This window comes from Kocuria sp. HSID17590 (assembly GCF_003989485.1).
Classification (GTDB): domain Bacteria; phylum Actinomycetota; class Actinomycetes; order Actinomycetales; family Micrococcaceae; genus Kocuria; species Kocuria salsicia.
This window is the reverse complement of record NZ_RBMB01000021.1, coordinates 1-56,226: the sequence shown is the minus strand read 5'-3', so window position 1 is coordinate 56,226 and position 56,226 is coordinate 1. Positions and strand designations below refer to the sequence as shown.

The window sequence follows — 56,226 nt, the reverse complement described above, 5'->3', positions numbered from 1 at the left end:
CCCACCACCGGCTCCCAGCCGCGCTGGGCGCGGTCCTTGCCGAGCACCCGCCGCAGCGCGCCGTTGATCTTGCGGACGGCCGCGCGCGCCGGGGCGTGAGCACCGGCCAGCCGCTGCCAGGCCTGCTCGCCGACATCCACGTGCACCGTCTGGTGCCTCGCGTGCACCCCGGTGTCCGTGCGTCCGGCCACCACGGTGGTGCACGGGTGGCGGAGCACCAGCTCCAGGGCGTCCTCCACCGCGGCCTGCACGCTCGGAAGCCCGGGCTGGCGCGCCCACCCCCTGAACGGGGCGCCGTCGTAGGCCAGCCCCACGCGCAGCCGCACCGTGCGCTCGTCCATCACGTCCGTCCTTCCACGCCGACTGTCGGTTCCCCCGGCGGAGACCTGCGGATACGACGACGCCGCCGCAGGAACCTGCGGCGGCGTCGTGACCGGTACCGTACCGGGCGAAGAACCCGAGCTTACTCGGAGATCTTCTGGGCGGCGGCGCCGCCCGCGGGCTGGAAGCCAGCTGCCTCGGCGTTGGCCGGGGAGTCGAACCAGATCTCCGCGGTGGTCCCGGAGTACCAGCGCGAACCGGGCACGTGGTACTTCATGGAGTTGCGGTTGCCCTTGACGGCGAAGCCCTCGGGGGCCTCACCGGACTCGAGCGGAGCGTGGGAACCGGCGAACTCGGCGGCGTCCTTGTTCTCCGCGGCAACCTCGGCGGCCTCGTCGGAGCCGACGGCGGGCGCCTGCTCGTCCGCGGGGATCTCCTTGGCCTTGACGTCCTCGGCGGTGGTGTCCGCGGGGGTGTCGACCGGAGCAGCCGGGGCGGGGGCGGCCTTGGCGGTGGCGCGCTCGGCCTCCGCGACGGTCTCCTTCTTGGCCACGGGCTCCATGACCAGCTCGATGACCGCCATGGGGGCGTTGTCGCCCTTGCGGTTGCCGATCTTGGTGATGCGCGTGTAGCCGCCGTCGCGGCCTTCCATGGCCGCCGCGATGCTGGTGAACAGCTCGTGGACCACGGACTTGTCGGTCAGCTGACGCATGACGCGACGGCGCGAGGCGAGGTCACCGCGCTTGGCGAACGTGATCATGCGCTCGGCCACGGGACGCAGGCGCTTGGCCTTGGTCACGGTGGTGGTGATGCGCTTGTGCTCGAACAGCTGCTGCGAGAGGTTCGAGAGGATCATGCGCTCGTGGGTCGGCCCGGCGCCGAGACGGGGTCCCTTGGTAGGGGTAGGCATAGTAGGTCTCCTGGAGTTCGGGCCCGCGCGAGCCGCTCAGCGGCCGCGGGGCACGGGAAGTGGTGTGGGCGTCAGTCGAGGTCGACGTCGAACGGGTTGTTGTTGTCGTCCTCGTCCTCGAGGGACGCCGCGTGGGCGGCGAGGTCGTAGCCGGGAGGGGAGTCCTTCAGGGCCAGGCCGAGCTCACCGAGCTTGTCCTTGACCTCGTCGATGGACTTCGCGCCGAAGTTGCGGATGTCCATGAGATCCGCTTCCGAGCGCCCCACCAGTTCACCCACGCTGTGGATGCCCTCACGCTTGAGGCAGTTGTACGAGCGCACCGACAGCTCGAGGTCCTCGATCGGCAGCGCCATGTCCGCGGCAGCGGCGGCGTCCGTGGGCGAGGGCCCGATCTCGATCCCCTCGGCCGAGGAGTTCAGCTCGCGGGCGAGACCGAACAGCTCGACCAGGGTGGTGCCGGCAGAGGCCACCGCGTCACGCGGGGAGATGGCCTCCTTGGTCTCCACGTCCAGCACGAGCTTGTCGAAGTCCGTGCGCTGCTCGACACGGGTGGCCTCCACGCGGAAGGTCACCTTCAGGACGGGCGAGTAGATGGAGTCCACCGGGATCCGGCCGACCTCCGCGTCACCCGCCTTGTTCTGCGACGCCGACACGTAGCCGCGGCCGCGCTCGATGGTCAGCTCGATCTCGAGCTGACCCTTCGAGTTCAGCGTGGCGATGTGCAGCTCCGGGTTGTGGACCTCGACACCGGCCGGTGCGGAGATGTCAGCCGCCGTGACCTCGCCCGGACCCTGCTTGCGCAGCCACGCCGTGACGGGCTCGTCCTCCTCCGAGGACAGGGAGAGCTTCTTGATGTTGAGGATCAGCTCGGTGACGTCTTCCTTGACACCCTCCACCGTGGAGAACTCGTGCAGCACGCCGTCGATGCGGATGCTGGTCACGGAGGCGCCGGGGATGGAGGAGAGAAGCGTGCGGCGAAGTGAGTTGCCGAGGGTGTACCCGAAACCAGGCTCCAGCGGTTCGATCACGAACCGGGAACGGTTCTCGGCCACAGCCTCTTCCGTGAGGGTGGGGCGCTGTGCGATGAGCACTGATGTTTCCTTTCAGCGTGCCTCCGCCATATGACGCACGCAGGTGGTGGAAAACAAAATGGGTGAATGACGCGGTGAGCTGGCGAGTTCACCGCGTCGGTGCGCGGCCACCGCCGCCCGCGAGGGCAGTGGTGGCCGCGCAGACGTGTCAGACGCGACGGCGCTTCGGGGGACGGCAGCCGTTGTGGGCGGACGGGGTGACGTCCTGGATGGAGCCGACCTCCAGCCCGGTGGCCTGCAGGGCGCGGATCGCGGTCTCGCGACCGGACCCCGGGCCCTTCACGAACACATCCACCTTGCGCATCCCGTGCTCCTGCGCGCCCTTCGCGGCGGTCTCGGCAGCCTGCTGCGCGGCGAACGGGGTCGACTTGCGCGAGCCCTTGAAGCCCACGCCGCCGGCCGAGGCCCACGACAGGACCGCACCCGAGGGGTCGGTGATGGAAACGATGGTGTTGTTGAACGTGGACTTGATGTGAGCCTGACCTTGGGTCACATTCTTGTTCACCTTGCGACGCGGCTTGCGAGCGGCCGTCGCGCGAGTCTTCTGGGCCATGGATTCTCCTACAAAGATCTTCGACGTTGATCAGCCACCGGTTCGGTGGCGACCACGATTACTTCTTCTTACCGGCGACCGTGCGCTTGGGACCCTTGCGGGTACGGGCGTTGGTCTTGGTGCGCTGGCCGTGGACGGGCAGACCGCGGCGGTGGCGCAGGCCCTGGTAGCTGCCGATCTCGACCTTGCGGCGGATGTCGGCGGCCACTTCACGGCGGAGATCGCCTTCGACCTTGTAGTTGCCTTCGATGTAGTCACGCAGCTCGACGAGCTGCGGATCGGTGAGATCCTTGACGCGCACGTCCCCGGAGATGCCAGTGGCCTCCAGGGTTTCGAGTGCACGGGTACGACCCACGCCGTAGATGTAGGTCAGCGCAACTTCCAGCCGCTTTTCACGGGGGAGGTCGACGCCTGCGAGACGAGCCATAGTGGCGGTTCTCCTTGTGTGTCCGGAGGTCTTGAACACCGCGTCCCGATCGCGTTCCGATCGGTCTCCGGCCTCCGTGCCGGGGGTTGCCGCGCCCTGGGGCGGCGGCTGCGGTGTCCGTTCTTGTCAATCCACTTGCGTGGGCGGGAGTGTTCCCGTCAGCCCTGGCGCTGCTTGTGCCGGGGGTTCTCGCAGATCACCATGACCCGGCCGTTGCGGCGGATCACCTTGCACTTGTCGCAGATCTGCTTGACGCTCGGTTGGACCTTCATCGCATTCCTTCGCGTACTAGTAATGGCGTATGCACTCGCACCACCGTGCTCGCCCGGGTCTCCCCGACCGTCCACCGTGGGCGCGGATGCTACTTGTAGCGGTAGACGATCCGGCCTCGGGAAAGGTCATAGGGGCTGAGCTCCACCACGACGCGGTCCTCGGGGAGGATCCGGATGTAGTGCTGGCGCATCTTGCCCGAGATGTGGGCGAGCACCTTGTGACCGTTGGTCAGCTCAACACGAAACGACGCATTGGGCAGTGCCTCGACCACAGTGCCTTCGATCTCGATGACTCCGTCTTTCTTGGCCATATCCTCCGCTAACTTCTCGAGGGGTCCGGTTGTCTATCCGGACGGCGGTGCCCGTACCGGTCCCCGTCCACCAGACGAACAACCCCGCACTACGAGTGGTAGCGGGGGTCGGTGTGGGTGGGCAGGGCTCGATCAGCGAGCACAAACAACCAACGCACGACACTACGCGCTCACGCTGTTTTTCGCAACCCGGCCGGCGGGCCCGCCCGCAGACCGCGCGGGACGACGACGGCGCTCAGGCCCGAGCGCCCGGCCCCGGCGTCCAGTCCCGGGCGGACGTCTCGTCCCCGGGACTCAGACGTCCGTGGCCAGCTGGCCGCAGGCGCCGTCGATGTCCGAGCCGCGGGTGTCCCGCACGGTGGTGGGGATGCCGTGGGCACGCAGGCGCTCCACGAAGTTCTGCTCCACGCCGGGGCGCGAGGCCGTCCACTTGGAGCCGGGGGTCGGGTTGAGGGGGATCGGGTTCACGTGCACCCAGCCCGCGCCGCGCTTGTTCAGCTTCTCCCCCAGCAGGTCCGCGCGCCAGCCCTGGTCGTTCATGTCCCGGATCAGGGCGTACTCGATCGAGACCCGGCGGCCCGTGACGTCGTAGTAGTCCCGGGCGGCGTCGAGCGCCTCGTCCACCTTCCACCGGGTGTTGATGGGGATCAGCTCGTCGCGCAGCTCGTCGTCCGGCGCGTGCAGCGACAGTGCCAGCGTGATGGGCAGCTTCTCCCGCGTGAACTTCCGGATGCCGGGCACCAGCCCCACCGTGGACATGGTGAGCCCGCGCGCGGAGATCCCGAGTCCCTCCGGTGACGGGTCGATGATGCGGTGCACCGCGCCCATGGTGGCCTTGTAGTTGGCCAGGGCCTCCCCCATGCCCATGAAGACGATGTTGGACACCCGCTGCGGGGCCTCCTCCGGGTCCCCCACGGCGCCGTCGCGCAGGGCCCGCACGCCCTGGACCACCTGGTCCACGATCTCGGCAGCCGAGAGGTTGCGCGTGAGCCCGGACTGGCCGGTGGCGCAGAACGGGCAGTTCATCCCGCAGCCGGCCTGGGAGGAGATGCACATGGTCACGCGCTTGTCGTAGCGCATCAGCACGGACTCGACCATGGCGTTGTCGAACAGGCGGTGCACGGACTTCACGGTCATGCCCTGGTCCGCACGCAGCTGCTTCACGGTCCGCAGCAGCGGGGGCATGGCCTTGGCGACCATCTCCTCCCGCTGGTCCGCGGGGAGGTCCGTCATCGCGGCGGGATCCGACTCGAAGCGCTCGAAGTAGTGCTTCGACAGCTGCGAGGCCCGGAACGCCGGGTAGCCGGCCTCCTTCAGCAGCTCCTTGCGCCCGGCCATGTCCAGGTCGGCCAGGTGCACGGGCGGCTTGCCCCGCCGTACGGGCTTGAAGACGAGCTGGCCCGCCTCGGGGCGGGGCGTGATCTCTACGGGCTGTGCAGTCATGGGATTCCTCTGCCTGCTCTCAGGCTCTCGGGGGTGGCGGGGCCACGGGTTCTCTGGGTGACGGGTCGGGGCCGTGGCGGGCCGGGTGACGGACCCGCCTCAGGACGCGGGGACGGGAACGGGGTGGACGCCCAGCGGCTCGAGCTCGGAGGCCCCTCCGTCCTCGGCGGTCAGCACCCACACGCCCCGGCTGTGGCGGCACACGGTGTGCTCCCACTGGCTGGCACGGGACCCGTCCTCGGTGACGACCGTCCAGTCGTCCTCCAGCACCCGGGTCTCGATTCCGCCGCGCACCAGCATGGGCTCGATCGCCAGGGCCATGCCCGTCACGAGCTTGGGCGTGCGCTGCCCCACGGCGTAGTTGGGCACATCCGGAGCCATGTGCATCTCGGTGCCGATGCCGTGGCCCACGTAGTCCTCCAGGATGCCCAGACGGGATCCGACCGTCTCCCGGACGTAGGACTCGACCGCCAGGCCGATGTCGCCCACGTGGGTGCCCGTGGCCATTGCCGCCACGCCGCGCCACATGGCCGCACGCGTGACGTCCGAGAGCTCCTGGTCCGCGGGGTCGTGGTGCTCCCCCACGAGCACCGTGCGGGCGGAGTCGCCGTGCCAACCAGCCACGATCGCCCCGCCGTCGATGGACACGATGTCGCCGTCCGCGAGCACGCGCTCCCCCGGGATGCCGTGGACCACCTCCTCGTTGACGGACGCGCACACCGTCGCGGGGTAGCCGTAGTAGCCCAGGAAGTTCGACTCGGCCCCGCTGTCCTCGAGCACCGCACGGAAGGCGCGGTCGAGGTCCGCGGTGGTCGCACCGGGCACGGCGGCAGCCACCGCGGCGTCGAGCGCGCGGGAGGTGACAACGCCCGCCCTGGCCATGAGGGCCAGCTCGGCGTCCGACTTCACTTGGATCTTGCGGCGTCCGAACACGATGCCTGGGGTCCTTCCGTGGTGGGGTGTGTGGTGAATGCCGAGCCCCCGGGCGATGCCTCGCATCGGACCGGGGGCTCGAGGTGGTGCGTGGTGCGGTGCGTCAGCGCGGCAGCTGGCTCATGATCCGCTCGGTGACGTCGTCGATGCTGCCGAGCCCGTCCACGCGCGCGACGATGCCGCGCTGCTCGTAGACGTCGACCACGGGGGCCGTCTGCTCGTCGTAGACGTCCAGGCGGTGGCGGATGACGTCCTCGGTGTCGTCCGTACGCCCCTGGTCGCGGGCGCGGCCCAGCAGGCGGGTGACGAGCTCGTCGTTGTCCGCCGTGAGCAGCAGCACGACGTCCAGCGCCACGCCGTTGGCCTCCAGGATCCGGTCGAGCTCCTCCACCTGGGCGACGGTGCGCGGGTAGCCGTCCAGCAGGAAGCCGTCCGCGACGTCCTGCTGCGCGAGCCGGTCGCGCACCATGCTGTTGGTGACGGAGTCGGGGACCAGGTTGCCGGCGTCCGTGTAGCTCTGCGCCTCCCTGCCGAGCTCCGTCTGCTGCTTGATGTTCGCGCGGAAGATGTCCCCGGTGGAGATGGCGGGCACGCCGAGTCGGTCGCAGATGCGCTCGGCCTGCGTTCCCTTGCCTGCGCCTGGCGGTCCGATGATCAACATGCGGGTCATGATCTCTCCTTGCGTCAACGTGCACTTCCTCACCCATGCTACCGGCCCGACGGCGCGGCGCCCGGGGCGCGCCCCGGCCCACCGCCCGTGCGGAACAACCGGGGCTCAGGCGCGCAGCAGGCCCTCGTGGTGGCGCTGCTGCAGCTGGGCGTCGATCTGCTTGACGGTGTCCAGGCCCACGCCCACCATGATCAGCAGCGACGGGCCGCCGAACGGGAAGTTCTGGTTGGCGCCGAACGCCACCAGCGCGATGAGCGGGATCATCGACACGATGCCCAGGTACAGCGCACCCGGCAGCGTGATGCGGGTCAGCACGTAGCGCAGGTAGGTCTCGGTGGGACGCCCGGCGCGGATGCCCGGGATGAAGCCGCCGTAGCGCTTCATGTTGTCCGAGACCTCCTCCGGGTTGAACGTGATGGACACGTAGAAGTACGTGAAGGCCACGATCAGCAGGAAGTACACGGTCATGTACACGGGGTGGTCACCGCGTGCCAGGTACGTGTTGATCCAGGTGACCCACCCCGGCACGGCGCTGCCGTCGTCGGGCATCGCGAACTGCGCGATCATGGTGGGCAGCATCAGCATGGAGGAGGCGAAGATGATGGGGATCACGCCGGCCATGTTGACCTTCAGCGGGATGTACGTGCTCGTGCCGCCGATGGTGCGCCGCCCGACCATGCGCTTGGCGTACTGCACCGGGATGCGCCGCTGCGACTGCTCCACGAAGACCACGCAGGTGATGACCACCAGCCCGATCGCGCACACGCCCAGGAAGATGCCCCAGCCGCGGGTGCGCAGGATCTCGCCGAGCGCGGACGGGAAGGTGGCGGCGATGGACGTGAAGATCAGCAGGGACATGCCGTTGCCCACGCCGCGGTCCGTGATGCGCTCACCGAGCCACATGATCACGGTGGTGCCCGCCGTCATGGTGAGGATCATGATGACCAGCACCGGCAGCGAGTCGTCAGGGATGATCGGCAGCGAGCAGTTGCCCAGCAGGTTCCCCGAGCGGGCCAGGGAGATGACGGTGGTGGCGTTGAGAGCCGCCAGGCCGATCGTGAGGTAGCGCGTGTACTGCGTGAGCTTGGTCTGGCCCTGCGCGCCCTCCTCGTGCAGCTCCTGGAAACGGGGAATGACCACCCGCAGCAGCTGCACGATGATGCTCGCGGTGATGTACGGCATCACCCCGAGGGCGAAGATCGACAGCTGCAGGAGGGCCCCACCGCTGAAGAGGTTGACCAGGTCGTACGCGCCGCCGGTGGTGTTCCCGAGCGCCAGGCACTGCTGGACGTTGCCGTAGTCCACACCGGGTGCGGGGATGAACGTCCCCAGCCGGTAGATCACGATGATCCCGAGGGTGAACAGCAGCTTGTTGCGCAGCTCCGGCGTGGTGAACGCCCGTGCGAAAGCACTGAGCACAGGTCCTCCTTCAAAAGCGTGGTGGCCCGGTCGGTTCCGACCCCGGGCAAGTCTAGCCAAGGACGCGCACGGGGCCGCGACGGGCCCCGTGCGAACATCCTGGTAAAGCAGCGGGCCCCGCGCCGGGAATCCGGCACGGGGCCCGCCTCAGTTCAGGGATTCACCCTACAACCGAACGCTGGTCTGCGCTCACGCGTTCTGCGTGGACCCGCCAGCCGCGGCGATCTTCTCGGCCGCGGAGGCCGAGAACTTGTCCGCGGTGATGTTCAGGGCCACGGAGATCTCCCCGCTGCCCAGCACCTTGACGGGCTGGTTCTTGCGAACCGCGCCCTTGGCAACCAGGTCCGAGACGGTGACGGTGCCACCCTCGGGGAACAGCTCGCCCAGACGGTCCAGGTTGACCACCTGGTACTCCACGCGGAACGGGTTCTTGAACCCGCGCAGCTTGGGCAGCCGCATCTGCAGCGGCAGCTGGCCGCCGGCGAAGCCGGCCTTGACCTGGTAGCGCGCCTTGGTGCCCTTGGTACCGCGACCGGCGGTCTTGCCCTTGGACGCCTCACCGCGGCCAAGACGAGTCTTGGCCTGGTGCGAGCCGGGGGCCGGACGCAGGTGGTGGACCTTCAGAGCGTGGCGCTTGCTCTCGGTGTTCTCAGCCATGCTCAAGCCTCCTCAACCTCTACGAGATGCGACACCGTGTTGATCATGCCGGCGGTGGCCGCATCGGCCTTGCGCTCCACGACGTGGCCCGGACGCTTGAGACCGAGCGAGCGCAGCGTGTCGCGCATGTTCTGCTTCTGTCCGACCACGGAGCGGACCTGCTTCACGCGCAGGGTCGCGCCGGTGGCCTGGATGCGCTTTCCGTTCATCAGGCACCTGCCTTCTGGATCTCACGCAGCAGCGGCGCCGGAACGACCTCGTCCATGGGCAGCCCACGACGGGCGGCCACGGACGCGGGCTCCTCGAGCTCACGCAGCGCCTGGATGGTCGCGTGCACGATGTTGATCTGGTTGGACGAACCGAGGGACTTGGACAGCACGTCGTGGATGCCAGCGCACTCCAGCACGGCGCGCACCGGACCACCGGCGATCACACCGGTACCCGGGGTGGCGGGGCGCAGCATGACCACGCCGGCCGCCGCCTCACCCTGCACACGGTGCGGGATGGTGCGGTCCTCGACGCGGGGGACCCGGAAGAAGTTCTTCTTGGCCTCCTCGACGCCCTTGGAGATCGCCGCCGGAACTTCCTTGGCCTTGCCGTAGCCGACGCCCACCATGCCGTTGCCGTCGCCCACGACCACGAGAGCGGTGAAGCTGAAGCGACGACCGCCCTTCACGACCTTGGACACGCGGTTGATGGTCACGACGCGCTCGAGGAACTTGTCCTTGTCGTCGTCGCGGCCGCCGCGGCCACCACGGCCGCCACGGTCGTTGCCACGGCCGCCGCGGTCACTGCCGCCGCGTCCGCCGCGCTCGTTGCGACCGCCGCGTCCACCGCGGTTCTCCTCGGTCCCCTGACGGGACGAGGTGTTGGACTCGGCCGTCTCAGTGGAACCGGTGGTGGCTTCGCTCACCTGAGTTTCCTTCTCGTTCTTCTGCTCGCTCACAGCGCCAGACCTCCTTCACGGGCACCCTCGGCCACCGCGGCCACACGGCCGTGGTACTTGTTGCCGCCGCGGTCGAACACGACGGTCTCGATCCCCGCAGCCTTGGCGCGCTCGGCGATCAGCTCACCGATGCGCTTGGCCTTGGCGGTCTTGTCGTCGGACGACGCACGCAGGGCGTCTTCCATGGTGGAGGCCGAGACGAGGGTGAAGCCCTTGTCGTCGTCGATCACCTGGGCGACCATGTGGCGGGTGGAACGCGTCACCACCAGACGGGGGCGCAGCGCGGTTCCGGCGATGTGCTTGCGCACGCGGCGGTGACGCCGAGCCCGCTGAGCGGTCTTCGACTTTCCCTTGATTACGAGAGCCATGATTACTTACCAGCCTTTCCGGCCTTGCGGCGGATCTGCTCGCCGGCGTAACGAACACCCTTGCCCTTGTAGGGATCGGGTAGACGCAGGGAGCGGATCTTCGCGGCGACCTGGCCAACCTGCTGCTTGTCGATGCCGGAGACGGAGACCTTGTTGTTCCCCTCCACGGAGAGCGTGATGCCCTCCGGGGCGCTGAAGGGAACGGGGTGGCTGTAACCGAGAGCGAACTCGAGGTCCGCACCCTTGGCCTGCACGCGGTAACCCGTGCCCACGATCTCCAGCTGCTTGGTGTATCCCTCGGACACACCCTGGATCATGTTGGCGATCAGGGAACGCGTGAGACCGTGCAGCGAGCGGGACTCGCGCTCGTCGTTGGGGCGGGACACCTGAACGGTGCCGTCCTCGACGACCACCGTGATGGGTGCCGCGACGGTCTGCGTGAGGGAGCCCTTGGGACCCTTCACCGACACCACGGAACCGTCCACGGAGACCTCCACACCGGCGGGCACAGAGATCGGGAGACGTCCAATACGTGACATGTCTTCTTCCTTTCTTCTTCTGTGCTACCGGTTACCAGACGTACGCGAGGACTTCCCCGCCCACGCCCTTCTTCCCGGCCTGCTTGTCAGTCAGCAGTCCGGAGGACGTGGAGAGGATCGCGATGCCGAGGCCGCCGAACACCTTGGGGAGGTTCGTGGACTTCGCGTACACGCGCAGCCCCGGCTTGGAGATGCGGCGGACACCGGCGATCGAGCGCTCACGGTTGGAGCCGAACTTCAGCGACAGGGTCAGCGTCTTGCCGACCCGCGCGGGTTCCTCGCTCCAGTCCGCGATGTAGCCCTCGGCCTTGAGGATCTCCGCAATCCGAGCCTTCAGCTTGGAGTACGGCATGCTCACGGTGTCGTGGTAGGCGGAGTTCGCGTTGCGCAGACGCGTCAGCATGTCTGCGACGGGATCTGTCATTGTCATGTGGGCTTCAGCCCTTCCTCGCCACGGTTTCCCTGCCGGTTGCAGCCCGCAGGGACCTTCTGGCGTCGATGGAATTAGTTGGTCTTGAACGGGAAGCCGAGTGCCTTGAGCAGCGCACGGCCTTCGTCGTCGGTCTTGGCGGAGGTGACCACGGTGATGTCCATGCCGCGCACGCGGTCGATCCGGTCCTGGTCGATCTCGTGGAACATGGACTGTTCCGTCAGGCCGAAGGTGTAGTTGCCGTGGCCGTCGAAGTGACGGTCCGAGAGGCCGCGGAAGTCACGGATGCGCGGCAGCGCGAGCGTGACCAGGCGGTCCAGGAACTCCCACATGCGGTCGCCACGCATGGTGACGTGGGCGCCGATGGGCATTCCCTCGCGCAGCTTGAACTGGGCGATGGACTTCTTGGCACGGTTGACCACGGGCTTCTGGCCGGTGATGGCGGTGAGGTCCTTGATGGCGTTGTCCACCAGCTTGGAGTCCTTGGCCGCCTCGCCCAGACCCATGTTGACCACGACCTTGACCACGCGCGGCATCTCCATGACGTTCGAGTAGCCGAACTGCTCCTGAAGGGCCGGGGCCACGGTCTCCTGGTACTTGGTCTTGAACCGGGGGGTGAACTTGGTTTCGGTCGTTTCGCTCATCACAGATCCTTGCCGGTGCTCTTGGACACGCGGACGCGCACGGTCTTCTGCTTGCCGTTGCGCTCCACGGTCTCGGTGCGGTAGCCCACACGGGTCGGCTTGCCGGTCTCGGGATCCACGAGCATCACGTTGGAGATGTGGATCGGAGCCTCGACCTTGACGAGGCCGCCGGCTTCGCCCTGGGCGTTGGCGCGCTTGTGCTTGGTCACCACGTTGACACCCTCGACCACCACGCGGGAGGTCTCGGTGTTCACGCGCAGAACCTTGCCCTGCTCGCCCTTGTTCTTGCCGGTGATGACCTGCACGAGGTCGCCGGTCTTGATCTTGAACTTAGTCATGTCAGAGCACCTCCGGAGCCAGCGAGACGATCTTCATGAACTTCTTGTCGCGCAGCTCGCGGCCCACGGGGCCGAAGATGCGCGTGCCGCGGGGGTCCCCGTCGTTCTTCAAGATCACTGCGGCGTTCTCGTCGAAACGGATGTAGGAACCGTCGGGACGGCGCCTCTGCTTCTTGGTACGGACCACAACCGCCTTGACAACGTCGCCCTTCTTGACGTTGCCGCCGGGGATGGCGTCCTTGACGGTGGCGACGATGACGTCACCAATGCCTGCGTAACGGCGTCCGGATCCACCGAGCACACGGATGGTGAGAATTTCCTTCGCACCCGTGTTGTCGGCAACCCGCAGCCGCGATTCCTGCTGAATCACTGAATACTCCTGTCGTCGCGCCGGTTCTCATCCAAACCTGCTGAATGTCGAGCCTTGCGGAACGGTGGTCGTGTGAACGCTCCGCGTCACGGTGGCCCCCGTGGCCGTAGGAGGGGCCCGGGGCGTGTGCGGAGTTTGCACGCGGTCGACGATCGCACGTGTTCGGGTGGATCACTCCACCGTGCTGCTCCCCTCGGATTCGCGCCTCGCGCAGAATCAACGAGCAAGATGTGCAGCCTTCGCGACGCCGGGCGCCGCGGAGCGGGCCGCGGTGAACCGCGGCGGCTTGCTTCCGTCCCGTGCACTCAAGGTGCACGACGTGGGACGTGATTCTGACTCAGCAGGGTCGAAGTCAGAGTGAGAGCACACGTGCGTCGACACGCGTACCGGCCTACTCTACCGCGCTTCCGGGCGGATCACCAACCGGCCGGCCTCCGGGGAAGAGTTCCACGAGGGCGGGCACCAGTGCCTCCCGCCAGCAGGCGTAGTCGTGGCCCCCGTTGAAGCGCTGGTAGCGCAGCTGGGCCGGAGTGCGGGCGAGCTCCGCGGCGAACTCGTCGTGCGGACCGGTGAGCACCCACTCCTGCTCCCCCGCCTCCAGCACGATCCGTGCGCCCGCCAGTGCCCGGGCGCCGTCGGTCGCGGCCAGGGACCGCAGCACGTCCATGGGGTACGGCTGCCACAGGGACGCCGACTGGGACGCGGCGGCACCCACGGCGTCCGGGCGGCGCAGCGCGCACAGGAGCGCGGAGAGCCCGCCCAGGCTCTGGCCCGCCACGGCCACGCGCCGCGGGTCCGGTTCCCACGCCAGGCGCTGGGCGAGCCACGGCAGCAGCTCGTCCGCCACCACGTCCTCGATCCCGCCCCTGCCGTCGAGCTCCGCCCACCGCCGCTCGGTGCCCCCGGAGTCCAGCAGGACCAGGTGCACCGGCTGCAGGGCACCGTCGGCGACCGCCGCGCGGACCGCCGCCACGACACCGTGCTCCCACCAGACCTCCCCGTCGAAGAGCAGCACCACCGGTGCCGTGCGCGCCGAGTCGCCCGCCGCCACGCCGCAGGACGCGACCGTGACGCGGTGGCCTCCGGGCGCGGCGAGCCACTGCGGACCCGTCGCGGTGGGATCGGGCCGCACCGGCCACGGGGACACCGGTGCGTCCTCGAGGGCGACGACGCCGAGGCGCCGTCCCCCGCGGCCCGGGCACCACGACGGGTTGCGGGGATCCGCCTTTCCCCCGTCCAGGGCGGCGCGCAGGTCCACGTGGTCCGCGGCGTCACGCCAGGGTGCCGCTGCGCCCCGGCGGGCGGTGAGGAAGCAGTAGGACGCACGCCAGGTGGTTTCCATGAGGTAGCCGATGTGCCACACGTCCGTGCCGGGCAGCCGCCGCATGAGCGAGTTTTCCAGGTGGGACTCGTCCGTGAGCCGGTTGACGAACAGCAGCACCTCCGCGGCGTCGTCGTGGTAGAGGAACGTCACGAACTGCCGAGGGTCACCGTTCGCGGCGGGGGCGGCGGGTTCGCACAGCGGTGTCCCCTGGGCGAGGGCGGCCTCGACCTCCCGGCGCGCCGCCGCCACATCACGGAAGTCGCCCGACGTGAGGGCGGCCTCCCAGGCGAGCACGGACGGACCGTCCGCCCTGGGGACCGGACCGGGGCGCGGCACCTTGGGCGGGCGACGTCGCCCCTGCGGCTCCGGCGTGTTCTGCTGGTTCACGGGGGACTCTCCTGTCAGGCGCGGGCGTGGGCGGTGAGGGCCGGCACGCCGCCCCCGGGTACGCCGAAGGCCCCGCCCCGGCGTGAACCGGAACGGGGCCCTCGATCAAACTCGCATCGCGAAGGTCTTACTTGGCCTTCTCGATGATCTCCACGATCCGCCAGTTCTTGTTGGCGGACAGCGGACGGGTCTCGGCAATGCGCACGAGGTCGCCGACGCCGCAGGAGTTCTCCTCGTCGTGGGCCTTCACGCGCTTGGACTTGCGCAGGACCTTGCCGTAGAGCGCGTGCTTCACGCGGTCCTCGACCTGGACCACCACGGTCTTGTCCATCTTGTCGGAGACCACGTAGCCCCGGCGGGACTTGCGGTCACCGCGCTCGGCCGCAGCCGTCTCGTTGTTGACCTGCTCGCTCACTTGGCATCACCCTCGGACTTGGCAGCCTTCTTCGAGGCCTTCTTCTCGGTCTTCTCAGCAGCCGGCGCCACGTCCTCACGGATCCCGAGCTCACGCTCGCGCAGCACGGTGTAGATCCGGGCGATGTCTCGCTTGACGGACTTCAGCTTGCCGTTGCTCTCGAGCTGGCCGGTGGCCGCCTGGAAGCGCAGGTTGAACAGCTCTTCCTTGGACTTGCGCAGCTGGTCGGTGAGGGCACCGGTGTCAAGAGCCGCGAGGTTGTCCATGTTCAGATCCTTGGATCCAATAGCCATTGATCATTCACCGCCTTCGCGACGCACGATGCGTGCCTTCATCGGGAGCTTGTGGATTGCCAGGCGCAGCGCCTCACGGGCCACTTCCTCGCTCACGCCGGAGATCTCGAACATGATGCGTCCGGGCTTGACGTTGGCGATCCACCACTCGGGGGAACCCTTACCGGAACCCATGCGGGTCTCGGCGGGCTTCTTGGTCAGGGGACGGTCCGGGTAGATGTTGATCCAGACCTTGCCGCCACGCTTGATGTGGCGGGTCATGGCGATACGCGCGGCCTCGATCTGACGGTTCGTGACGTACGCCGGGCTCAGAGCCTGGATGCCCCACTCACCGAACGTGACTCGGGTTCCGCCCTTGGCCTCTCCCCGACGGCGCGGGTGGTGCTGCTTGCGGAACTTCACACGACGTGGGATGAGCATTACTTACCACCCTCTGCGTTGTTGGCCTCCGCAGCGCTGTTCTGCTGCGGGGCTGCGGCGGAGTCGCGCTCACGGCGTCCGCCACGGTCGTTACGGTCATTCGGGCGACGACGACGCTCGCCGGCACCGCCGCCACCGCGACGGTCGTTGCGTCCGCGTGAGGACGGAGCAGCGGCCTGCTGGGCAGCCAGTTCCTTGTCGGTCAGGTCGCCCTTGTAGATCCAGACCTTCACGCCGATGCGGCCGAAGGTGGTCTTGGCCTCGAAGAACCCGTAGTCGATGTTCGCGCGCAGGGTGTGCAGGGGCACACGGCCTTCGCGGTAGAACTCCGAGCGGGACATCTCCGCGCCGCCGAGACGGCCGGCGCACTGGATGCGGATGCCCTTGGCGCCCGCACGCTGCGCGGACTGGATGGCCTTCTTCATGGCGCGACGGAACGCGACACGCGAGGCCAGCTGCTCGGCGACACCCTGGGCCACGAGCTGCGCATCGATCTCGGGGTTCTTGACCTCGAGGATGTTCAGCTGGATCTGCTTGCCCGTGAGCTTCTCGAGCTCACCGCGGATGCGGTCCGCCTCGGCGCCGCGGCGGCCGATGACGATGCCCGGGCGTGCCGTGTGGATGTCCACGCGGACACGGTCACGGGTGCGCTCGATCTCGACCTTGGAGATGCCGGCGCGGTCCATGCCCTTCGACATGAGCTCGCGGATCTTCACGTCCTCGCGGATGTAGTCCTTGTAGCGCTGACCCGGCTGGTTGGAGTCCGCGTACCAGTGCGAGACGTGGTCGGTGGTGATGCCCAGACGGAATCCGTTGGGGTTGATTTTCTGTCCCACTTAGCGGACCTCCTCCTTCTCCGGGGTCGCCACGACCACGGTCACGTGGCTCGTGCGCTTGTTGATGCGGTACGCACGGCCCTGGGCACGCGGCTGGAACCGCTTCATGGTCGGACCCTCGTCCACGAAGGCCGCGGAGACCACGAGGTCTTCCGGCTTGAACGCGAGACCCTCGCGGTCGGCCTTCTGCCGGGCGTTCGCCACGGCGGATTCGAGCACCTTGAACACCGGCTCGGAAGCTGCCTGGGGGGCAAACTTCAGAATCGCCAATGCCTCATTCGCCTGCTGGCCACGAATCAGGTTGACGACGCGCCGGGCCTTCATAGGCGTCACGCGGATGTAGCGCGCAGATGCCTTGGCTTCCATTGCTTTCCTTCTCTCGTCTTGTCGAAGAAGTGCAGCGTTCTCACCCCGAGGGGTCAGCGACGCTTGCCCTTCTTGTCGTCCTTCACATGGCCGCGGAACGTGCGGGTGGGGGCGAATTCGCCGAGCTTGTGCCCGACCATCGACTCAGTGATGAACACCGGGACATGCTTGCGTCCGTCGTGCACGGCGATCGTGTGGCCGAGCATGTCGGGCACGATCATCGAGCGGCGGGACCACGTCTTGATGACGTTCTTGGTGCCCTTCTCGTTCTCCTTGGCGACCTTCACGAAGAGGTGCTGATCGACGAAAGGGCCCTTCTTGAGGCTGCGTGGCATTAGTCAGGCTCCTTAGCGCTTGTTCTTGCCGGTACGACGACGACGCACGATGAGCTTGTCGCTTTCCTTGTTGGGGCGACGCGTGCGTCCCTCGGGCTTGCCGTTGGGGTTGACCGGGTGACGACCACCGGAGGTCTTGCCCTCGCCACCACCGTGCGGGTGGTCCACGGGGTTCATGACCACACCGCGGACGGTCGGGCGGACGCCCTTCCAGCGGTTGCGGCCGGCCTTGCCCCAGTTGATGTTCGACTGCTCGGCGTTGCCGACCTCGCCGATCGTTGCGCGGCAGCGCACGTCCACGTTGCGGATCTCGCCGGAGGGCAGGCGCAGCTGGCCGTACTTGCCCTCACGGGCGACGAGCTGGACGGAGGCACCGGCGGAACGAGCCAGCTTGGCTCCCCCGCCCGGGCGCAGTTCCACGGCGTGCAGCACGGTGCCCACCGGGATGTTGCGCAGCGGCAGGTTGTTGCCGGGCTTGATGTCCGCGTTGGGGCCGGACTCCACGACGTCGCCCTGCTTCATGCGGTTCGGCGCGATGATGTAGCGCTTCGTGCCGTCCACGTAGTGCAGCAGCGCGATGCGAGCCGTGCGGTTCGGGTCGTACTCGATGTGCGCGACCTTGGCGTCCACGCCGTCCTTGTCGTGACGACGGAAGTCGATCACGCGGTACTGGCGCTTGTGCCCACCGCCCTTGTGACGGGTGGTGATGCGACCCGTGTTGTTGCGGCCGCCCTTCTTGGGCAGGGGACGCACCAGGGACTTCTCGGGCGTGGTGCGCGTGATTTCTACGAAGTCCGACACCGACGAGCCGCGACGGCCCGGGGTTGTCGGCTTGTGCTTACGGATAGCCATGTTTTGAGTTCCTCGTTAAAGTGGTCTCCGCTCAGGAGAGCGGACCGCCGAAGATGTCGATGGAGCCTTCCCGGAGGGACACGACGGCACGCTTGGTGGCCTTGCGCGTTCCCCAGCCGAAGCGCGTGCGCTTGCGCTTGCCGGGACGGTTGAGAGTGTTCACGGACGCGACCTTGACACCGAAGATGTGCTCGATCGCGAACTTGATCTCGGTCTTGTTGGCCGAGGGGTCCACCTGGAAGGTGTACTTGCCCTCGTCGATCAGACCGTAGGACTTCTCGGAGACCACGGGACGGATGATGACGTCACGCGGGTCCTTGTTGTAGATGGCGCTCACTTCGCGTCCTCCTGCTTGCTACCGGACGCAGCTGCGACGAACGAGTCGTATGCGGCCTTGGTGAAGACCACGTCGTCCGAGACGAGCACGTCGTACGTGTTGAGCTGGTCGGCGTACACGGCGTGCACCTCGACCAGGTTGCGCACGGACAGCGCGGCGGTGTCCTCGCCGCGGCCCAGCACCACCAGCAGGTTCTTGCGCTCGGAGATCAAACGCAGCGCCTCCTTGGCGGCCTTCGTGGACGGCTGCTCGCCGCTCACGAGATCGGCCACCACGTGGATGCGGCCGTTGCGAGCCCGGTCCGAGAGGGCACCGCGCAGGGCGGCGGCCTTCATCTTCTTGGGCGTGCGCTGGGAGTAGTCACGCGGCGTGGGGCCGTGCACCACGCCACCGCCGGTCATGTGAGGGGCGCGGATGGAGCCCTGACGAGCCCGGCCGGTGCCCTTCTGCTTGAACGGCTTGCGACCTGCGCCCGAGACCTCGGCGCGGGTTTTGGTCTTGTGCGTGCCCTGGCGGGCGGCGGCCAGCTGGGCGACGACGACCTGGTGCAGCAGAGCCACATTGGTCTGGGCGTCGAAGATCTCAGCGGGCAGCTCGACGTTGACGGTTTCAGTTGCCATGAGTATCAAGCTCCCTTCACGGAGGAACGGACGAGGACGACCGATCCCTTGGGGCCCGGCAGGGCGCCCTTGATGAGCAGCAGGGAGTTCTCGGCGTCGACCGCGTGCACGGTCAGGTTCATGGTCGTGTGACGGGCGTTGCCCATCCGGCCAGCCATGCGCATGCCCTTGAACACGCGTGCGGGGTACGACGCGCCGCCGATGGAACCCGGCTTGCGGTGGTTCTTGTGTGCACCGTGGGAGGCGCCCACGCCGGAGAAGCCGTGACGCTTCATGACGCCGGCGGTGCCCTTGCCCTTGGTGGTGCCGACGACGTCGACCTTGGCGCCGGACTCGAAGAGCTCCACGGACAGTTCCTGCCCGAGCTCGTAGTCGGCGGCGTCGGAAGTACGAAGCTCGACGACGTGGCGGCGGGGCGTCACGCCTGCGGCGGCGAAGTGACCGGCCAGGGGCTTGGTCACCTTGCGGGGATCGATCGCACCGAAGCCGATCTGAACGGCGTTGTAGCCGTCCTTGTCCTCGTTGCGCAGCTGCGTCACGACGTTGGAGTCGGCCTTGACCACGGTCACCGGCACGAACTTCCCGTTCTCGTCCCAGACCTGGGTCATGCCGAGCTTGATGCCCAGCAGGCCCTTCATCTGGCGTTCGAAAGTGGTAGTCATTGGGGTGCGATCCTTTTTACAGCTTGATTTCGATGTTCACGTCAGCCGGCAGGTCGAGACGCATGAGCGAGTCGACGGCCTTGGGAGTGGGGTCGATGATGTCGATCAGCCGCTTGTGGGTGCGCATCTCGAAATGCTCACGGCTGTCCTTGTACTTGTGCGGCGAGCGGATGACGCAGTACACGTTCTTCTCGGTCGGCAGCGGGACGGGTCCCACCACCGTTGCACCTGCGCGCGTCACCGTCTCAACGATCTTCCGGGCCGAGACGTCGATGACCTCGTGGTCATAGGACTTCAGCCGGATGCGGATTTTTTGTCCCGCCATGGCGTCGTGACTCTCTTTCTTCAAGTACTTCCCTGTATGGAGTCCAGGACTCCTTGTGCTCGGCGGTCTCTGCCGCCGCCCCGCACAGACTGAATCCGGACCGTGTCCGGGTTCCTCACCCTGTCGGAGCTCCGGCACCCGAACTCGGGCGTGTCGCGCTGGGCGACGCGGCCGAGTCCACACACATTGACGCGGTGCCGGTGAATACTGATTGTTCGCGGCGCGGTCGCGCGGACGTCGGTGCAGTGCGTTTGCTTCGGCTGCACACCTGCTCCGCACCCGGTTCTCGCGTTGGACCTCTGTTCGTGCTGAGCGCGCGATTTCTCGCGCCGCTGAGCGAACAACAGCGACCATTCTGCCAGAGAACGCGGTGCCGGCGCAAACGCGGGCGCGACGGCCGGACACGACAGTGCCCCGCCCTCCCGAAGGAGTGCGGGGCACTGGAGGGTTCGGCTCAGCGCCTCACCCGGTGATCATCGGGAAATTACTTGATGATCTTGGTGACGCGGCCCGAGCCCACGGTGCGGCCACCCTCACGGATGGCGAAGCCGAGGCCCTCCTCCATGGCGATCGGCTGGATGAGCTCGACCGTCATCTCGGTGTTGTCGCCGGGCATGACCATCTCGGTGCCCTCGGGCAGCGTGATGACGCCGGTGACGTCCGTGGTGCGGAAGTAGAACTGCGGGCGGTAGTTCGAGTAGAACGGGTTGTGACGCCCGCCCTCTTCCTTGGACAGGATGTAGACGTTGGCCTCGAAGTCGGTGTGCGGGGTGATGGAACCCGGCTTGCACACGACCTGGCCGCGCTCGACGTCGTCACGCTTGAGACCGCGCAGCAGCAGGCCGCAGTTCTCGCCCGCCATGGCCTCGTCCATCTGCTTGTGGAACATCTCGATGCCGGTGACCGTGGTCTTCTGCACGGGGCGGATGCCCACGATCTCGACCTCGGAGTTGATCGGCAGCGTGCCGCGCTCGGCGCGACCCGTCACGACGGTGCCACGACCGGTGATCGTGAAGACGTCCTCGATGGGCATGAGGAAGGGCTTGTCGGTGTCGCGGACGGGGTCCGGCACGTTCTCGTCCACGGCCTCCATGAGGTCCTCGACGGACTTGACCCACTGGGGGTCGCCCTCGAGCGCCTTCAGAGCGGAGACGCGCACCACGGGGGCGTTGTCACCGTCGAAGCCCTGGTCCGACAGCAGCTCGCGGACCTCCATCTCGACGAGGTCGAGCAGCTCTTCGTCGTCGACCATGTCGGACTTGTTCAGCGCGACCAGCAGGTAGGGAACGCCCACCTGGCGGGCGAGCAGGACGTGCTCGCGGGTCTGGGCCATGGGGCCGTCGGTGGCGGCGACCACGAGGATCGCGCCGTCCATCTGAGCGGCACCGGTGATCATGTTCTTCACGTAGTCCGCGTGACCGGGGGCGTCCACGTGGGCGTAGTGGCGCTTGTCGGTCTGGTACTCGATGTGCGCGATGTTGATCGTGATGCCGCGCTGCTTCTCCTCCGGGGCGGAGTCGATGGCACCGAAGTCGCGCAGCTCGTTGACGTCCGGGTACTTGTCGGCCAGGACCTTGGAGATCGCAGCGGTGAGCGTGGTCTTGCCGTGGTCAACGTGGCCGATGGTGCCAATGTTGAGGTGCGGCTTGTTGCGCTCGAACTTGGCCTTCGCCATGGTGTGTTCCTCCTAGAACATTGAGGTGAGACTTGCTCGACTGCTCCGGACCACGGAGCGTAAGACCACAGCGCGGCAAGCGCTGCGCATGTCGAAACCTGTGCAAGTCTACTTCTGGATTACGAATTTACTGAAATTGCAGGGGCGAACCCCGGTGGATCACTCGCCGCGGTTCTTCTGGATGATCTCCTCGGCCACGGCCTTGGGAACCTCCGAGTAGCTGTCGAACTGCATCGAGTACACGGCGCGGCCCTGGGTCTTGGACCGCAGGTCGCCGATGTAGCCGAACATCTCGGACAGCGGCACGAGCGCCGAGACGAGCTTGACGCCCGTGACGTCCTCCATGGACTGGATCTGGCCACGGCGGGAGTTGAGGTCGCCGATGACGTCGCCCATGTACTCCTCGGGCGTGCGCACCTCGACGGCCATCAGCGGCTCGAGCAGGACCGGGTTGGCGCGGCGGGCGCCTTCCTTGAAGACCATGGAGCCGGCGATCTTGAACGCCATCTCCGAGGAGTCGACGTCGTGGTAGGCGCCGTCCACCAGCGTGGCCTTGACGCCCACGACCGGGTAGCCGGCCAGGATGCCGAGCTGCATGGCGTCCTGGATGCCGTGGTCCACGGAGGGGATGTACTCGCGCGGCACGCGACCACCGGTCACGGCGTTGTCGAACTCGTACAGCTCCTCGGCGTCCAGCGGAAGCGGCTCGAAGGAGACCTGCACCTTGGCGAACTGGCCGGAACCACCGGTCTGCTTCTTGTGGGTGTAGTCGACCTTCTCGACGGCCTTCTTGATCGTCTCGCGGTAGGCCACCTGGGGCTTGCCCACGTTGGCCTCGACCTTGAACTCGCGCTTCATGCGGTCCACCAGGATGTCCAGGTGCAGCTCGCCCATGCCGCCGATCTCGGTCTGGCCGGTCTCGTCGTTGAGGGACACCGTGAAGGTGGGATCCTCTGCGGAGAGCTTCTGGATGGCGGTGGACAGCTTCTCCTGGTCGCCCTTGGTCTTCGGCTCGATGGCCACGAAGATCACGGGAGCGGGGAAGCTCATGGACTCCAGCACGATCTGGTTGTTCGGGTCCGAGAGGGTGTCACCGGTGGTGGTGTCCTTCAGGCCGATCGCGGCGTAGATGTGACCGGCGGAGATCTCGTCCACCGGGTTCTCCTTGTTGGAGTGCATCTGGAAGAGCTTGCCGATGCGCTCGCGCTTGCCCTTGGTGGAGTTCATGACCTGCTCGCCGGCCTTGGCCTTGCCGGAGTACACGCGGATGTACGTGAGCTGGCCGTAGAACGGGTGCGAGGCGACCTTGAACGCCAGCGCCGCGAAGGGGCCGTTGGCGTCCGCGGTGCGGGTCATGACCTCTTCCTCGTCGTTGACGGCGTGACCCTGCACGTCCTCCACGTCGAGCGGGGAGGGCAGGTAGTCCACCACGGCGTCGAGCATGGGCTGCACGCCGCGGTTCTTGAACGCCGAGCCGCACAGCACGGGGTAGGCCTGGGAGTTGATCGTCAGCTTGCGGATGCCGGTCTTGATCTCGTCCTCGGTGAGCTCCTCGCCGCCGAGGTACTTCTCCATGAGGACGTCGTCCGCCTCCGCGACGGCCTCGACGAGCTGGTTGCGGTAGTCGTCCGCGCGGTCCTTGAGGTCCTCGGGGATCTCGCGCGTCTCGTACTTGGCGCCCAGGGAGACGTCACCCTTGGAGTCGCCCTCCCACACGAGAGCCTTCATGGTCACCAGGTCGATGACGCCCACGAAGTCGTTCTCGGCACCGATCGGCAGCTGCAGCACGAGCGGGGTCGCGCCCAGGCGGGACTTGATGGTGTCCACGGTGAAGTAGAAGTCCGCGCCCAGCTTGTCCATCTTGTTGACGAAGCAGATGCGGGGCACTTCGTACTTGTCGGCCTGGCGCCACACGGTCTCGGACTGGGGCTCCACGCCCTCCTTGCCGTCGAAGACCGCCACGGCGCCGTCGAGCACGCGCAGGGAGCGCTCGACCTCGACCGTGAAGTCCACGTGGCCCGGGGTGTCGATGATGTTGATCTGGTAGTCGTGCCAGTAGCACGAGGTCGCGGCGGACGTGATGGTGATGCCGCGTTCCTGCTCCTGAGCCATCCAGTCCATCGTGGATGCACCGTCGTGCGTTTCGCCGAGCTTGTGGTTGATGCCCGTGTAGAACAGGATTCGTTCGGTGGTCGTGGTCTTACCGGCATCGATGTGAGCCATGATGCCGATATTGCGGACCTTCTTGAGGTCGGTAAGCACGTCGAGTGCCACGATGGTTCCCTTCGTAAAAGGTGGTGCCGGGCCCTGGTGTCGGCCCCGCCCTGGGCGGGGCCGACAGGACTACCGAATTTTACCAGCGGTAGTGGGCGAAGGCCTTGTTGGATTCGGCCATCTTGTGGGTGTCCTCGCGGCGCTTCACAGCGGCACCGAGGCCGTTGGAGGCGTCGAGGATCTCGTTCTGCAGACGCTCGGTCATGGTGTTCTCACGACGCGCCTTGGAGTAGCCCACGAGCCAGCGCAGGGACAGCGCCTGGGCGCGGCCCGCCTTGACCTCGACCGGCACCTGGTAGGTGGCGCCGCCGACACGACGGGAGCGGACCTCGAGGGCCGGCTTCACGTTCTCCAGCGCCTTCTTCAGGGTGGCCACGGGATCGGAGTTGGTCTTGTTGCGCACACCCTCGAGGGCACCGTAGACGATGCGCTCGGCGGTGGACTTCTTGCCGTCCTGCAGGACCTTGTTGATCAGCTGCGTGACCACGGGCGAGCCGTAGACGGGATCGACGACGAGGGGGCGCTTGGGAGCGGGACCTTTACGAGGCATTACTTCTTCTCCTTCTTGGCGCCGTAGCGGGAGCGGGCCTGCTGGCGGCCCTTGACACCCTGGGTGTCGAGCGCGCCGCGCACGATCTTGTAGCGAACACCGGGCAGGTCCTTCACACGACCGCCGCGCACGAGCACGATGGAGTGCTCCTGCAGGTTGTGGCCCTCGCCGGGGATGTAGGCGGTGACTTCGACGCCGCCGTTGAGCTTCACACGGGCGACCTTGCGCAGCGCCGAGTTCGGCTTCTTGGGGGTCGTGGTGAAGACGCGGGTGCAGACGCCGCGCTTCATGGGGTTGCCCTTGAGCGCGGGAGCCTTGGTCTTCACGACCTTGGAGTGCCGGCCCTTGCGGACCAGTTGCTGGATAGTTGGCACAGTGCCTCCTGGTGGAGCGGGACCCGGTGTGTGCCGGACCCGCAGGTGACGGGACGGTGATTCCGGGCGCCATGCCCGTGCCGCGCGGACCCTTGAGGCCGGAAACGGTGCGTGAGCATGACTAAAGATGGCATCTAGGTACAAGGTGCGTACCAGTGGACAGGGTCCAAAGTGCCATCTCATTGCAGATCGCCCGGAATCGAGCAATTCTGGCCTAGCGTATCAGCTTCCCCCACCGGAGGGGAAACCGGTGTGTCCCGACGCCGCGACGTCCGCGGACAGTGCCCGTGCGCAGCGCTGCAGTGCCGGGACCACGCGCTCGTCGGGCTTCTCGACGGCGCCGGTGCCGAGTCCCACGCGCATGGAGGCGTTGACCGCGGCGACCACCGTGCCCCGCGCATCCGTGACCGGCACCGCCACGGAGCGCAGCCCCATCTCGAGCTCCTGGTCCACGACCGCCCAGCCGGCGCGCCGCACTGCGGCGATCTGCGCCCCCAGCTGCTCCCGGTCCGTGAGGGTGCGAGGGGTGAGGTGCTGCGGCTCGACCGCCTCGAGGTGTGCCATCAGCTCCCGCGGCGGCAGTCCGGCGAGCAGCACGCGGCCCATGGAGGTGGCGTAGGCGGGCAGCCGTGTGCCCACGGCGATGCTCACGCTCATGATGCTCTGCGTGGCAACCCGCGCCACGTAGACGATCTCCGCGCCGTCGAGCACGGACAGGGACGTGGACTCCCCCAGCTCCGCCGATAGGGCCCGCAGGTGGGGCTGCGCGAGCTGGGGCAGCGACAGGGCGCTGAGGTAGGCGTAGCCGAGGCCGAGCACCTTGGGGGTCAGCTCGAAGCCGCGGCCGTCGCTGCGCACGTAGCCGAGCGTCTCCAGCGTCAGCAGGAACCGGCGGGCCGTGGCGCGGGTCAGCTCCGTGCGGCGCGCGACCTCGGACAGGCTCATGACCGGGTGCTCGGCGTCGAAGGCCGCGATCACCGTGAGCCCCCGCGCGAGGGACTGCACGAAGCCGTCCCCGGGAACGGCCCGGGCGCCGTCGTCCGCGGTCACGTCCGTCCTCCTCGGCTCCTCGGTGGAACGGTCGCTGGGCGGGACGGTCACTGCGCGGGGGTGAGTTCGACGTCCAGCTGCTCGACCAGCTCGTCGTAGCCCACGCCGAACGTCTCGCGCACCACGATCCGGCCGTCCTCGACCACGAAGACCCCGAGGTCGGTGTAGACGCGGGACACGCACCCCACCCCCGTGAGCGGCATGGTGCACTGCTCCACGAGCTTGGACTGCCCGTTCTTGGACTTCAGGGTCATCATCACGAACGTCTGCTTGGCGCCGGTGGCGAGGTCCATGGCACCACCCACGGCGGGGATCGCATCCGGCTTGCCCGTGTGCCAGTTGGCCAGGTTGCCGTGGCGGTCCACCTGGAACGCGCCCAGGACGCAGCAGTCCAGGTGCCCGCCGCGCATCATGGCGAAGGAGTCCGCGTGGTGGAAGTACGAGCACCCCGCGGTCTCCACCACCGGAATCTTGCCGGCGTTGATGAGGTCCGGGTCCACCTCGTCCCCGTGGGCCTCACCGCCCATGCCGAGCATGCCGTTCTCGGTGTGCAGGGTGACGTCGTCCTCCGGGCCCAGGTAGTTGGACACCAGCGTGGGCTGGCCGATCCCCAGGTTCACGTAGGCGCCGGCGGGGATGTCCCGCGCGACGACCTCCGCGAGCTCCTCGGGGGACAACGGGTGGTCGCTGGTCTGCGGGACGCTCATGCCGCACCTTCCTCTCGGGGGTCCTGCTGGCGGGGGTGGTCAACGCGGACCACCGTGTCCACGTAGATCCCGGGGGTCACGACGACCTCCGGGTCGATCGCACCGCGCTCCACGACCCCGTCCACCTGCACGATCGAGTGCGTGGCGGCCGCCGCCATGACCGGGCCGAAGTTTCGCGCGGTCTTGCGGTAGACCAGGTTGCCGGCCCGGTCTGCCCGCAGCGCCTTGGTCAGGGAGAATTCCGCGTGGATCGGGTACTCGAGCACCTGGCGCCGCCCGTCCAGCTCCCGCACCTCCTTGCCCTCCGCCAGCGGCGTGCCGTAGCCGGTGGGCGTGAAGAACGCCCCGATCCCGGCCCCGGCCGCGCGGATGCGCTCGGCGAGGTTTCCCTGTGGGACGACCTCCAGCTCGATCTGCCCGGCCCGGTACTTCTCGTCGAAGTGCCACGAGTCGGACTGTCGGGGGAAGGAGCAGATGATCTTGCGCACCCGCCCGAGCTGGATCAGGGTCGCGAGCCCCACGTCCCCGTTGCCGGCGTTGTTGCTGACCACGGTCAGGTCCGTGGCCCCGTTGTCGATCAGGGCGTCGATGAGCTCCACGGGCTGTCCCGCGACCCCGAAGCCGCCGATCATCACGCACGCGCCGTCGTGGACGGGCGCCACGGCCTCCGCGGCCGTCTCTGCAATGGTGAGCACGTTCTCTTGTCCCTCCGTCTGTCGAACCGGGGCCTCAGCCCCGGGCGTCCTGGTTCTCGAGCACCACCGCGAGGCCCTGCCCCACGCCGATGCACAGGCTCGCAACGCCCCAGCGCTGCCCGGACTCCTGCAGCCGCCGCGCGAGGGTGCCGAGCGCGCGGGTGCCCGAGGCTCCCAGCGGGTGGCCGAGGGCGATCGCACCGCCCCACGCGTTGACGATCTCCTGGTCCACGCCCCACTGCCGCAGGCAGGCGAGGGACTGCGCGGCGAACGCCTCGTTGAGCTCGACCGCCGCGACGTCGTCCCACGTGATCCCGGCCCGTCGCAGCGCGGTCTCCGCGGCGCGCACCGGCGCCTCCCCGAAGAACTGGGGCTCGTTGGCCGCGGCGCCGCGCCCCGCGATCCGGGCGATGGGCTGCCTGCCCAGCAGCTCGGCACCGCGTTCGCTGCCGAGCCACACCGCGGACGCGCCGTCGTTCATGGGCGAGGAGTTGCCCGCCGTGACCGTGGCGTTCTCGCCGGTGCGGAAGACCGTGCGCAGCCCCGCCAGGGACTCCGGCGTGGAGTCCGGGCGGATGGTCTCGTCCCGGGTGAGCTCCACGCCCTTCCTGCTGACGGGTGGCACATGGACGGTGAGGTCGTCGTAGCGCCCTTCGTCCCAGGCCTTCGCGGCCAGCCGGTGGGAGCGCGCGGCGAACTCGTCCTGCTCCTCGCGGGTGATGCCGTGCTTCTCGCGCAGCTGCTCGGTGGCCTCACCGAGCGAGACGGTCCACTCGTCCGGCATCTCGGGATTCACCAGGCGCCAGCCCAGCGTGGTGTTGGCCAGCTCGAGGTTCTGCATGGGGAACGGGCGTTCCGTCTTGGGCAGCACCCACGGGGCGCGGGACATGGACTCGACGCCGCCCACGAGCAGCACGTCCCCCTCCCCCACCTCGATCTGGCGGGAGGCGATCATCGCGGCGTCCAGGGACGAGCCGCACAGCCTGTTGACGGTGGCGCCGGGGACGCTCACGGGCAGGCCCGCGAGCAGGGTGGCCATGCGGGCCACGTTGCGGTTCTCCTCCCCCGCCCCGTTCGCGTTGCCGAGGTACACCTCGTCGATGGCCGCCGGGTCCAGGGCGGGCGCGCGCTCCACGAGGGTGCGCACCACGAGCGCCGCGAGGTCGTCCGGGCGGTGGCCCGACAGCGCGCCGCCGAGTTTGCCGAACGGGGTCCGCACTGCGTCGTACACGTAGGCCTGGTTCATGGGGATCCTCACCGTGGGAGTTCGACCGGCCGGGACCGGCGGGTGCGGGGGCGCGGTACCGCGCCCCCGGATGCTGGTCACCAGCCTAGGGGGAGGTGATCGCCATGTGAACACTTGTTCGCGTGGCGAACAGGGCTCAGTCCTGCACCTCGGACAGCGCCTTCTGCGCGTGCTTGAAAGCGTTGTTGGCCGAGGGCACGGACAGGTAGATCGCGGACTGCATGACAACCTCCTTGATCTCCTCCGTGCTCAGGCCGTTGCGCAGCGCCGCCTTGACGTGCATCTCGAACTCCTCCCAGTGCGCCCCGGCGATCAGCGCCGTGAGCACGCACGCGCTGCGCATCCGCCGGTCCAGCCCTGGACGGGTCCAGATCTCGCCCCACGCGTAGCGCGAGATGAAGTCCTGGAAGTCCTCGGTGAACTCCGTCTTGCCGGCCTCGGCGCGGTCCACGTGGGCGTCCGTGAGGACCTCGCGGCGCACGGTCATGCCGTCCGCGTGGGCCTGCGCCTCGGTGCGTTCGGGGTGTCGGTTCATGCTGTCCTCTGCTCTGCTGTCGGTGGGCGGGCGGCGGGCCGGTTCGTGGGGGTTGGTGCGCGAGGGTCGCTGCGCGGCGCGTCGGCGTGTGCTGGGTCGGCGCGCGGGTTCACAGTGCCGCGGGGTCGCAGTGCCGCGGGTCGCTGCGCGGGCGGGGGTGCGGCGCGTCAGCGCATGGCGGCGACCAGGTCCGTGAGGACCCGCTCGAGCAGCTCCGGTGCCGCGAGGGGGACCAGGTGGGCGGCGCCGTCGACGATCTCGCAGCGCGCCCGCAGCGCCTGCGCGAGCGGCCGGGCGACGTCGGGCCCCACCATGGCGTCCTCGGTGCCGGTGACGACGGCGCTCGGCACGGCAGCGGGGCCGGTCTCCTCTCGCAGGTCGTAGTCCGCGAGCGCCCGGCACGCCGCCGCGTAGCTGAAGCGGTCGGTGCCCTGGAGGTCGTGCAGCAGGGGCGTGCAGAGCTCGGAGTGCTGCGCCAGGAAGTCGGCCGCGAACCAGGCCTTCGCGCACGTGACCACCTGGGTGGGGGTGCCCGCGCTCGCCACGAGCTCGGCGCGCTCGCGCCAGGAGGCCGGGTCCGGGAAGTAGTCGGCCGTGGCGACGAGCGTCGCGGACTCCAGGTGCGATGAGCCTGATGCGAGCTGCTGCTGCACCACGGCCCCGCCGATCGAGGTCCCCATCGCGTGCCACGGCCCCGGCCCCACGCGCTGCGTGACCGCGCGCTCCACGCCCTCGGCGAGCTCGGCCACCGTGAACTCCTGCGTCGGGGCGCTCACGCCGTGGCCGGGGAGATCCCAGCCGACCACGTGGAAGCGGCCCGAGAGCAGGGGGACGAGCGGCGCGTACAGGTGCGTCACGGAGGTGCCCAGCGCGGGGCCCAGCACCACGAGGGGTGCGTCCGCGGGGAGGTCCTGCGGGCGCGTGAACTCCACGAGTCCGAGTTCGGGAACGGTCATCGTCTCTTCCTCTCGTCGTGTCGGGCGGCGGCGCGCTCGCACAGCTGCGGGGCCGCACCCAGGTATCCTCGCGGGTCCAGCAGGCCGCGGATCCAGCCGGTGAGCTCGGAGGCGGCCACCCCCTCGGGCAGCTCCACGTCCTCACCCGTCCGCACCTCAGCCGCGAGCGCGGCGGCGAGCGCGTCCGGATCCTGCGGCTCGGCGCGCACGGCAGCCTGGATGCGCTGCTTCGCACTGCGCCCGTCCCGCTCCCCCAGCACGGGGGCCAGCGCGGTGTTCAGCCGTTCGGCCATCACGCCCGTCCCGGCGTCCGCCAGGTTGCGGGTCATGCGCTCCTCGCCGACGGTGAGCCCCTCGGCCAGTTCGGCCGCGTGCGACGACGCCGCGGCCGTCAGCACCGCGAGCTCGCGCAGCGCTGGCCACTCGGCGTGCCAGCCGCCGTCCGGCCGCTCGTCGTCCGCGGCACTCGCGCCTGCCACCACCTGGGCCAGCAGGGCCGGCGCCGCGATGCCCGTGCGCTTGAGGAGCACGCTCAGCACGGGGTTCTGCTTCTGCGGCATGGCCGAGGACACGCCTCGGCCCTCGGCGGCCGGTTCCCGGAGCTCGCCGACCTCGGGCCGCGACATCGTCAGGACGTCGTTCGCCATCCGGGACAGCGCCGCCGTGGTCTCCGCGAGGCTCCCCGCGGCCCGCAGCACCGGCACCCGGTTGGTGTGCCACACGCCGTCGGGCAGCTCGAGTCCAAGCTCCTCCGCCCAGTGCCCGAGCAGCTCCCGGACCCGCTGCCACGCCCGTTGCCCGGAGTCCCCGGGGTGGGTGCAGCGTGCCACGGTGGCCGCGAGCGTCCCGGCCGCCCCGCCGAAGGAGACGGGCAGGTGGGCGCGCGCGGCGACGTCGTCCGCGGCGTCGTCCACGCCCGCGAGCCAGGACGCCGCCTTGAGACCGAAGGAGACCGGCAGGGCGTGCTGGGTCAGGGTGCGCCCGACCATGACCGTGTCCCGGTGACGCACCGCGAGGCCCGCGAGCGCGTCCCCGGTGCGGTCAAGCCCGTCCAACACGGTGCCGCGCACGTCCTCGACCACGAGGGCCAGGGTCGTGTCCATCACGTCCTGGCTCGTCAGACCGGCGTGCACTGCGCCCAGGGGACGGCCGTGCTCCTCCTCGACCACCCGGCGGTAGGCCGCCAGCAGCGGGATCACGGGGTTGCCCCCTCCCTCGGAGGCGACCGCCAGCTCGGTGAGTGACGCCTCGTCGAGCGGCACCCGGTCCACCGCGGCGTGCGCGGCCTCGGCGGCAGCGGCGGGCACGAGCCCCGTCCGGGACTGGGCGGTGACCCACGCGTCCTCCACCCGGAGGATCGCGCGGGCCACGGCACGGTCGTCGGCCAGGGCCGCGGCCCGGTGCGCTCCGGGCAGCAGCAGACCCGCCTCGATCACTCGTCGCCCGGGTAGGAGAGGAACACGGTCTCGTGCTCACCCTGCAGGTGCACGTCGAAGTGCAGCGAGCCGTCCTCGAGCCGTTCCGCGATCAGCGTGGAGCGCTCCTCCTCGGACAGTGAGCTCAGCAGGGGGTCGCTCGCGAGCGCCTCGGTGTCCTCGGGGAGGTAGATCCGCGTGAACAGCCGGTTGAGCAGACCGCGCCCGAAGACCGTCATGAGGATGAACGGCGCCTTGCCGGCCTCGGTGGGTCCGGGGTTCACCGTGGTGAAGTCGTAGTGGCCCGCGTTGTCCACGGCCACCCGGCCGAAACCGGTGAACGTGTAGCCGTCGCGCTTGAGGGACCCGGGCTCCTGCGAGACCCTGCCGTTCTCGTCCGCCTGCCAGATCTCGAGCATCGCGTCCGGGATCGTGGCCCCGTGGCCGTCGTACACGGTCCCGTGCAGGCGCACGGCGTCCGGGTGCGACAGCGGCACCAGGAACTCCCCGCCCTCGTAGGGCAGCGCGTAGCCGTAGAAGGGTCCGATGGTCTGGCCGGGTGTGGGCACCAGGCGCTCGGTGTTCTCAGTCATTGCTGTCGTCCTCCGTCCAGGTCCGGTTCGAGCCGCTCAGGACGATGTCCCAGCGGTAGCCGAGCAGCCACTCGTGCTCGGAGACGTCGTGGTCGTAGGTGGCCACGAGCCGGTCGCGGGCCTTCGGGTCCACGATGGACTGGTAGATCGGGTCCAGCGCGAACAGCGGATCCCCGGGGAAGTACATCTGGGTGATCATCCGCTGCGTGAAGTCCGTTCCGAACAGCGAGAAGTGCACGTGCGCCGGACGCCACGCGTTGAGGTGGTTCTTCCACGGGTAGGGCCCCGGCTTGATCGTCACGAACGAGTACGAGCCGTCGTCCCCCGTGAGGCAGCGGCCCACGCCCGTGAAGTTCGGGTCGATGGGTGCCGGGTGCTGGTCCCGCTTGTGGATGTATCGCCCCGCCGCGTTGGCCTGCCAGATCTCCACGAGCTGGTTGCGCACCGGACGGCCGCTGCCGTCCACGATGCGCCCCGAGATCCGGATCCGCTCGCCGATGGGCTCCCCGCCGTCCTGGATGGTCAGGTCCGACTCCAAGGGGTGGACGTCCCGCTGGCCGAAGGCCGGGGCGTAGAGCTCGATGGTCTCCGGGTCCGTGTGGCGCGGGTCCTTGGTGGGGTGGCGCAGGATCGAGCTGCGGTACGGGGCGTAGTCCAGGCGGGGCTGGTTCTCGACCGTCCCGGAGGCCTCGTACTGCGCGCTGATCTGCGCCATCTCGTCGTCGAGCTGCGTCTGCGTGTCTGCGGCGTCGTCCGCGCCCTTGACGTACGGCGGGTCGAAGGTGTCGTCGTTCTCGGCGGTCATGGTCATCTCCTCGGGTGGGTGGTGGGGTGGGCAGCGTGTCTCGTCAGGTCCGGTCCCGCCAGCCCGTGTAGGACTCGGCGAAGTACGCCGAGCCGTGGCGTGAGCCGGTGAGCGCCTCGAACTCGCCGCGACGGCGCTTCGCGGCGAAGGGGGTCTCATCCGGGGCGGTGCGCATCAGGCTGGTGACCCAGTACGAGAAGTTCTGGGCCTTCCAGATCCGCTCCAGCGCCACGGCCGAGTAGGCGGCCAGTCCGGCGTCGTCGCCGGTCTCGAAGAAGTCCACGACGGCCGGGGCCAGCACGCGCACGTCGGAGAACGCGAGGTTCAGGCCCTTGGCACCCGTGGGCGGCACGGTGTGCCCGGCGTCCCCCACGAGGAACATGCTTCCGTGGCGCAGGGGTTCGCACACGTAGGAGCGGAACGGCAGGACCGTCTTGTCGAAGATCTGCCCGCGGTTCAGGGTGAGCCCGTCCGGGCCGTCCACCCGCGCCTGCAGCTCGTCCCAGATCCGCTCGTCGTCCCACTGCGCCACGTCCGTGTCCGGGTCGCACTGGAAGTACATGCGCTGAACGGTGTCGCTGCGCTGGGAGATCAGGGCGAAGCCGCGGGGCGAGGTCGCGTAGATCAGCTCGGGGGCCGACGGCGGTGCTTCGCACAGGATCCCGAACCACGCGAACGGGTACTCGGTGAAGTTGTCCGTGCGGACCTCCGCGGGGATCTGCTTGCGGCAGACGCCCCGGGAGCCGTCCGCGCCCACGAGCAGCCGGGCGCGGATCTCCAGCGACTCGCCGTCCGCGGTGGTGCAGTGCACCGTGGGGTGCTCCGTGGTCAGCTCGCTCACGCGGGTGTCCGAGACCTCCCAGTGGACGACGCCGCCGTCCCGCTCGCGCGCGGCGGCGAGGTCTGTGAACACCTCGTTCTGCGGGTACAGCCACACGGACTCCCCCACCAGCTCCTGGAAGTCGATGCGCCGGCTCTCGCCGTCGAAGCGCAGCACCGTGCCCTCGTGCTCGTGGCCGTGGCTGAGCACCCGCCCGTCCACACCGGAGTCCGTGAGCATCGCGACCGTGCCCGCCTCCAGGATGCCCGCCCGGTGGGTTCGGGCGATCTCCTCGCGGGAACGTGTCTCGACCACCACGGTGTCGATGCCCGCACGCGACAGCAAGTGGGAGAGCATCAGGCCGGCAGGGCCCGCCCCCACCACCGCCACGTCGGTCTCGACGACCGTTCGCTCCTCGAGCATGTGTCCTCCTAGCGCACGTCCGGCTCCCATTATGGTGGCGGCCATGGCGCGCATCACATCTGTTCCGTTGAACGGGATGGTGGGCGCGGGGCCGCCCGGGCGCCCGGTCTGGTGCGCCGTCCCCGGCCCGTCCGGGATGGGTGCCCGGCGTCCGTGTCCGCCCGGAGCACTGCTGCGGCGGTGACGACGGCGCCGCCCGCCCCGGGCCACGACCGCCGCTGGCACGCATGCGACCCCGGGAACAACCGGATGTCGTTGTCAGAGGGCTCCGAGCGCGCGGGAGATGCCGTGCCCCGCAACCCGAAGTGTTTGCACGATGGCGGGGAGGTCCGCGTCCCGCATCTCGGTCAGCGGGAGCACTGTGCCCAGTGCCGCCGCGCGGTGACCCGCGGGGACCTTCAAGGGCACCGCCACTCCCCCGGTCCCCTGGTCGATGCGCTCGCGCTGGACCGCGTACCCGCGCCGCGCGAAGACGGCCAGGTCCGCGGCGAAACGCTCGGCAGTGGCCGTGAGCGCGGCAGGGTCCGCGGCGGCGTCGGGCACCCAGGCCGCGCGGTGGTACTGCGCGACGACCTCGGCGGAGCACTGGCTCAGCAGCGCCAGGCCGGTGGCCGAGCGGTGCAGCGGCAGCCGCCCCGCCACGATCGAGCGCAGCGGAACCGTGGACTCGCTCGCCGCGATCCGCTCCGCGAACAGCACGTCCAGCCCCTCCACCACGCCCACGTGCACGTGCTGGCGCAGCACGGCGTGGACGTCCGACATGAACGGGATGGCCGCCGCGGCAAGACTCTCCGCCGACGCGGAACGGGAGGCCAGCTCCCACAGGCGCGTGCCCACCCGGTAGGTCTGCGCGGACCCGGCCGCCAGCCACCCCGCACGCTTCATGTCCCCCAGGATGCGGTGGACGGTGGACGGCGGCAGCCCGGTGGCGCGGCAGATCTCTCGGAAGCTCAGCTCGGGCCGCGCGGGGCCGAACGCGCTGAGGACACGGTCGAAGCGCTCGATGAGCGACTCCCCGGACGCCGAGTTCGCCACGGCCACCCTCCCCTTCCCCGCGGTGCGCGTCCCGCGGGCCGCGATGCGCCCAGTCTAGGTGCGCGGCCCGCAGTCCCGTGCCCGCGGTCCCGTACCCGCGGTCCGGCGCCCGGGCACGACGAAGCCCGGGCGGTCCCCCTCTCGGGGGCCCACCCGGGCTCTGTCGATCACGTCACCGGTGGGCGACGTCGCGCCGCCGCCCCGCGGGGCGGCTTACGCGGGTGACCCGGCTCAGTTGCCGCCGAAGTCGTAGTCGTCCAGCGGGATCGCCTGGAACTCGGAACCCAGCCCGCCGGAGTTCTCCTCCGCGTAGCTGAAGTCGGAGAACGCGGACGGATCCGTGAACATCGAGGCCTTGGCCTCCTCCGTGGGCTCCACGTCCACGCTGTTGTACCGCTCGAGACCGGTACCGGCGGGGATCAGCTTGCCGATGATCACGTTCTCCTTCAGGCCCAGCAGCGGGTCCGACTTGCCCTCCATGGCGGCCTGCGTGAGCACACGCGTGGTCTCCTGGAAGGACGCGGCGGACAGCCACGAGTCCGTGGCGAGCGAGGCCTTGGTGATGCCCATGAGCTCCGGACGCCCGGCGGCGGGACGCTTGCTCTCGGCCACCGCACCGCGGTTGGCCTCGAGGAAGCGCACGTTGTCCACCAGCTCACCCGGCAGCAGCGCAGTGTCGCCGGACTCGATGATGGTCACGCGACGCAGCATCTGCCGCACGATGACCTCCACGTGCTTGTCGTGGATGCCCACGCCCTGCGAGCGGTATACGCCCTGGACCTCGTCCACCAGGTGCTTCTGCGCCTCGCGGGGACCGCGGATGCGCAGCACCTCCTTCGGATCCACCGCGCCGGTCACGAGCTGCTGGCCGACGTCGACGTGGTCGCCGTCCGCCACGAGCAGCTTGGCACGACGCAGCACCGGGTAGGCGAACTCCTCGTCACCGTTGTCCGGGACCACGACGATCTTCAGGGACTTGTCCGTGTCCTCGATGCGGATCCGGCCGGCCACCTCGGAGATCGGGGCCACACCCTTCGGGGTGCGGGCCTCGAAGAGCTCCTGGATACGGGGCAGACCCTGCGTGATGTCACCGTCCGAGGACGCCACACCACCGGTGTGGAAGGTGCGCATCGTCAGCTGGGTGCCGGGCTCGCCAATGGACTGCGCGGCAACGATGCCCACGGCCTCGCCGATGTCCACCAGCTGGTTGGTGGCCAGCGAGCGGCCGTAGCACGCGGCGCACACACCCACCGCGGACTCGCACGTGAGCACGGAGCGCACGCGCACCTCGTCCACACCCGCGTTGTACAGGGTGCTGATCATGGCGTCCGACATGTCGGCACCAGCCTCGGCCAGCACCTCGCCGTTCTCGTCCGCCACAGCCGAGGCGAGCACGCGGCCGTGCACCGTGTTCTCGATGTCCTCGTGCAGGGTGCGCACACCGGTGTCCGTCACGTCCGCGAGCGGCAGGACCAGGCCTCGAACGGTCTGGCAGTCCGACTCGCGCACGATCACGTCCTGCGACACGTCCACCAGACGCCGGGTCAGGTAGCCCGAGTTGGCGGTACGCAGCGCCGTGTCCGCGAGACCCTTGCGGGCACCGTGGGTGGCGATGAAGTACTCCAGCACCGACAGACCCTCCCGGTAGGAGGACTTGATCGGGCGGGGCATGATCTCACCCTTCGGGTTCGCCACGAGACCGCGGATGCCGGCAATCTGACGGACCTGCATCCAGTTGCCTCGCGCACCGGAGGACACCATGCGGTTGATGGTGTTGGTGGGCGTGAGGTTGTCCCGCATGGCCTGCGCGACCTCGTCCGTGGCCTTGGACCAGATGTCGATGAGCTCCGATCGGCGCTCGTCGTCGTCGATCAGGCCCTTGTCGTACTGGCCCTGGATGCGCGCAGCCTGTGCCTCGTAGCCCTCCATGATGGCGGGCTTCTCCGGCGGCGTCGCGATGTCCGAGATCGCCACGGTGACCCCGGAGCGCGAGGCCCAGTGGAAGCCGGCGTCCTTGAGGTTGTCCAGCGTCTTGGCCACGCGTGTCATCGGGTAGCGCTCCGCGAGGTCGTTCACGAGAGCGGAAAGGTGCTTCTTGTCCGCGACGTTCTCGTCCCACGGGTAGTCCTCGGGCAGCGTCTCGTTGAAGAGCACACGCCCGAGCGTGGTCTCCACGACGGCGGGCTGACCCGGCTCCCAGCCCTCGGGAGCCTCCCAGCCGGCGTACGGCACGAAGTCCTCGAGCTCGATCTTGCACTTGGCGTTCAGGTGCAGCTCGCCGGAGTCGTTGGCCATGATCGCCTCGGCCACCGAGGAGTAGCTGTTGCCCTCCCCGGCCCAGCCCTCACGCACGGTGGTGAGGTGGTACAGACCGATGATCATGTCCTGCGACGGCAGGGCGATCGGCTTGCCGTCCGACGGCTTGAGGATGTTGTTCGAGGACAGCATCAGCACGCGGGCCTCCGCCTGCGCCTCCGGGGAGAGCGGCAGGTGGACGGCCATCTGGTCGCCGTCGAAGTCAGCGTTGAACGCGCCGCACACGAGCGGGTGCAGCTGGATGGCCTTGCCCTCCACGAGCTGCGGCTCGAACGCCTGGATGCCCAGACGGTGCAGGGTGGGGGCGCGGTTGAGCAGCACCGGGTGCTCGGTGATGACCTCTTCCAGCACGTCCCACACCTGGGGACGGTAGCGCTCGACCATGCGCTTGGCAGACTTGATGTTCTGCGCGTGGTTCAGGTCCACCAGGCGCTTCATCACGAACGGCTTGAACAGCTCCAGGGCCATCTGCTTGGGCAGACCGCACTGGTGCAGCTTCAGCTGCGGGCCCACCACGATCACGGAACGACCGGAGTAGTCCACGCGCTTGCCGAGCAGGTTCTGACGGAAGCGGCCCTGCTTGCCCTTGAGCATGTCGGACAACGACTTCAGCGCACGGTTGCCGGGACCCGTGACAGGGCGGCCGCGGCGGCCGTTGTCGAACAGGGAGTCCACGGCCTCCTGCAGCATGCGCTTCTCGTTGTTCACGATGATCTCGGGGGCACCGAGGTCCAGCAGCCGCTTGAGGCGGTTGTTGCGGTTGATCACACGACGGTAGAGGTCGTTGAGGTCGGAGGTCGCGAAGCGGCCACCGTCCAGCTGCACCATGGGACGCAGCTCCGGCGGGATCACCGGCACGGCGTCCAGGACCATGCCCAGCGGCGAGTTGTCCGTGGTCAGGAAAGCGTTGACCACCTTCAGGCGCTTCAGGGCGCGGGTCTTGCGCTGGCCCTTGCCCGTGGCGATGGTCTCGCGCAGCGACTCGGCCTCGGCCTCGAGGTCGAAGCTCTCGAGGCGCTTCTTGATGGACTCGGCGCCCATGGAGCCCTCGAAGTACATGCCGTAGCGGTCCACCATCTGGCGGTACAGGGCCTCGTCACCCTCGAGGTCGTTGACCTTGAGGTTCTTGAAGCGGTCCCAGACCTTCTCCAGGTAGTCGATCTCGCGGTCCGCGCGCTTGCGCACGTTGGCCATCTGGCGGTCCGCCGAGTCGCGCAGCTTGCGCTTCTCGGCAGCCTTGCCGCCCTCCTCCTCGACGCGCGCGAGATCGTTCTCGAGGTCGCGGGCGATCGCGTTGATGTCCGCGTCCCGGGTGTCCTCCAGCTGCTTCTTCTCACGGTCGATCGCGGCCTGCAGGTTGGGCAGGTCGTCGTGGCGGGCCTGCTCGTCCACGGAGGTGATCATGTACGCGGCGAAGTAGATGACCTTCTCGAGGTCCTTCGGCGCGAGGTCCAGCAGGTAGCCCAAACGCGAGGGGACGCCCTTGAAGTACCAGATGTGGGTCACGGGAGCGGCGAGCTCGATGTGGCCCATGCGCTCACGGCGCACCTTGGCGCGAGTGACCTCCACGCCGCAGCGTTCACAGATGATGCCCTTGTAGCGCACGCGCTTGTACTTGCCGCAGTAGCACTCCCAGTCCCGGGTGGGACCGAAGATCTTCTCGCAGAACAAGCCGTCCTTCTCGGGCTTGAGCGTGCGGTAGTTGATGGTTTCCGGCTTCTTGACCTCGCCATAGGACCAGCCGCGGATCTGATCCGCGGTGGCCAGGCCGATCTGCATGAGACCCAGTGAAGAATCGTTGGACATAAGGTCCTGTCCCTCTTTCTAAAAATCCTGAAGTGTGACGAGCTGTGCTATGGACGAGCGGGTTCTCAGACCTCTTCGACCGAGCTGGGCTCGGAGTGGGAGAGGTCGATGCCGAGCTCGTCGGCAGCCCGGAAGCTGTCGTCCTCGGAATCACGCATTTCCACGGTGTTGCCGTCCGCGGAGAGGACCTCCACGTTCAGGCACAGCGACTGCATCTCCTTGATGAGCACCTTGAAGGACTCGGGCACACCCGGTTCGGGGATGTTCTCGCCCTTGACGATGGCCTCGTACACCTTCACGCGGCCGTGGACGTCGTCGGACTTGACGGTGAGCAGCTCCTGCAGGGTGTAGGCGGCGCCGTACGCCTCGAGCGCCCACACCTCCATCTCACCGAAGCGCTGACCACCGAACTGCGCCTTACCGCCCAGCGGCTGCTGGGTGATCATGGAGTACGGACCGGTGGAGCGGGCGTGGATCTTGTCGTCCACGAGGTGGTGGAGCTTCAAGATGTACTGGTAGCCCACGGACACCGGGTCCGGGAACGGCTGGCCGGAGCGGCCGTCGTACAGCTTCGCCTTGCCGGAGCGCCCGATCAGGCGCTGACCGTCACGCGTGGGGTTGGTGTGGTCCAGCAGGTCGAAGATCTCGTCCTCGCGGGCGCCGTCGAACACCGGGGTGGCCACGTTGGTGGGGCCGGTGCTCTTCGGGAAGTTGCTCAGACCCTTCAGCCACTCGGGGTCGGCCTCGATGTTCCAGCCCTGCTTGGCGAGCCAGCCGGTGTGGACCTCGAGCACCTGGCCGAGGTTCATGCGGCCGGGGACACCCAGCGGGTTGAGGATGACGTCCACCGGGGTGCCGTCCTCCATGAACGGCATGTCCTCGATGGGCAGAATCTTGGAGATGACGCCCTTGTTGCCGTGGCGTCCGGCGAGCTTGTCGCCGTCCGTGATCTTGCGCTTCTGCGCCACGTAGACGCGGACCACCTGGTTGACGCCGGCCGGGAGGTCGTCGTCCTCGTCCTCGCGGTCGAAGACGCGCACGCCGATGACCGTGCCGGACTCGCCGTGGGGCACCTTCAGGGAGGTGTCGCGGACCTCGCGGGACTTCTCGCCGAAGATCGCGCGCAGCAGCCGCTCCTCCGGGGTCAGCTCCGTCTCGCCCTTTGGGGTCACCTTGCCCACGAGGATGTCGCCGGCCTGGACCTCGGCACCGATGTGGATGATGCCGCGCTCGTCCAGTGCGGAGAGCACCTCCTCCGACACGTTCGGGATGTCACGCGTGATCTCCTCGGCACCGAGCTTGGTGTCGCGGGCGTCGATCTCGTGCTCCTCGATGTGGATGGACGTCAGGACGTCCTCGGAGACCATGCGCTGGGAGAGGATGATGGCGTCCTCGTAGTTGAGGCCCTCCCAGGACATGTACGCGATCAGCAGGTTCTTGCCCAGTGCCAGCTCGCCGTGGTCGGTCGAGGGACCGTCCGCGATGACCGTGCGGGGCTCCACGCGCTGGCCCTCGGAGACGATCACGCGCTGGTTGTACGTGTTGCCCGGGTTCGAGCGCACGAACTTGTTAATCGGGTAGAGCTTGGTGGTGCCGTCGTCGTTGAGCACGGTCACGAGGTCAGCGGAGACCTCCTCGACCACGCCCGGCTTGGTGGCGAGCACCGAGTCCCCGGCGTCCAGCGCCGAGTAGCGCTCCATGCCGGTGCCCACGAGCGGGGCCTCGGACGTGAGCAACGGCACGGCCTGGCGCTGCATGTTAGCGCCCATGAGGGCACGGTTGGCGTCGTCGTGCTCGAGGTACGGGATCAGGGCCGTGGCCACCGACACCATCTGGCGCGGGGAGACGTCCATGAACTCGATGTCCTCGGGGGCCACCAGCACGGCCTCACCGGAGCCGTCGGAGGCGCGCGAGAGCACGGCGTCCTCAGCGAAGTGACCGTCCTCGGTCAGCGGCGCGTTGGCCTGCGCGATCGTGAGCCCGCGCTCGTCGTCCGCAGTGAGGTAGACGACGTCGTCAGTGACGGTGCCGTCCACGACCTTGCGGTACGGGGTCTCGATGAACCCGAACGGGTTGATCCGCGCGTACGTGGCGAGCGAGCCGATCAGACCGATGTTCGAGCCCTCAGGGGTCTCGATCGGGCACATGCGGCCGTAGTGCGACGGGTGGACGTCACGGACCTCCATGCCCGCGCGGTCGCGCGAGAGCCCGCCGGGGCCCAGCGCGGACAGGCGGCGCTTGTGGGTCAGACCCGCGAGCGGGTTGTTCTGGTCCATGAACTGCGAGAGCTGGGAGGTCCCGAAGAACTCCTTGATCGCGGCCACCACGGGGCGGATGTTGATCAGGGTCTGCGGGGTGATCGCCTCGACGTCCTGCGTGGTCATGCGCTCGCGCACCACTCGCTCCATGCGGGAGAGCCCGGTGCGGATCTGGTTCTCGATCAGCTCGCCCACGGCGCGGATACGGCGGTTGCCGAAGTGGTCGATGTCGTCGACGTCCACATGGATCTCGCGGGCCTCGCCGTCGCGCGTTCCGGGCATGGTGGAGCGGCCGTCGTGCAGGGTCACGAGGTAGCGGATCATGGCGACGATGTCGTCGAGGGACAGCACGGAGGCGTCCGCGTCCGTGAAGGGCTTGTCGAGACCGAGCTTGCGGTTGAGCTTGTAGCGGCCCACCTTGGCGAGGTCGTAGCGCTTCGGGTTGAAGTACATGTTGTCCAGCAGGGACTGGGCGGCGTCAACCGTGGGCGGCTCCCCCGGACGCAGCTTGCGGTAGATGTCGAGCAGCGCCTCCTCGCGGGTCTCGGTGGCGTCCTTCTCGAGGGTCGCGCGGATCGAGTCGAACTCGCCGAACTCCTCGAGGATCTTGGCCTCGGTCCAGCCCAGCGCCTTGAGCAGCACGGTCACGGACTGCTTGCGCTTGCGGTCCAGACGCACGCCCACCTGGTCGCGCTTGTCGATCTCGAGCTCGAACCACGCCCCGCGGGAGGGGATGATCTTGGCGGAGTAGATGTCCTTGTCGGACGTGCGGTCCTGGCCCTTCTCGAAGTAGGCACCGGGGGAACGGACCAGCTGGGAGACGACGACGCGTTCGGACCCGTTGATCACGAACGTGCCCTTGTCGGTCATGAGCGGGAAGTCCCCCATGAACACGGTCTGCTGCTTGATCTCGCCCGTGTTGTTGTTCATGAACTCGGCCTTGACGTACAGCGGCGCCGAGTAGGTGGCGTCACGGTCCTTGCACTCGTCCGTGGTGTACTTCGGGTCGTAGAACTCCGGCTCCGAGAACGAGAGGGACATGGTGCCCTGGAAGTCCTCGATCGGGGAGATCTCCTCGAAGATGTCCGAGAGCCCGGACGTGGTGGACACGCTGGTGTCACCGGTTTCCTGGGCCTCGACCACGCGGGCCTGCCAGCGCTCGTTGCCCACCAGGCGGTCGAAGCTGTCGGTCTGCAGCGCGAGCAGGTTGGGGACGTCCAGTGGCTCGTGGATCTTCGCGAAGGAGACCCGGCGAGGAATGTTGTCGCTCGTGGGGTGGTTGGCGGAGACGTTCGTATCGGTGCTCGAGGCGACCAAGATGTGATCCTTCCACAGACATGCAGTGAATACGCGAGGTTCCCGGGGAGAGAAAAAGGGGCCGGTGACGAGGACTGTCGACAACCGCCCCTGCGGCGCCCACCGCTATATGAAGGCACGCATGCATAAGGGACAACGCAAAGTACTAGCCTAGGGCACTCCCGGCGTGTTGTCCACACCCGTGCTGGACGAATGCCCGCCCGGGCCGTAAGATGCCCGGCCGCCGCTCAGGCGACGCCGTTGGCGCGGGCCTGGTACGCCGCGCGCTGCGCCCCGAGGCGCCAGGGGTCGCCGTGTCCGGGCAGCACGACCGTGGCCCGGGTGGCCGCGATCGCGTCCAGGGACGTGAGAGCCATCTGCGCATCTGCGGTGGCCGCGCCAGCCACGACCCGGGGCCCGGTGAGCCCGGTGTAGGGGTCGAGGGTCACCAGCGCGTCCCCGGAGAGCACGGCGTCCGCATCGGGGACGTGCAGGGCGCAGTGCCCGTAGGTGTGGCCCGCGGTGAGGACGACCCGTGGACTGCCTGGAACGGGAACCGTCTGGCCCACGGCGAGGGACCGGGTGACGGTCACTCCCTTCACACCCGCTGCTCCCCCGGCGAGCATCGACACCAGCACCGGAATGGCCCGGGGGTGCCTCAGTGGGTACAGAGCCGTGGGGCTCTCGTGCGCGTAGCTGTAGGGGTGCGCCGCGAGGTGGCGCTCCCTCTGGTGGGCGAACACGGGGACGCCGAGCCGCTCCACGAGTCTGGCGGCGACACCCACGTGGTCGAAGTGCGCATGGGTGAGGACGAGGGCCCTGATCTGCTGCGGTGAGCGCCCGAGCTCGCGCACCGCGTGGCCGAGCTCGTTCCAGACGCGCGGCAGCCCCGCGTCCACGAGTGTCAGACCGCTGGAGTCCTCCAGCAGGTAGCAGTTGACGTGGTGGTTCTGGATCATGTGGATCCCTGGGGCGACGTCTCGTACGAACACGGCGTTCTCCTTCTCCCTGCGTCCGCGACGACGCACGGATGTTCTCCGCGGCCCGCAGGCCAGCCCCGGACGGGCCGGCACGTGACAGCGGGTCTACAGGAAGGCTACTCCCGGCAGACCCGCTCCTGGCACACCCCTGGGGGTCCGTTCCCTGCGCTCAGCCCCGCTTGTAGAACGGCAGCGGGGTCTGCTGCACGTCCACCGCCCGGCCGCGGACGTCCACGACGCCCACTGTTCCGGCCGCAATCTCCTCGAGCGCGTCGGTGGCAACCAGCGCCATGGCCACCGGCCTGCCGAGGGTAGGCGAAGGCAGTCCGCTGGTGACCTCGCCCACGGTGCGCTCCCCCACCACCACGGTGTAGCCGGCGCGCACGGGCTTGCGTCCTAGGCCCTGCAGCCCAATCAGGGTGCGCTGAGGTGTGGTCTCGAGCATGGCGGTGAGCGCGTCCCCGCCCACCGTGACGGTGCCCGCCTCGCCCTTCTTCCGCAGAGCAACCTCCACGAGCTTGCCGAGCCCGGCCTCCACCGGGGAGATCTCCGTGGAGAGCTCGTGGCCGTAGAGGGGCATCCCCGCCTCGAGCCGCAGGGAGTCCCGCGCGGCGAGACCCGCGGGACCGATGGGGGCGTCCTCGGTGCCCAGCCGCTCCGCGGTGGCCAGCAGCGCGCTCCACAGCTGCGGGGCGTGCTCGTTGTCGCAGTAGAGCTCGAAGCCGTCCTCACCGGTGTACCCGGTACGGGCGGCGAGCGCAGGAACCCCCGCGCACTCGGCCGGGACGCACGCGTAGTACTTCAGCGCAGCGACGTCCTGTGCGGGGGTCAGCTCGGTGGCCTCGAGCACCTCCAGGGCGCGCGGGCCCTGGACCGCGATCAGCGAGGTCCCTGGACCGCGGTCAGTGACGACGACGTCGAATCCCTCGGCGCGCTCCTGCAGAGCCCGCACCACGGCCTCCTGGTTCCCGGCGTTCGGCACCACGAGGTACCGCTCCTCCCCCAGCCGGTAGGTGATCAGGTCGTCCAGGATCCTGCCCTGCTCGTCCACGATCAGGGAGTACTTGGCCCGGCCGGTCCCGATGCCCGAGAGCACCCCCACGAGCGCGTGGTCCAGGAACTCCCCCGTCTGGGGACCGGTGACCTCCACCTCCCCCATGTGGGAGAGGTCGAAGATCCCGGCCCCGCGGCGCACGGCGTGGTGCTCGGCGGTGTCGCTCGCGTAGCGCACGGGCATCGACCAGCCGCCGAAGTCGGTGAACCTGGCCCCCAGCTCCTCGTGGGCCTCATGCAGTGCGGTGTGCCGCTCGCTCATCACTTCTCCTGTTCCGCTGCCGCGCTGTAGGCGGCGTCGAAGGCCTCGATGGGCGGGCACTCGCACACGAGGTTGCGGTCACCGGCGGCGTTGTCCACGCGGCCCACCGGAGGCCAGTACTTGACCCGGCGCAGGGACGGGACCGGGTAGGCGGCCTGCGAGCGCGGGTAGGCGCGCTCCCACTCGTCCGCCGTGAGCACCTGAGCGGTGTGCGGGGCGTGGCGGACTGCGGAGTCCTCGAGGGCGATCTCCCCGTCCGCGATCTGCTGCATCTCCGCGTGGATGGTGCGCATGGCCGTGATGAAACGGTCCAGCTCCGCGAGGCCCTCCGACTCGGTGGGCTCCACCATGAGCGTGCCCGCCACCGGGAACGCCAGGGTGGGGGCGTGGAAGCCGAAGTCGACGAGCCGCTTGCAGACGTCCTCGGCGGTGACGCCCGAGGCCTTGGTCATGGGACGCAGGTCCAGGATGCACTCGTGGGCCACGAACCCGCCGTCCCCGGTGTAGAGGGTGGGGAAGACGTCCGAGAGCTGCCGTGAGATGTAGTTGGCGCCCAGCACGGCGGTGCGCGAGGACTCGGTGAGCCCCTGCGCCCCGGTCATGGCGATGTACATCCAGGTGATGGGCAGCACGCCCGCCGAACCGTGGGGTGCCTCGGCCACGGGGAAGCCGGCACCGCGCTCGTCCAGGTCCGCGTCCGCCGGGTTGCCGGGGAGATAGGGCACCAGGTGCTCGGCCACGGCCACGGGGCCCACTCCGGGTCCGCCGCCGCCGTGGGGGATGCAGAACGTCTTGTGCAGGTTCAGATGGGAGACGTCCCCGCCGAAGCGCCCGGGGCGCGCGAGGCCCATCAGCGCGTTCAGGTTGGCGCCGTCCACGTAGACCTGACCGCCGGCGTCGTGCACCGCCGCGCACACCTGCGTGATGTCCGTGTCGTACACGCCGTGGGTGGAGGGGTAGGTGACCATGATGCCCGCGAGCTCGTCCCCCACGGACTCGATCTTGGCCGCGAGGTCCCCCTGGTCGATCGTGCCGTCCGCCGCCGTGGCCACCACCACGACCTTCAGGTCTGCGAGCACCGCAGAGGCCGCGTTCGTGCCGTGCGCGGAGGACGGGATCAGGATGGTCTTGCGCTGGTGCTCGCCGCGGTCCACCTGGTAGCGGCGGATGGCGAGCAGCCCCGCAAGCTCGCCCTGGGAGCCGGCGTTCGGCTGCACGGAGACCGCCGCGTAGCCGGTGATCTCCGCGAGCCAGGACTGCAGCTGGTCGATCAGCTCGCTCCAGCCCCTGGTCTGGTCCTCGGGGGCGAGCGGGTGGATGCTCGCGAACTCGGGCCACGAGATGGGCTCCATCTCCGCGGCGGCATTGAGCTTCATGGTGCACGAGCCCAGCGGGATCATGGTGCGGTCCAGGGCCAGGTCCTTGTCCGAGAGCTCGCGCAGCCAGCGCATCAGTGAGGTCTCGGAGCGGTGCGTGTGGAACACCGGGTGGGTCATGTACTCGTCCGTGCGCAGCCACTTGGCCGGAAGGTCGTAGGTCGAGACGTCCTCGGTCGCGGCGGCGTCGGCCGCGCCGCAGGCCTCGGAGACCGCGGTCAGGACGTCCTCGACGTCGCGCTCGGTGTGGGGCTCGCCGAAGCTCGCACCCACGGTGTCCTGGTCCACGCGGCGCAGGTTGATCCCGCGGTCCGCGGCGGCGGCGACCACGCCGTCCGCGCGCCCGGGTACCGAGAAGGTGACGGTGTCGAAGAAGCGGTCGTGGACGACGTCGATCCCCCGCGCCCGCAGCCCGGCAGCCAGGCTCGCGGCGAGGCCGTGCAGCCGCAGCGCGAGGGCGCGCAGGGCGTCCGGGCCGTGGTGCACTGCGTACGCGGCGGCCACGATGGCCAGCAGCGCCTGGGCGGTGCAGATGTTGGAGGTGGCCTTCTCGCGTCGGATGTGCTGCTCGCGGGTCTGCAGAGCGAGGCGGTAAGCCGGGGCGCCCGAGGAGTCAGTCGACACGCCCACGATGCGACCGGGCAGCGACCGCTCGGTGCCCTTGCGGGACGCCATGAACGCCGCGTGGGGACCGCCGAAGAACAGTGGCACGCCGAAGCGCTGGGCGGAGCCGACGGCGATGTCCGCTCCGGTCTCCCCCGGGCTGCGCAGCATGGTCAGGGCCAGCAGGTCTGTGCTCACGGTGACGAGGGCGCCGGCCTCGTGGGCAGCGTCGACGACCGCGGTGGGATCCAGGACGGCCCCGTCCGCGCCGATCTGCGCGACGACCACACCGAAGTACTCGCCGTCCGCCAGCGCACGGGCGATCTCCTGGGGATCACCCAGGTCCGCCGTGACCAGCTCGATCCCCGCGGCCCGGGTGCGGCCCGTGAGGACGGCCAGGGTCTGCGGCAGGGAACGGGAGTCCACGAGCACTCGTGTGCTCCTGGAGCGGCGGTTGGCGCGGCGCATCATGAGCACCGCCTCGGCCACGGCCGAGGACTCGTCCAGCAGGGAGGCGTTGGCCACGTCCATGCCGGTGAGGTCGATCACCGCGTTCTGGAACGTGAGCAGCAGCTCCAGGCGGCCCTGGGAGATCTCCGGCTGGTACGGGGTGTAGGAGGTGTAGAAGCCCGGGTTCTCCAGGATGTTGCGGCGGATCGCGGCGGGCGTGACCGTCTCGTGGTAGCCCTGTCCGATCAGCTGGCGCATCACGGTGTTGCGCGCGGCGACCCGGCGCAGGGCGGCCAGGGCCTCCGGCTCGTCGAGGGGCTCCGGAAGGTCCAGCGTGTCCCGGAAGCGGATGCTCTCCGGCACCGCGCGGTCGATCAGCTGGTCGAGGTCGTCCGCGCCCACGGTGCGGAGCATGGTGGCGAGGTCATCGGCGTCCGGACCGATGTGGCGTGACAGGAAGGACATGCGAGGTCTCCTGGGCTTCTCGTGGGCACGGTGGCCCTGCGTGTCCTCCCCGCTCTGTTCCACAACCTGAGAGTTTTCGCCGACGCGCGGTGCTGCACGCGCGCCGACCTGCCCCGACGGCGTCCGAGACCACGCGGGTCATGGACTCTCCAGAGTGGCCTGGGGCGGCGGTACGGGTGCCTGAGAGGTTCCCGGGGAGGGTTTGCTCCTTCGGCGATGGCGCCGCCGCGGACCTCCCAGCCCCCGACCCGCCATGCTCTCCCGCCGCACCGTGGCGGCCAGATGGTCAGGGCCAGTTTCGCACATCGCACCGAGGACGGGCGCCACCGCGACGGGCGCCCCCGGGCACGACAGAACCCCGCACCGTGCGGTGCGGGGTTCTGGAGTGGTGCGAGGTGGCGTCCGAGGACGCTCACGCTGCGCGGGTGGCGCCTGGGGCGCCGGGAATCACTTGACGGTGACGGTGGCGCCGGCGCCCTCGAGGGACTCCTTGGCCTTGTCAGCGGCTTCCTTGGTGGCGCCTTCCAGCACGGCCTTGGGAGCGGAGTCCACGAGGTCCTTGGCTTCCTTCAGGCCCAGCGAGGTCAGCCCGCGGACCTCCTTGATGACCTGGATCTTCTTGTCACCGGCGGACTCGAGGATGACGTCGAACTCGGTCTTCTCCTCCTCGGCGGCACCGGCGTCACCGGCGGCGGGAGCGGCACCGGCCACGGCCACGGGGGCGGCAGCGGTGACGTCGAAGGTCTCCTCGAACGCCTTCACGAACTCGGAGAGCTCGATGAGGGACAGTTCCTTGAAGGCCTCGATGAGTTCTTCGGTGGTCAGCTTAGCCATGGTATTGGCTCCTTACTTGTACGTGGTGCCGGCGCTGGTGGCCCCGGCGAGGTGTGCGTGGTGAGAAGAACACGGGCGCTTTCCCGGGGGTGAACCCGGGGCCCGGTGGATCCCCGAGGGAATCAGGCGGCGTTCGCGCCCTGTTCGTCCAGCTTGGCCCGCAGCGCGTCCGCGGTGCGGACGGTCTTGGACAGCGGGGCCTGGAACAGCGCGGCAGCCTTGGACAGTGATGCCTTGGCGGCACCGGCGACCTTGGCGAGCAGGACCTCGCGGGACTCGAGGTCCGCGAGCTTCTCGATCTCGGTCTCGTCCATCGCGACGCCGTCCAGGTAACCGCCCTTGACGACCAGCTGGGGGTTGTCCTTGGCGAAGTCACGCAGGCTCTTGGCTGCCTCGACGGCGTCACCGGAGACGAACGCGATGGCCGAGGGGCCGATGAGCTGGCCCTCGAACGCGTCGATCCCGGATTCGCGCGCCGCGATGGCGGTGAGCGTGTTCTTCACCACGGCGTATTCGGCGTTCTCACCGAGAGAGCGACGCAGCGTCTTCAGCTGAGCCACGGTGAGCCCGCGGTACTCCGTCAGGACAGCAGCGTGCGAGTTGGAGAACAGCGTCTTCAACTCTGCAACCGCGGCAGCCTTTTCAGGATTCGCCATGGTGCTCCTTCCTTACATGTGGATGCCGGCTCCGCGCGCCCCGAGGGGTGGCACGACAAAAGCCCCGCGCAGATGCCCGGGGCTCGACCACGTCCGACCGTCCACGCGTGAGCATGGTGGGTCCGGATGAAGGATTCGTGCTGGTTCACCTGCGCTGGACGGATCCCGTCTCCGGGAACCTCTTCGACCACGCGCACCGAGGCGCGCATGGTGACCGGCGGTCTTTGGTGGTTTCACAGTACCCCAGGCACGCGGAGCGGACCAAATGCCCGGCGGACGGGAGCGACGACGCGGCGGGGTCAGTCCCCGGTGATCCGCTCCGGGTGGGTGTAGACGTTGCACGTGCCGCGGCGGTTGAACCCCACGACCGTCACCCCCCGCTGCCGGCCGTGCTCCACCGCGAGCGCCGAGGGCGCGCTGACGGCCGAGAGCACGGGGATCCCGGCCATGGCCGCCTTGCTCACGAGCTCGAAGGAGCCCCGCGCGGAAACCTGCAGCACCGTGTCCCCCAGCGGCAGCAGCTCGCGCTGCACCGCCCAGCCGATCACCTTGTCCACCGCGTTGTGCCGCCCCACGTCCTCGCGCACCACGAGCGGTTCGCCCCCGGCCGCGGGGAAGAGAGCCGCGGCGTGCACCCCGCCGGTTGCGTCGAAGACCCGCTGGTGCTCCCGCAGCTCGTCCGGCAGCGCCACGATCCGCGCGGCCGCCACGAGAGGGAGCGACGGGGCCACGGGGTGCGCGGAGGGTTTGAGCACGCTGTCCAGCGAGGGCGTCCCGCAGACTCCGCACGAGGAGGATGTGAAGACCTGCCGCTGCTCCCCCCGCTGCGTGCCGGGGGCATCCGGGGCGAGGCGGACGTCCACCACGTTGTAGGTGCGGTGCCCGTCCTGGTCCACGCCTGAGCGGTAGTCCATCTTCACCACGTGGGAGATCCGCGTGATGACGGCCTCGCTCAGCAGCAGCCCGGTGACGAGCTCGAAGTCGTCCCCGGGGGTGCGCATGGTCACGGTGAACTGTTTACCGTTCAGCCGGACCTCCAGGGGCTCCTCCCCCGCGAGCCGGTCCGGTCCGGCGGCGACCTCGCCGTGGGCGTCGAACGTGCGGACCCGGGCGGGCACGATGGTCCGGGCAGCCATCAGTCGTCCAGACCCACCCATGCGTGGGCGCCGTCTTGGAATCTCTCGCGCTTCCAGATGGGAACCGACTCCTTGATCCGGTCCACCACGTCCGCGCATGCCTCGAAGGCCTCCCGACGGTGCGCGGCGGCCACGGCCACCTCCAGGGCGCTGTCCCCTACGGCGAGCGCGCCGATCCTGTGGGCGGCCCACACGCGCGTGCCGGGGTGCGCCGCGGCGGCCAGGGCGACGACGTCGCGCAGCACCTCCTGCGCCGTGGGGTGCGCCGTGTACTCCAGGCCCGTGACGCCCGTGCGCCCGCCGTCGTGGTCCCTGATCACGCCGCTGAAGCCGACCACGGCGCCGCAGGCCGGATCGGCGACGGCGCGCTGGGCCTCCTCCGCGTCGAGCGGGTCCGCCGTCAATGCCGAGAGCACGACGACGCCCGCCGTCGTTGCCCGTCCGGCTGCCGGGGTGCCGGTTGCGGCTGCGCTGGTGACGCCCGTGCTCAGTGCAGCGGGCCCGGGGGACGCCGTACGGGGGGAGGGGGCGCGGTCGCTGGCCGCTCCATCACCCGCCGCTTCCGAGGCCTGCCCGGCGGGGACGATCTCGTCCGCGGACTGCGCCACGCGGCGGTCCTCTCCGTGACCGTGGACGTCCTCGAGCTGGGCGCTGATGTGGTCCAGCAGCGGGTCCAGCACGGCCATGCCGTCCTTGACGCCGCCGCGCGAGCCCGGGAGGTTGACCACGAACGTCTGGCCCACCGTGCCGGCCACGCCGCGGCTCATCACGGCGGTGGGGGTCTTCTCGAGCCCCTTGCTCCACAGCGCGTGCATGATCCCCGGGGTCTCCCGCTCCACCACCCGGGCGGTCGCCTCCGGGGTGACGTCGTCCAGGTTCAAGCCCGTGCCGCCGGAGGTGATGACGAAGCGCGACGCGTCCGCGCTGGCCGAGTCCGCGGTGAGCTCGCGCAGGGTCGCGAGGACGTCGGGACCGTCCGGGAGCACCCGCACCGCGACGTCGACGCCGCGGCGTTCGAGCCACGCGGCCAGCAGCGGCCCGCAGCGGTCCTGCGCGGTCCCCGCCGCGGCGGACGTGGAGACGATGAGCACCACGGCCCGCCGCCCCTGGAGGTGGAAGTCGCCGTCCTCGTGCCGGTGGGGAGGGCGCTCGCTGCCCACGTGTGCTCGTGCCTGCTCGCTCACTGCCTGCTCCAGTCGCCGCTCTTGCCGCCGGACTTGGCGAGCACCCGGGTGTCGGTGATCGTGGCCGCCTTGTCCACCGCCTTGATCATGTCGTACAGCGTCAGCGCCGCAACGCTCGCGGCGGTCAGCGCCTCCATCTCCACACCGGTCACCCCGCGGGTCCGCACGGTCGCCTCGATGATCACGCGGTCCCCGCCCGGCGTGAGGTCCACGCTCACCCTGCTCAGCGGCAGGGGGTGGCACAGGGGCACGAGGTCCGGGGTGCGCTTCGCGGCCATGATTCCCGCGACGCGCGCCACCGCGAGGGCGTCCCCCTTGGGCAGCTCCCCGGTGCTCAGCAGGTCGACGACGTCCGGGCGGGTCACCAACACGGCCTGCGCCGTGGCCTCCCGGGACGTCACCCCCTTGTCCGTGACGTCCACCATGTGGGCCGTGCCGTCCTCGCGGACGTGGGTCAGCCGCTGCTGCCCGCCACTCTCCTGCTCTGCCTCCGTGGGAGCCTGGTCAGTGCCGTGCTGAGGGTCGTGTCGGGGGTCGTGCTGGGGGTCGTTCTCGCTCACTCGTCGTCTCCTTCGTCCTTCTCGTCTGCTCGTCGCGTGGTGTCGTGGTCCAGCCCGGGGCTCGCGCACCGGGCGCGTGGTCTCGTCGTGTCCCCGCCAGGCTCGCACGGCTCGCCCGCACCGCCCAGCGCGAGGACGCCTCCCGCCACGGGCAGCACGGCCACCGCGGCTCCGGCGGGCAGGGGCGCTTCCCCGTGCGGGATGCGCACCAGGACGTCCGCGCGCGCGGCGGCCGTGAGCAGGTGCGAGGACGCCCCGCCCACGAGGGCGACGCGAGCCGACCCGGCGTCGTCGTGACCCGTCACGCGGCCCCGCCGCAGCTGGGTGCGCGCCGGGAGGGGCTGGACTTCCTCGGTGAGCACCGCCGTGCCCCAGCGCGGTGCCTCGCAGCTGCCCCAGACCGCCGCGAGCGCGTCACGCAGCAGGACCTCGCACGAGACCCACGTGCTCACGGGATTGCCCGGCACGCACACCACGGGAGTCCCGCGGAAGACGGCGTGGCCCTGGGGACCGCCCGGCTGCACGGCCACGTGGCCGAACCACGCGTCCTCGCCGTGTGCTTCGAGCCCCTGGCGCACCACCTCGAAGGCCCCGGCGCTGATGCCGCCGCTCGTGACCACGAGGTCCGGGCGCAACGAGCGGACGGCCTCCTCCAAGCGCTCCACGAACAGCGCGGGGTCGTCGCTGACCCGCAGGCACGCGACGTCCTCCGCGCCCGCCTCGCGCAGCCACGCGTCCAGCAGCGGACCGTTCGCGTCGTAGAGGGTCCCCGGTTTCAGCTCGGCGCCGGCGGGGACCACCTCGTCCCCGCCGCTGAGCGCGAGCACGCGCGGACCGCGGCGCACGAGCACCGTGGCGTCCGCGACGAGCCCCAGGGCGGCGCACGCTCCGATCGCGGCCACGCCGAGCCGGGTGCCCGCGGGCAGCGCCACGGCTCCCCGGGCGACGTCGCTGCCCACCGGGCGCACGAAGGTCCCCTCGGCCGTGGTGTCCGCCAGCCCGGCCGGAACCGTGATGGTGGGGGTGTCGAACCGCGGCGGGTCCACCCTCTCCACGGGGAGCACCGCGTCCGCGCCCTCGGGAATCACGGCACCCGTCATCACCGCGGTCGCCGTGCCCGGTTCGTGGTGCACGGGCCCCGCGCCGGCGGCCCGCGTGCCGTGGACGGGCAGGGTCACGGAGCCGCCGCCCTCGATCCCAGACCCGGCCGCGGTGCCGTTCCCGCGCGCGGTCCCAGCACCGGGCTCGGTCCCGTCCCCAGGTGCCGTCCCGCTCTCAGGCGTGGCGGCGAGGTCCGCGACCCGCACGGCGAAGCCGTCCATCTGGGAGTTCGTGTGCGGGGGCAGGTCCAGGGGCGCCAGGAGGTCCTCGGCGAGCACCCGGCCGGCCGCCTGCGCGAGCGGCAGCGCCACGGCGTCGTCGCCCGGGCCGTGCGTCCGGGCGAGCAGAGCGCGCAGGGCGCGCTGGTGGGATTCGATGCTGCGGGCCATGCCTCCAGGGTAGCCACCCACCGCACGGCCGCCTCCGCCCACACCGCCCGGGCCCGGCCGACCCGTTGGACAGCCCTCCTACACTGGGAGCATGTCCGTCTTCCTCGGCAGTCCCCAGGTCCTTCCCACGCGCGGGGTGCCCACGCAGGGTCCGCTGACGGACCGCTTCGGGCGCACCGCCACGGACCTGCGGATCTCCCTCACCGACAAGTGCAACCTGCGCTGCACGTACTGCATGCCCGCCGAGGGGATGCAGTGGCTGCCGCGGGAGTCGTTGCTCAGCGCCTCGGAGGTGGTGCGTCTCGCGGCCATCGCCGTGCGCGAGTTCGGGGTCCGCGAGATCCGCCTCACCGGTGGTGAGCCCCTCATCCGCCCGGACCTCGAGGAGCTCGTGGGCGCGCTGCACGAACGCCTGCCGGGACTGCCCATCTCCATGACCAGCAACGGCATCGGGCTGGCCGCTCGCGCGCAGGGCCTCGTGGACGCCGGGATGACCCGCGTGAACGTCTCCCTCGACACCCTGTGCGCGGAGACCTACCGGACTCTGGCGCGCCGGGGAAAGCTCACCGAGGCCCTGGCCGGTGTGGCCGGGGCGCAGCAGGCGGGGATGAGCCCCGTGAAGCTCAACGCCGTGCTGATGCGCGGCATCAACGACCACGAGGCACCCGAGCTGCTGCGCTGGGCGCTCGAGAACTCGTGCGACCTGCGGTTCATCGAGCAGATGCCCCTGGACGCGGACCACGGGTGGACGCGCACGGACATGGTGACCGCCGCCGAGATCCGGGAGCGTCTCGCCACGCAGTTCGACCTCTCCGAGGACACCGCGCCCCGCGCCGGCGCCCCGGCGGAGAAGTACCTCGTGCGGGCGCTCGGGGGCGGGCCCGTGCTGGGGACGGTGGGGATCATCGCCTCGGTCACCGAGCCGTTCTGCGAGGACTGCACCCGCACGCGCATCACCGCCGAGGGCCACGTGCGCTCGTGCCTGTTCTCCCACCACGAGACCGACCTCATGCACCTGCTGCGCGAGGGCGCGTCCGACGACGCCGTGGCCCAGCGCTGGCGCGAGGCCATGTGGGTCAAGCCGCGCGCCCACGGCATGGACCACACCGGTCTGGACTCCGGGGACTACGTGCAGCCGGACCGCAGCATGAGCGCGATCGGGGGCTGAGCCGTGCTGGTCCGCTACTTCGCCGCCGCCGCAGCCGCCGCCGGGGTTCCCGAGGAGCACGTGGCCTCGCACACCGCCGTCACCCGGGACGAGCTGCAGCAGCTGCTCGTGTCCCTGCACCCCGTCCCGCCCGCCGGGGAGCCCGCGCTCGCGCAGGTGCTGCCGCGCTGCTCGTGGCTCGTGGACTCGGTGGCCGCCCGCGATCCCCAGGCCCCGGTCTCCCCCGGTGCCACCGTGGACGTGCTGCCACCCTTCGCGGGGGGATGAGAACGGGCCCGCCGACAGTCCCCCGAGAAGAGAGCCCCCGATGACACCTCCGCCGAATCCCCCGTGGGCGCAGGAGCTCCACACCCTGCACCACGCCTCCCGGGAGGCCGCCACGGCCCACGCGCACCGCACGGGGGCGGCCCTTGCCACGTCCCGTGGTGAGGCGGTCTGCCGGGACCTTCCGCTCGACCAGGCCCCGGGGCGGGTCCTCGCCCGCGACGTCCAGGCCGTGTGCGCCGTGCCGCACTACGCCTCCAGCGCGATGGACGGCTACGCCGTGAACGGCGAGGGCCCCTGGCGCCTGGTCGGGGACCGCGCCGCCCATGAGACGGAGGGGTCCGCACCCCTGCCGAGCGCCGCGTCCGCCGGGGCGCTGGAGCCGGGGACCGCCGTCGTCGTCGTCACCGGGGGCGTGATCCCCGAGGGCGCCACCACCGTGGTGCGCGAGGAGTACGCGCGGAGTGACGGGGAGCTCGTGGCGCTCGCCGACGACGCCCCGCGCTCCGAGCTCGCGGGCCGTCACGTGCGCCCGGCCGGAACGGAGTGCGCGGAGGGCGAGACGATCCTCACCGCGGGCACCGTGCTCTCCCCCGCGCACGCCGCCTTCGCCGCGGTGGCCGGGCTGGACGCTCTGCCCCTGCGCGGCGCTCCGCGCGTGGCCCTGCTGCTCACCGGCTCCGAGGTCCTGAGTCACGGCGTTCCCGGCCCGGGCCGCGTGCGGGACGCCTTCAGCATGTCCCTGCCGCACGTGGTGCGCGGCCTGGGCGGGGAGGTGGGGGAGATCCGTCGCGCGCCCGACGACGCCGCGGCCCTCGAGACGGCCCTGCGGGAGCTGGGTGCCGAGCACGACCTCGTGGTCACCACGGGCGGCACCTCGCGATCGCGGGCCGATCTGGTCCGGCCGCTCCTCGAACGGCGCACGCGGCTGCTCGTGGACCAGCTCGACATGCAGCCCGGTCACCCGACCCTGCTCGCGGCCGCGGAGCGCGCGGCGGTGCTCGCGCTGCCCGGCAATCCCCTGGGGGCGGTCGTAGCGATGACGGCGCTCGGCGGCGCGTTCACGGCCGGTTTCCTCGGCCGCGCACCCGCGGCGGGCGTG

61 protein-coding genes and 1 riboswitch (1 of these 62 only partly in view) are annotated in these 56,226 nt (G+C 69.6%); of the genes, 3 read left to right on the top strand and 58 right to left on the bottom strand.

Going from position 1 to position 56,226, the window contains the following annotated elements:
* The 58 genes from D8M39_RS08885 to glp all read right to left on the bottom strand — a co-directional run.
* Positions 1-341 carry the beginning of a tRNA pseudouridine(38-40) synthase TruA gene (locus tag D8M39_RS08885; protein ID WP_126874847.1) on the bottom strand. 544 nt of this gene lie to the left of the window's left edge, so the window shows 341 of its 885 coding nt (coding positions 1-341); the start codon lies at positions 339-341; the stop codon falls past the left edge of the window.
* A gap of 122 nt (positions 342-463) precedes the next feature.
* The gene (gene rplQ / locus D8M39_RS08880; protein ID WP_094394921.1) at positions 464-1,231 is read right to left on the bottom strand and encodes a 50S ribosomal protein L17; all 768 of its coding nucleotides are present in this window, start codon (positions 1,229-1,231) and stop codon (positions 464-466) included.
* A 71-nt stretch (positions 1,232-1,302) separates the two neighbouring features.
* Positions 1,303-2,322 carry a DNA-directed RNA polymerase subunit alpha gene (locus tag D8M39_RS08875; protein WP_126874846.1) on the bottom strand — a complete coding sequence of 340 codons (1,020 nt, stop codon included), beginning with the start codon at positions 2,320-2,322 and terminating at the stop codon, positions 1,303-1,305.
* Between the two features lie 148 nt (positions 2,323-2,470).
* Positions 2,471-2,875 (bottom strand): 30S ribosomal protein S11, encoded by a 405-nt coding sequence (gene rpsK / locus D8M39_RS08870; RefSeq protein ID WP_094394925.1) that lies wholly within the window; start codon positions 2,873-2,875, stop codon positions 2,471-2,473.
* A 58-nt stretch (positions 2,876-2,933) separates the two neighbouring features.
* Positions 2,934-3,302, bottom strand: a complete 369-nt coding sequence (gene rpsM / locus D8M39_RS08865; protein WP_012397713.1) for a 30S ribosomal protein S13 — start codon at positions 3,300-3,302, stop codon at positions 2,934-2,936.
* 158 nt (positions 3,303-3,460) lie between these two features.
* On the bottom strand, positions 3,461-3,574 hold the full coding sequence (gene rpmJ / locus D8M39_RS08860) for a 50S ribosomal protein L36 (RefSeq protein ID WP_012397712.1): 114 nt from the start codon (positions 3,572-3,574) through the stop codon (positions 3,461-3,463).
* An 89-nt stretch (positions 3,575-3,663) separates the two neighbouring features.
* The gene (gene infA / locus D8M39_RS08855) at positions 3,664-3,885 is read right to left on the bottom strand and encodes a translation initiation factor IF-1 (RefSeq protein WP_012397711.1); all 222 of its coding nucleotides are present in this window, start codon (positions 3,883-3,885) and stop codon (positions 3,664-3,666) included.
* Between the two features lie 294 nt (positions 3,886-4,179).
* Entirely contained in the window at positions 4,180-5,328 is a 1,149-nt protein-coding gene (rlmN, locus tag D8M39_RS08850) for a 23S rRNA (adenine(2503)-C(2))-methyltransferase RlmN (protein WP_126874845.1), read from the bottom strand.
* A gap of 99 nt (positions 5,329-5,427) precedes the next feature.
* A complete protein-coding gene (gene map, locus D8M39_RS08845; protein ID WP_094395221.1) occupies positions 5,428-6,264 on the bottom strand; it encodes a type I methionyl aminopeptidase in 837 nt (278 codons plus the stop codon).
* A gap of 100 nt (positions 6,265-6,364) precedes the next feature.
* Positions 6,365-6,931, bottom strand: coding sequence for an adenylate kinase (locus D8M39_RS08840; RefSeq protein ID WP_055085381.1), 567 nt, complete (start codon positions 6,929-6,931; stop codon positions 6,365-6,367).
* Positions 6,932-7,036: 105 nt separating this feature from the next.
* Positions 7,037-8,350, bottom strand: coding sequence for a preprotein translocase subunit SecY (secY, locus tag D8M39_RS08835; protein WP_126874844.1), 1,314 nt, complete (start codon positions 8,348-8,350; stop codon positions 7,037-7,039).
* A gap of 189 nt (positions 8,351-8,539) precedes the next feature.
* A complete protein-coding gene (gene rplO / locus D8M39_RS08830; protein ID WP_055085377.1) occupies positions 8,540-9,007 on the bottom strand; it encodes a 50S ribosomal protein L15 in 468 nt (155 codons plus the stop codon).
* A gap of 2 nt (positions 9,008-9,009) precedes the next feature.
* The gene (gene rpmD / locus D8M39_RS08825; protein ID WP_055085375.1) at positions 9,010-9,216 is read right to left on the bottom strand and encodes a 50S ribosomal protein L30; all 207 of its coding nucleotides are present in this window, start codon (positions 9,214-9,216) and stop codon (positions 9,010-9,012) included.
* Complete coding sequence (gene rpsE, locus D8M39_RS08820; protein ID WP_055085373.1) at positions 9,216-9,953, bottom strand: 30S ribosomal protein S5; 738 nt, start codon at positions 9,951-9,953, stop codon at positions 9,216-9,218. The genes rpmD and rpsE overlap by 1 nt, the downstream gene beginning before the upstream one ends.
* The gene (gene rplR, locus D8M39_RS08815; RefSeq protein WP_055085371.1) at positions 9,950-10,321 is read right to left on the bottom strand and encodes a 50S ribosomal protein L18; all 372 of its coding nucleotides are present in this window, start codon (positions 10,319-10,321) and stop codon (positions 9,950-9,952) included. The genes rpsE and rplR overlap by 4 nt, the downstream gene beginning before the upstream one ends.
* Before the next feature lie 2 nt (positions 10,322-10,323).
* Positions 10,324-10,860 carry a 50S ribosomal protein L6 gene (gene rplF, locus D8M39_RS08810; protein WP_055085369.1) on the bottom strand — a complete coding sequence of 179 codons (537 nt, stop codon included), beginning with the start codon at positions 10,858-10,860 and terminating at the stop codon, positions 10,324-10,326.
* Between the two features lie 31 nt (positions 10,861-10,891).
* Complete coding sequence (gene rpsH, locus D8M39_RS08805) at positions 10,892-11,290, bottom strand: 30S ribosomal protein S8 (RefSeq protein WP_055085367.1); 399 nt, start codon at positions 11,288-11,290, stop codon at positions 10,892-10,894.
* Positions 11,291-11,364: 74 nt separating this feature from the next.
* Positions 11,365-11,934, bottom strand: a complete 570-nt coding sequence (gene rplE / locus D8M39_RS08800; RefSeq protein ID WP_055085366.1) for a 50S ribosomal protein L5 — start codon at positions 11,932-11,934, stop codon at positions 11,365-11,367.
* Positions 11,934-12,272: a 50S ribosomal protein L24 gene (gene rplX / locus D8M39_RS08795; RefSeq protein ID WP_055085364.1), complete on the bottom strand. Its 339-nt coding sequence runs from the start codon at positions 12,270-12,272 to the stop codon at positions 11,934-11,936. The genes rplE and rplX overlap by 1 nt, the downstream gene beginning before the upstream one ends.
* Position 12,273: 1 nt before the next feature.
* On the bottom strand, positions 12,274-12,642 hold the full coding sequence (rplN, locus tag D8M39_RS08790; RefSeq protein WP_012397698.1) for a 50S ribosomal protein L14: 369 nt from the start codon (positions 12,640-12,642) through the stop codon (positions 12,274-12,276).
* A 391-nt stretch (positions 12,643-13,033) separates the two neighbouring features.
* Positions 13,034-14,353: an alpha/beta hydrolase-fold protein gene (locus tag D8M39_RS08785; RefSeq protein WP_055085362.1), complete on the bottom strand. Its 1,320-nt coding sequence runs from the start codon at positions 14,351-14,353 to the stop codon at positions 13,034-13,036.
* A 127-nt stretch (positions 14,354-14,480) separates the two neighbouring features.
* Positions 14,481-14,768 carry a 30S ribosomal protein S17 gene (gene rpsQ / locus D8M39_RS08780; RefSeq protein WP_055085361.1) on the bottom strand — a complete coding sequence of 96 codons (288 nt, stop codon included), beginning with the start codon at positions 14,766-14,768 and terminating at the stop codon, positions 14,481-14,483.
* The gene (gene rpmC / locus D8M39_RS08775; RefSeq protein WP_055085359.1) at positions 14,765-15,061 is read right to left on the bottom strand and encodes a 50S ribosomal protein L29; all 297 of its coding nucleotides are present in this window, start codon (positions 15,059-15,061) and stop codon (positions 14,765-14,767) included. Before rpmC ends, rpsQ begins: the two co-directional genes overlap by 4 nt.
* 3 nt (positions 15,062-15,064) lie before the next feature.
* Entirely contained in the window at positions 15,065-15,481 is a 417-nt protein-coding gene (gene rplP, locus D8M39_RS08770) for a 50S ribosomal protein L16 (protein WP_055085357.1), read from the bottom strand.
* Positions 15,481-16,317 (bottom strand): 30S ribosomal protein S3, encoded by an 837-nt coding sequence (gene rpsC / locus D8M39_RS08765; RefSeq protein ID WP_055085355.1) that lies wholly within the window; start codon positions 16,315-16,317, stop codon positions 15,481-15,483. Before rpsC ends, rplP begins: the two co-directional genes overlap by 1 nt.
* The gene (rplV, locus tag D8M39_RS08760; RefSeq protein ID WP_055085353.1) at positions 16,318-16,683 is read right to left on the bottom strand and encodes a 50S ribosomal protein L22; all 366 of its coding nucleotides are present in this window, start codon (positions 16,681-16,683) and stop codon (positions 16,318-16,320) included. It lies immediately after the preceding gene.
* A gap of 53 nt (positions 16,684-16,736) precedes the next feature.
* Positions 16,737-17,018, bottom strand: a complete 282-nt coding sequence (rpsS, locus tag D8M39_RS08755; RefSeq protein WP_035959716.1) for a 30S ribosomal protein S19 — start codon at positions 17,016-17,018, stop codon at positions 16,737-16,739.
* 12 nt (positions 17,019-17,030) lie between these two features.
* Entirely contained in the window at positions 17,031-17,870 is an 840-nt protein-coding gene (rplB, locus tag D8M39_RS08750) for a 50S ribosomal protein L2 (protein WP_126874843.1), read from the bottom strand.
* A 31-nt stretch (positions 17,871-17,901) separates the two neighbouring features.
* Positions 17,902-18,207, bottom strand: a complete 306-nt coding sequence (gene rplW / locus D8M39_RS08745) for a 50S ribosomal protein L23 (RefSeq protein ID WP_055085350.1) — start codon at positions 18,205-18,207, stop codon at positions 17,902-17,904.
* Complete coding sequence (gene rplD / locus D8M39_RS08740) at positions 18,204-18,827, bottom strand: 50S ribosomal protein L4 (RefSeq protein WP_126874842.1); 624 nt, start codon at positions 18,825-18,827, stop codon at positions 18,204-18,206. The genes rplW and rplD overlap by 4 nt, the downstream gene beginning before the upstream one ends.
* A 5-nt stretch (positions 18,828-18,832) precedes the next feature.
* Complete coding sequence (gene rplC, locus D8M39_RS08735; RefSeq protein ID WP_055085346.1) at positions 18,833-19,489, bottom strand: 50S ribosomal protein L3; 657 nt, start codon at positions 19,487-19,489, stop codon at positions 18,833-18,835.
* A gap of 16 nt (positions 19,490-19,505) precedes the next feature.
* Complete coding sequence (gene rpsJ / locus D8M39_RS08730; protein WP_003803825.1) at positions 19,506-19,814, bottom strand: 30S ribosomal protein S10; 309 nt, start codon at positions 19,812-19,814, stop codon at positions 19,506-19,508.
* Between the two features lie 484 nt (positions 19,815-20,298).
* Entirely contained in the window at positions 20,299-21,489 is a 1,191-nt protein-coding gene (tuf, locus tag D8M39_RS08725) for an elongation factor Tu (protein WP_055085344.1), read from the bottom strand.
* Between the two features lie 159 nt (positions 21,490-21,648).
* Positions 21,649-23,763, bottom strand: coding sequence for an elongation factor G (gene fusA / locus D8M39_RS08720; protein WP_055085342.1), 2,115 nt, complete (start codon positions 23,761-23,763; stop codon positions 21,649-21,651).
* Positions 23,764-23,842: 79 nt separating this feature from the next.
* Entirely contained in the window at positions 23,843-24,313 is a 471-nt protein-coding gene (gene rpsG, locus D8M39_RS08715; RefSeq protein ID WP_012397685.1) for a 30S ribosomal protein S7, read from the bottom strand.
* Positions 24,313-24,687: a 30S ribosomal protein S12 gene (gene rpsL, locus D8M39_RS08710; protein WP_012397684.1), complete on the bottom strand. Its 375-nt coding sequence runs from the start codon at positions 24,685-24,687 to the stop codon at positions 24,313-24,315. The genes rpsG and rpsL overlap by 1 nt, the downstream gene beginning before the upstream one ends.
* A gap of 222 nt (positions 24,688-24,909) precedes the next feature.
* Entirely contained in the window at positions 24,910-25,737 is an 828-nt protein-coding gene (locus tag D8M39_RS08705) for an IclR family transcriptional regulator C-terminal domain-containing protein (RefSeq protein ID WP_055085338.1), read from the bottom strand.
* Positions 25,738-25,784: 47 nt separating this feature from the next.
* Entirely contained in the window at positions 25,785-26,444 is a 660-nt protein-coding gene (locus tag D8M39_RS08700; RefSeq protein WP_094394933.1) for a 3-oxoacid CoA-transferase subunit B, read from the bottom strand.
* Entirely contained in the window at positions 26,441-27,139 is a 699-nt protein-coding gene (locus D8M39_RS08695) for a 3-oxoacid CoA-transferase subunit A (RefSeq protein ID WP_055085334.1), read from the bottom strand. Before D8M39_RS08695 ends, D8M39_RS08700 begins: the two co-directional genes overlap by 4 nt.
* Positions 27,140-27,173: 34 nt before the next feature.
* Complete coding sequence (locus D8M39_RS08690) at positions 27,174-28,385, bottom strand: thiolase family protein (protein ID WP_055085332.1); 1,212 nt, start codon at positions 28,383-28,385, stop codon at positions 27,174-27,176.
* Positions 28,386-28,521: 136 nt separating this feature from the next.
* The gene (locus tag D8M39_RS08685) at positions 28,522-28,920 is read right to left on the bottom strand and encodes a carboxymuconolactone decarboxylase family protein (protein WP_055085330.1); all 399 of its coding nucleotides are present in this window, start codon (positions 28,918-28,920) and stop codon (positions 28,522-28,524) included.
* Positions 28,921-29,087: 167 nt separating this feature from the next.
* Complete coding sequence (locus D8M39_RS08680) at positions 29,088-29,876, bottom strand: alpha/beta fold hydrolase (RefSeq protein WP_055085328.1); 789 nt, start codon at positions 29,874-29,876, stop codon at positions 29,088-29,090.
* Positions 29,873-31,312, bottom strand: a complete 1,440-nt coding sequence (locus D8M39_RS08675; protein WP_055085326.1) for a lyase family protein — start codon at positions 31,310-31,312, stop codon at positions 29,873-29,875. Before D8M39_RS08675 ends, D8M39_RS08680 begins: the two co-directional genes overlap by 4 nt.
* Positions 31,309-31,884: a protocatechuate 3,4-dioxygenase subunit alpha gene (gene pcaG, locus D8M39_RS08670; protein ID WP_126874841.1), complete on the bottom strand. Its 576-nt coding sequence runs from the start codon at positions 31,882-31,884 to the stop codon at positions 31,309-31,311. Before pcaG ends, D8M39_RS08675 begins: the two co-directional genes overlap by 4 nt.
* On the bottom strand, positions 31,877-32,689 hold the full coding sequence (gene pcaH, locus D8M39_RS08665) for a protocatechuate 3,4-dioxygenase subunit beta (RefSeq protein WP_126874840.1): 813 nt from the start codon (positions 32,687-32,689) through the stop codon (positions 31,877-31,879). The genes pcaG and pcaH overlap by 8 nt, the downstream gene beginning before the upstream one ends.
* Before the next feature lie 43 nt (positions 32,690-32,732).
* On the bottom strand, positions 32,733-33,932 hold the full coding sequence (locus tag D8M39_RS08660) for a 4-hydroxybenzoate 3-monooxygenase (protein WP_126874839.1): 1,200 nt from the start codon (positions 33,930-33,932) through the stop codon (positions 32,733-32,735).
* A 258-nt stretch (positions 33,933-34,190) separates the two neighbouring features.
* Positions 34,191-34,967 (bottom strand): IclR family transcriptional regulator, encoded by a 777-nt coding sequence (locus D8M39_RS08655; RefSeq protein ID WP_126874838.1) that lies wholly within the window; start codon positions 34,965-34,967, stop codon positions 34,191-34,193.
* 231 nt (positions 34,968-35,198) lie between these two features.
* Positions 35,199-39,089 carry a DNA-directed RNA polymerase subunit beta' gene (locus tag D8M39_RS08650; protein WP_055085318.1) on the bottom strand — a complete coding sequence of 1,297 codons (3,891 nt, stop codon included), beginning with the start codon at positions 39,087-39,089 and terminating at the stop codon, positions 35,199-35,201.
* Between the two features lie 65 nt (positions 39,090-39,154).
* Positions 39,155-42,664, bottom strand: a complete 3,510-nt coding sequence (rpoB, locus tag D8M39_RS08645) for a DNA-directed RNA polymerase subunit beta (RefSeq protein ID WP_126874837.1) — start codon at positions 42,662-42,664, stop codon at positions 39,155-39,157.
* Between the two features lie 227 nt (positions 42,665-42,891).
* Positions 42,892-43,635 (bottom strand): MBL fold metallo-hydrolase, encoded by a 744-nt coding sequence (locus tag D8M39_RS08640; protein ID WP_094394944.1) that lies wholly within the window; start codon positions 43,633-43,635, stop codon positions 42,892-42,894.
* Between the two features lie 157 nt (positions 43,636-43,792).
* Entirely contained in the window at positions 43,793-44,938 is a 1,146-nt protein-coding gene (gcvT, locus tag D8M39_RS08635) for a glycine cleavage system aminomethyltransferase GcvT (protein ID WP_126874836.1), read from the bottom strand.
* Complete coding sequence (gene gcvP, locus D8M39_RS08630; protein WP_094394948.1) at positions 44,938-47,832, bottom strand: aminomethyl-transferring glycine dehydrogenase; 2,895 nt, start codon at positions 47,830-47,832, stop codon at positions 44,938-44,940. Before gcvP ends, gcvT begins: the two co-directional genes overlap by 1 nt.
* A gap of 158 nt (positions 47,833-47,990) precedes the next feature.
* Positions 47,991-48,106, bottom strand: a riboswitch (glycine riboswitch).
* Positions 48,107-48,279: 173 nt separating this feature from the next.
* On the bottom strand, positions 48,280-48,666 hold the full coding sequence (rplL, locus tag D8M39_RS08625; RefSeq protein ID WP_068468040.1) for a 50S ribosomal protein L7/L12: 387 nt from the start codon (positions 48,664-48,666) through the stop codon (positions 48,280-48,282).
* A gap of 122 nt (positions 48,667-48,788) precedes the next feature.
* On the bottom strand, positions 48,789-49,322 hold the full coding sequence (gene rplJ / locus D8M39_RS08620; RefSeq protein ID WP_094394950.1) for a 50S ribosomal protein L10: 534 nt from the start codon (positions 49,320-49,322) through the stop codon (positions 48,789-48,791).
* A gap of 299 nt (positions 49,323-49,621) precedes the next feature.
* A complete protein-coding gene (fdhD, locus tag D8M39_RS08615; protein WP_126874835.1) occupies positions 49,622-50,458 on the bottom strand; it encodes a formate dehydrogenase accessory sulfurtransferase FdhD in 837 nt (278 codons plus the stop codon).
* Positions 50,458-51,642: a molybdenum cofactor biosynthesis protein MoaE gene (locus D8M39_RS08610; RefSeq protein ID WP_094394954.1), complete on the bottom strand. Its 1,185-nt coding sequence runs from the start codon at positions 51,640-51,642 to the stop codon at positions 50,458-50,460. Before D8M39_RS08610 ends, fdhD begins: the two co-directional genes overlap by 1 nt.
* Positions 51,639-52,100 carry a cyclic pyranopterin monophosphate synthase MoaC gene (moaC, locus tag D8M39_RS08605; RefSeq protein ID WP_256385985.1) on the bottom strand — a complete coding sequence of 154 codons (462 nt, stop codon included), beginning with the start codon at positions 52,098-52,100 and terminating at the stop codon, positions 51,639-51,641. The genes D8M39_RS08610 and moaC overlap by 4 nt, the downstream gene beginning before the upstream one ends.
* A gap of 98 nt (positions 52,101-52,198) precedes the next feature.
* Positions 52,199-53,692, bottom strand: a complete 1,494-nt coding sequence (gene glp, locus D8M39_RS08600) for a gephyrin-like molybdotransferase Glp (RefSeq protein ID WP_126874834.1) — start codon at positions 53,690-53,692, stop codon at positions 52,199-52,201.
* Positions 53,693-53,783: 91 nt separating this feature from the next.
* Between glp and moaA the strand changes: the two genes are divergently transcribed.
* The 3 genes from moaA to D8M39_RS08585 form a co-directional block, all read left to right on the top strand.
* The gene (gene moaA / locus D8M39_RS08595; RefSeq protein WP_055085299.1) at positions 53,784-54,860 is read left to right on the top strand and encodes a GTP 3',8-cyclase MoaA; all 1,077 of its coding nucleotides are present in this window, start codon (positions 53,784-53,786) and stop codon (positions 54,858-54,860) included.
* 3 nt (positions 54,861-54,863) lie between these two features.
* Positions 54,864-55,127: a MoaD/ThiS family protein gene (locus tag D8M39_RS08590; RefSeq protein ID WP_094394960.1), complete on the top strand. Its 264-nt coding sequence runs from the start codon at positions 54,864-54,866 to the stop codon at positions 55,125-55,127.
* Between the two features lie 40 nt (positions 55,128-55,167).
* Positions 55,168-56,226 (top strand): molybdopterin-binding protein (locus D8M39_RS08585; protein WP_126874833.1); only part of this gene is annotated, 1,059 nt, incomplete at its 3' end.

Coding starts and splice junctions, on each gene's coding strand:
- rplR (WP_055085371.1), bottom strand. CDS start 10,321: ATGGCTCTCGTAATCAAGGGAAAGTCGAAGACCGCTCAGCGGGCTCGG.
- fdhD (WP_126874835.1), bottom strand. CDS start 50,458: ATGGCTGCCCGGACCATCGTGCCCGCCCGGGTCCGCACGTTCGACGCC.
- D8M39_RS08685 (WP_055085330.1), bottom strand. CDS start 28,920: ATGAACCGACACCCCGAACGCACCGAGGCGCAGGCCCACGCGGACGGC.
- rlmN (WP_126874845.1), bottom strand. CDS start 5,328: ATGACTGCACAGCCCGTAGAGATCACGCCCCGCCCCGAGGCGGGCCAG.
- D8M39_RS08700 (WP_094394933.1), bottom strand. CDS start 26,444: ATGAGCGTCCCGCAGACCAGCGACCACCCGTTGTCCCCCGAGGAGCTC.
- rplO (WP_055085377.1), bottom strand. CDS start 9,007: ATGGCTGAGAACACCGAGAGCAAGCGCCACGCTCTGAAGGTCCACCAC.
- rplX (WP_055085364.1), bottom strand. CDS start 12,272: ATGACTAAGTTCAAGATCAAGACCGGCGACCTCGTGCAGGTCATCACC.
- rpsS (WP_035959716.1), bottom strand. CDS start 17,018: ATGCCACGCAGCCTCAAGAAGGGCCCTTTCGTCGATCAGCACCTCTTC.
- rplC (WP_055085346.1), bottom strand. CDS start 19,489: ATGACTACCACTTTCGAACGCCAGATGAAGGGCCTGCTGGGCATCAAG.
- rpmD (WP_055085375.1), bottom strand. CDS start 9,216: ATGAACGGAAAGCGCATCCAGGCCACCGGCGCGACCCTGCGCGTGAAG.
- rpsH (WP_055085367.1), bottom strand. CDS start 11,290: ATGACAATGACAGATCCCGTCGCAGACATGCTGACGCGTCTGCGCAAC.
- glp (WP_126874834.1), bottom strand. CDS start 53,692: ATGGCCCGCAGCATCGAATCCCACCAGCGCGCCCTGCGCGCTCTGCTC.
- rplD (WP_126874842.1), bottom strand. CDS start 18,827: ATGGCAACTGAAACCGTCAACGTCGAGCTGCCCGCTGAGATCTTCGAC.
- rplP (WP_055085357.1), bottom strand. CDS start 15,481: ATGCTCATCCCACGTCGTGTGAAGTTCCGCAAGCAGCACCACCCGCGC.
- D8M39_RS08690 (WP_055085332.1), bottom strand. CDS start 28,385: ATGAACCAGGCCTACGTGTACGACGCAGTGCGGACCCCGTTCGGCAAA.
- pcaH (WP_126874840.1), bottom strand. CDS start 32,689: ATGACCGCCGAGAACGACGACACCTTCGACCCGCCGTACGTCAAGGGC.
- D8M39_RS08650 (WP_055085318.1), bottom strand. CDS start 39,089: ATGTCCAACGATTCTTCACTGGGTCTCATGCAGATCGGCCTGGCCACC.
- infA (WP_012397711.1), bottom strand. CDS start 3,885: ATGGCCAAGAAAGACGGAGTCATCGAGATCGAAGGCACTGTGGTCGAG.
- rpsJ (WP_003803825.1), bottom strand. CDS start 19,814: ATGGCGGGACAAAAAATCCGCATCCGGCTGAAGTCCTATGACCACGAG.
- D8M39_RS08680 (WP_055085328.1), bottom strand. CDS start 29,876: ATGACCGTTCCCGAACTCGGACTCGTGGAGTTCACGCGCCCGCAGGAC.
- rpsG (WP_012397685.1), bottom strand. CDS start 24,313: ATGCCTCGTAAAGGTCCCGCTCCCAAGCGCCCCCTCGTCGTCGATCCC.
- rplL (WP_068468040.1), bottom strand. CDS start 48,666: ATGGCTAAGCTGACCACCGAAGAACTCATCGAGGCCTTCAAGGAACTG.
- rplJ (WP_094394950.1), bottom strand. CDS start 49,322: ATGGCGAATCCTGAAAAGGCTGCCGCGGTTGCAGAGTTGAAGACGCTG.
- D8M39_RS08840 (WP_055085381.1), bottom strand. CDS start 6,931: ATGACCCGCATGTTGATCATCGGACCGCCAGGCGCAGGCAAGGGAACG.
- rpmC (WP_055085359.1), bottom strand. CDS start 15,061: ATGGCTATTGGATCCAAGGATCTGAACATGGACAACCTCGCGGCTCTT.
- pcaG (WP_126874841.1), bottom strand. CDS start 31,884: ATGACTGAGAACACCGAGCGCCTGGTGCCCACACCCGGCCAGACCATC.
- gcvP (WP_094394948.1), bottom strand. CDS start 47,832: ATGTCCTTCCTGTCACGCCACATCGGTCCGGACGCCGATGACCTCGCC.
- rplE (WP_055085366.1), bottom strand. CDS start 11,934: ATGAGCGAAACGACCGAAACCAAGTTCACCCCCCGGTTCAAGACCAAG.
- tuf (WP_055085344.1), bottom strand. CDS start 21,489: ATGGCGAAGGCCAAGTTCGAGCGCAACAAGCCGCACCTCAACATTGGC.
- rplF (WP_055085369.1), bottom strand. CDS start 10,860: ATGTCACGTATTGGACGTCTCCCGATCTCTGTGCCCGCCGGTGTGGAG.
- rpsM (WP_012397713.1), bottom strand. CDS start 3,302: ATGGCTCGTCTCGCAGGCGTCGACCTCCCCCGTGAAAAGCGGCTGGAA.
- rplQ (WP_094394921.1), bottom strand. CDS start 1,231: ATGCCTACCCCTACCAAGGGACCCCGTCTCGGCGCCGGGCCGACCCAC.
- rpsK (WP_094394925.1), bottom strand. CDS start 2,875: ATGGCCCAGAAGACTCGCGCGACGGCCGCTCGCAAGCCGCGTCGCAAG.
- rplV (WP_055085353.1), bottom strand. CDS start 16,683: ATGGAAGCCAAGGCATCTGCGCGCTACATCCGCGTGACGCCTATGAAG.
- D8M39_RS08660 (WP_126874839.1), bottom strand. CDS start 33,932: ATGCTCGAGGAGCGAACGGTCGTCGAGACCGACGTGGCGGTGGTGGGG.
- rpmJ (WP_012397712.1), bottom strand. CDS start 3,574: ATGAAGGTCCAACCGAGCGTCAAGCAGATCTGCGACAAGTGCAAGGTG.
- moaA (WP_055085299.1), top strand. CDS start 53,784: ATGTCCGTCTTCCTCGGCAGTCCCCAGGTCCTTCCCACGCGCGGGGTG.
- rplB (WP_126874843.1), bottom strand. CDS start 17,870: ATGGCTATCCGTAAGCACAAGCCGACAACCCCGGGCCGTCGCGGCTCG.
- gcvT (WP_126874836.1), bottom strand. CDS start 44,938: ATGAGCGAGCGGCACACCGCACTGCATGAGGCCCACGAGGAGCTGGGG.